Source organism: Streptomyces sp. NBC_00829 (genome assembly GCF_045161795.1).
In the GTDB taxonomy this organism is placed as follows: Bacteria; Actinomycetota; Actinomycetes; order Streptomycetales; family Streptomycetaceae; genus Streptomyces.
Genome location: NZ_CP108867.1, coordinates 6416214 through 6473884 on the forward strand (window position 1 = coordinate 6416214; position 57671 = coordinate 6473884).

Below are 57671 nucleotides of genomic sequence, written 5' to 3' on the forward strand. Positions count from 1 at the left end.
GGTCACCTCGCTCTCCGGTGGCCAGCGCAAGCGCGTCTCCGTCGCCCTGGAGCTGCTGACCAAGCCGTCGCTGATATTCCTGGACGAGCCGACCTCCGGCCTCGACCCGGGTATGGACCGCGATGTGATGCAGCTGCTGCGCGGCCTCGCCGACGACGGCCGCACGGTCCTGGTGGTCACCCACTCCGTGGCCGAACTGGGGCTCTGCGACAAGCTCCTGGTCATGGCCCCCGGTGGCTCGGTCGCGTACTTCGGTCCGCCGGAGGAGGCACTCAACTTCTTCGGCTACAGCACCTGGGCCGACGTCTTCTCGGCGTTCGAGAACTACCGCGACTACGACTGGGCGGGCCGCTGGCGCGGTTCGCAGCACTACCAGATGTACGCCGCGGACATCGACGCCGTCGCCGCGCAGTCGGTGAACATGCCGCCCCCGCAGCAGATGAGGCCGCCGAAGCCGCAGAGCTGGGGCTCCCAGCTGTGGACGCTGATCCGCCGGTACTCCTCGGTCATCGCGTCCGACAAGGGCTTCATGGGCCTGATGGTGGTCCTGCCGGCCGTCCTCGGCCTGGTCAGCGTGGTCATCCCGGCGAAGTTCGGCCTCGGGCCGCCCAGCGCGCCGAGCAGGTTCAACGGCGACGCGGGCACGATCATGCTGATCCTCGCGGTCGGCATGTGCTTCTCCGGCGCCGCCAACTCCGTACGAGAACTGATCAAGGAACGGGTCATCTACGAACGGGAACGGGCCACCGGCCTCGCCCGCTCGGCGTACCTGATGTCCAAGGTCATCGTCCTCGGTGTGATCACGGCCATCCAGGGCGTGATCATCTGCGGCATCGGCTTCGCCACCCGCGATCTGCCCGCGGAGGGTCTGATCATGCCGCCGGCCGTCGAGATCTGCCTGGTCGTCATCGCGCTCGGCTTCACCTCGATGATGTTCGGTCTGGTCATCTCCTCGCTGGTGAAGACCGCCGAGAAGACCATGCCCCTGCTGGTCATGTTCGCCATCGTCCAGGTCGTCTTCACCGGCATCCTCTTCCAGGTCTACGGCTCGCCCGGCCTGGAGCAGTTCGCCTGGCTGATGCCGTCCCGCTGGGCCATCGCCGGAGCCGGCGCGACGCTCGACCTGTCGCACCTGATGCCGCCGTGGGACCCGGGCAACCCGACCGACCTGGACCCCCTGTGGGAGCACTCGGCGGGCCAGTGGGGTCTGAACATCACGATCCTGCTCCTGATCAGTGTGGTCTGCGGTGTCGCGGTCGCGCGGCTGTTGCGGCGCCACGAGCCCGAGGTCATGCGCAAGTGAGCAAGCGCCGGTGAGCAAGCCGGCGCAGGCACGCGGACGCGGGCAGCGGACGCGGTCGAGCACAGCGGACGCACGCAGGCACGCACGACGCCGAAGGGCGGCACCCCCGCACGGGGTGCCGCCCTTCGGCGTCTGTGTCCTGTGTCCTGCGGCGTCGCAGTCGTGCGCAGCCTTCTGATCAGTCTCAGTAGGCGCTGTTGACGTTGTCGATCGAGCCGTAACGGTCGGCGGCGTAGTTGGCCGCGGCCGTGATGTTGGCGACCGGGTCGTACTGGCTGTGGACCGTACCGGGGACGTGGTAGGTGTCGAAGGTCGGCTTGATGACCTGCAGCAGACCGATCGACGGCACGCCGTTGATGGCGTTGATGTCCCAGTTGTTGATGGCGTTCGGGTTGCCGCTCGACTCACGCATGATGTTGCGGTGCAGGCCGTTGTAGCTGCCCGGGATGTGGTGCTTCTTCATGATGTCGAGGGACTCGCGGATCCAGCCGTCAAGGTTGTTGGCGTAGATCGGCTTGCGAGCGGTGGAGCGGTTGGCGGCCTGCGCCTTGGTGCGCTTCTTCATGGCGGCCTTGGCGGCGGCCTTCTTCTTGGCGGCGGCGTTGGCCTTGGCCACGACGTGGGCCTTGTGCTTGGCGGCGGCGTTCGCCTTGGCCACGACGTGGGCCTTGTGCTTGGCGGCGGCGTTCGCCTTGGCCACGGCGTGAGCCTTCGCCGAGGCGTGGGCCTCGGACTTGGCGTGCGCCACGACCTTGGCGTGGGCGACGGCCTTGGCGTGGGCCTCGGCGGCGGTCTGCTTGACGACGTTGTGGTGCGCGGCGGTCGTCTGCGCGTTGGAGAGGCCCTCCGTCTCGGCCGAGGCGTTGCCCGGGACGAGGGAGAACGTGAGGGCTGCGACGGCGGCGGCGGCGATACCGGCGATCGAGACCTTGTGAGTCTTGGTCAGGCGGGTGCTGGACGCGGACATACAGATACCTCTTCGAATAGCGGAAGTCGCATCAGGCCGGGGCGGCGCTGCGCCCCTCGGCGGGCGACGGCTGCAATTCTTAGCGGCAGCAAAATGCTGTGGCAACGGTGTGACGTACGATCCGCGGTAGTTGAGCGGGGTGTCCCAATAGCCCCCTTTAGCCCACTGAATCCCCGCTCACATGCCCTTTATGTATCCACTAGTGACGTTCGTAAGTGACGTGGGTCCTATGCCCGGGCTCACACCGGGCCCGGCGTGGTCTCACCGTGCGTTGCTCAAGCAATTCAAGGAGTGAGGTTTTTTGTCCGGGAGTATGAGGTGGATATCGCCGAACTCGTGCCAGAGATAGCGAGTTCGCAGCGCCTCGGCGTACGAACGGCCCAGCGCCTCCCGCCCGGCGATCGCCTCCAGCATCAGCAGATGCGAGGCCTCCGGCTCGTGCAGCCCGGTGAGCAGCCCGTCCACCGCCCGTACTCCGCGCCCCGGCGTAACGACCAGATCCGTCCAGCCCGAGACCGCCGTCACCACGCCGTCGTCGTCCACCGCCGACTCCAGGGCACGTACGGCCGTCGTGCCGACCGCCACGATGCGCCCTGCGCCCGCACGGGCCGCGTTCACCAGCCAGGCCGTCGTCGCGGGCACCTCGAAGCGCTCCGGATACGGCGGCTCGTGCGCCTCCGCCGAGGCCACCCCCGTGTGCAGCCTGATCGGAGCGAACCGCACACCACGGCTCACCAGCTCCGCGACCAGCCGCGCGGTGAAGGGCCGCGCGGCACTCGGCATCTCCGCCGAGCCCGCGCCGCCGGGCGAAGGGAGCGCGAAGACCGTCTGATACGCGGACAGGGGCTGATCCTGCGCCGTGTACCCGTACCGGATCGGCCGGCCGTACCGGTAGAGCAGCCGCGGCACGGCCGTCGACACCGTCGCCCACCACAGCCGGTCCGCGCCGGGAGCCAGCGGCTCCTCCAGCACGAGCTGCTCGCCCCCCGGAAGCCGCACCAGGGCCCCCGGCGGGCCCCCGGCACGCGGCAGGGTGCTTCCCGTCCCGTCCGGGCGGCGCAGCTCCACCGCCCAGCGCCCGTCGTCCCCACCCGTGGAGAAGTGCACGACGACCGCCTCACCGCCGACTCTCCCGTTGACCGCGGCGGGCAGGGTGGCGGACGTGTTGACGACGAGGACGTCGCCGGCCCGCAGCTGCCCGGGGAGATCGCGGAAGGCATGGTGGGAGACCCGCTTCCCCCGCGAGACCATCAGCCGCACATCGTCCCGGCCCGCCCCCCGCACCTCGGCGGGCACCCGGGCGGAGAGCCCGTCGGGCACCTGCAGCGCCTCCAGCACGGCCGCTCCTCCTCTCGGCGCCGCTCTCATCGGGCTTCCCCCGCCAGGGCGGAAGCCGCGTACCGCCCGCTCACCGGCCGCTCGTCCAGCAGGCGCAGGAAGCCCGGCACCACCGAGTCCGGTGAGGGCCGGGGATCGTCGTCGTCCGGCACGGCCGCCGCGTACAGATCCGTCTGCATGTCACCGGGGTCGACCGCCCACACCCGCAGTCCCGGCTCCTCCACCGCGAGGACCGCCGCGAGATGGTCGAGCGCCGCCTTCGACGCCCCGTAGCCGCCCCACGTCTCGTACGCCTTGACCGCCGCGTCGGAGCTGACGGCGATCACCGTCCCCGCACCGGCCGCCCGCAGCAGCGGCAGCGCCTCCTGTACGAGTCCGAGCGCCGCGACCACATTGGTCTCCAGGGCCGCCCGCAGACCGTCCGGCGCCAGCGCCTCAAGCCTCACCAGCGGCTCGGCGCCGAGCGCGCTCGCATTGCTCACCAGCAGATCGAGCCCCCCGAGCCCGCGGGCCGCGTCCACCAGTTCCTTGCGGTGCCCCGCGTCGGTGACGTCACCGACGCGGGGCACCACCCGTGTCCCGTACGCGCCGACGTCCCGTGCGCTCTCCTCCAGCACGTCCGCGGTCCTGGCGCCCAGCACCAGGTCCCAGCCGCGCCGGGCGAGCGCCGCCGCGAGAGCGCGCCCCAGCCCTTTCGAAGCCCCGGTGATCACCGCTACCGGCATGATGTCCATCCCCTCGGTCACGTCCTCGTCACGTTGCTGAGCCCAACGTAGGAACGCGGCCCCGGCCGCCGCCTCGTACCCGGGGCCCCACCGGACAAGGCACTTCGACCTACGTCCCGGGCCCTAAGCGGCGGCCGTCCCCGGTCGGATACGGACCGTCACACCCCGCCGGTACGGTGAGGTCATGAGTCATCGACCCCGCTCCGGGCTCGCGGCCGTGAGCACCGCGCTCCTCGCGATGAGCAGGCATCTCGAGGTGCGCGACGTGCTGAAGACGATCGTCGCCTCGGCGCGCGAACTCCTGGACGCGGAATACGCGGCGCTGGGCGTGCCGGACGACCACGGTGGCTTCGCACAGTTCGTGGTCGACGGCGTCACCGAGGCGCAGTGGAAGGCGATCGGCCCGCTCCCGCGGCAGCACGGCATCCTCGCCGCGATGCTCCGCGACGCGAAGACCGAGCGCCTGGCGGATGTACGCAAGGACCCCCGCTTCGAGGGCTGGCCCGCGGCCCACCCCGACATGTCCGACTTCCTCGGCCTGCCGGTCAAGGACGGCGACGAGACGATCGGGGCGTTGTTCCTCGCCAACAAGCGCTGCCCCAAGCCCGCGGGCCGCTGCGGCTTCACCGAGGATGACGAGGAGCTCCTGTCGATCCTCGCCCAGCACGCCGCGATAGCCCTGACCAATGCCCGGCTGTACGAGCGCAGCCGTGAGCTCACCATCGCCGAGGAGCGCTCCCGCCTCGCGCACGAACTGCACGACGCGGTGAGCCAGAAGCTGTTCTCGCTCAGGCTCACGGCCCAGGCCGCCGCCGCCCTGGTGGACCGCGACCCGGCACGCGCCAAGGGCGAGCTCCAGCAGGTCGCCGCGCTGGCGGCCGAGGCCGCGGACGAACTGCGCGCCGCGGTCGTGGAGCTGCGCCCCGCCGCCCTGGACGAGGACGGCCTGGTCAACACCCTCCGTACGCAGATCCAGGTCCTCGACCGCGCCCACAGCGCCCGGGTCACCTTCGACACGTGCGGCATACGGGCGCTGCCCGCGGCCCAGGAGGAGGCCCTGCTGCGGGTCTCCCAGGAGGCGCTGCACAACGCCCTGCGGCACTCCGGCGCCGACCGGGTCGATGTCGTCCTGGCCCGCCGCGGCCAGGGCGCGGTCCTCAGCGTCACCGACAACGGCACGGGATTCGAACCGCGTACGGTCCGCCGGGCCGGCCGCCATCTGGGGCTGGTCTCGATGCGGGACCGGGCGAATGGCGTCGGCGGCAGTCTCACCGTTGAATCGGCGCCCGGGAAGGGCACCACGATCGAGATGGAGGTCCCCGGTGGCTGACAGGACTATTCGTGTGCTCCTGGTCGACGACCACCAGGTGGTCCGGCGCGGTCTGCGCACCTTCCTGGAGGTCCAGGACGACATCGAGGTGGTGGGCGAGGCGGCCGACGGCGCGGAGGGCGTGGCGCGCGCCGAGGAGCTGACGCCGGACGTCGTGCTGATGGACGTCAAGATGCCCGGCATGGACGGCATCGAGGCGCTCCGCAAGCTCCGTGAGCTGTCCAACCCGGCGAAGGTGCTGATCGTCACCAGCTTCACCGAGCAGCGCACGGTCGTGCCCGCCCTGCGCGCGGGCGCATCGGGCTATGTCTACAAGGACGTCGACCCGGAGGCGCTGGCCGGTGCGATCCGGTCCGTGCACGCGGGCCATGTGCTGCTCCAGCCCGAGGTCGCGGGGGCCCTGCTGTCCCAGGACGACCCGGCCAACGGCACGGGCCGCGGCGGCACGCTCACCGAGCGGGAGCGCGAAGTCCTCGGTCTGATCGCCGACGGCCGTTCCAACCGCGAGATCGCGCGGGCGCTCGTGCTGTCCGAGAAGACCGTCAAGACGCACGTCTCGAACATCCTGATGAAGCTGGACCTCTCGGACCGTACGCAGGCGGCCCTGTGGGCGGTGAGGCACGGTTTGGCGGGCTGACCGGACGGTCTTGTTCCGGTCAGAGATTCATACTGTCGGGTGTATGTCACCCGTACGGCGCATCCTGATCGTCCCGGTGCCGTTCTCCATGACGTGCTGCGGCGGCCGGCCGCAGCGATCGCTCAGGAGGATGTCGAAGTGAAGAACGTCAAGAAGGCCGCTGCCCTCGCCATGATCGCCGGATCCATCGTCGCGGCCGGCGCGGGTGTCGCCTCCGCCACGGACGGTGCGTACGCGGAGGGCGCGGCCCTCAACTCCCCGGGTGTCGTCTCCGGCAACCTGGTCCAGGCCCCTGTCCACGTCCCGGTGAACGTGGTCGGCAACAGCGTCAACGTGATCGGCGCGCTCAACCCCGCGTTCGGCAACGTCGGCCTCAACGGCTGACCGTCCGCCCGCGCGACCCCGATCGCCGGGGAGGCCCCCATGGAGCCTCCCCGGCGATCGGTGCGTGCGCTGCCCGGGGCCTGCTCAGGGGCGTACGAGCATCCCGCCCACCCCGGCACACCCGGCACGCACGCCCGCGCACCTCCGGCGCAAGGACGCTCCTCCGCCGTGCCGCGGCACGGCGGAGACCTCGCGGTGACCAGCGACCCGGCACGGCGGATCGTGGACCGCCGGTGGCTGGTCCTCCGCCGTGCCGCGGCACGCACCGGGCGCGAAAGCCCCCGCCCCCGCCCCGGGCCGGGTTCGTCCCCCGCCCCCGGGCCGGGTTCGACGCCTGGCTCAGCCCCGCTCCCGTTCCTCCACGTACGCGTTGTACGCGGCCACCTGCGCCCGCCGAGCCACCCGCTCCACCGGTCGCAGGGCCTCGCCGCGCGCGGCCATCTCCGACGCGCTCACCGCCCCGCCGTGCCCGTTCTCGTATGCCACCGAGATCAGCAGTCCGACCCGCTGGGCCAGCTCCAAGACCCGTACCGCCCGCGGTGGATAGCCCGGTGCCAGCCTTTCGCCCGCACCCCGCTCGGCCCGCGCCCGGTACGCGTCGATCGCCGCCTCCGCCACCGGACCCGAGGCCGCCACATCCAGCCGCGACAGCACCTCCGTCGCCTCCCGCAGAGCCTCCGCGAGCTCCCGCTCCGCCTCGCCGAGCGAGGGCACATCCGCGGGCGGGGCCTCCCGTACCGGCAAGCAGTGCCAGACGACGTCCACGTGCACATCGCCCACGGGTCCGGCCTCGTTCACCTCGGGCACGAGCCCGTACGCAGCGCCGGAGGCAACCACGGCCTCCTCGGCCTCGAGAGCCCGCGCATTGAACTGCGGAGGCCCGCTGAGTCCCAGCGGGTGTCCCGGGGCGGGCAGCGCGATCCGGTACCCGGTGACCCCGAGCGCCCGCAGCCGACCGAGCGCGAGGGTGAGCCCCACGGGACCGGCCTCGCCCGGCAGGCCCTCCACCCGGTGCACCGCGTCGTCGCCGACGATCGTGAGCGCCGCGTCATCCGGCGATACAAGTCCGGCCAACAGGGCATTTCCCCATGCGGCCAGCCGTCCTGAGCGTGGTTCGGAATGCATGGACCCAGCCTAGGTACCGGACCGGGGCACTGGGCCACCCTGCCGGTGGCGTAGGTTTTCCCTGGGAGCTGTGCCCACAGGTGCATAAAACGCCCCGAATACCTCAAGACGATTGCATGGGGAGACAACGCGCTCATGAGCGATGTACTGGAGCTGGTGGACGTATCCGTGGTCCGCGACGGACGCGCTCTGGTGGACGACGTCTCCTGGTCGGTCAAGGAGGGTGAGCGCTGGGTCATCCTCGGCCCGAACGGCGCGGGCAAGACGACCCTCCTCAACATCGCGTCCAGCTACCTCTACCCGTCCACGGGCACGGCGAAGATCCTCGGCGAGCGCCTCGGCACCGCCGGAGTCGATGTCTTCGAGCTCCGCCCCCGTATCGGTATGGCCGGCATCGCCATGTCCGAGAAGCTCCCCAAGCGTCAGACCGTGCTCCAGACGGTCCTCACCGCCGCGTACGGCATGACCGCCACCTGGCACGAGGACTACGACGCCGTCGACGAGGAGCGCGCCCGCGCCTTCCTCGACCGCCTCGGCATGACCGAGTACCTGGAGCGCAAGTTCGGCACCCTCTCCGAGGGCGAGCGCAAGCGCACCCTGATCGCCCGCGCCATGATGACCGACCCCGAACTGCTGCTGCTCGACGAGCCGGCCGCCGGACTCGACCTCGGCGGCCGTGAGGACCTCGTCCGCCGCCTCGGCCGCCTCGCCGGCGATCCGTACGCCCCCTCCATGATCATGGTGACCCACCATGTGGAGGAGATCGCCCCGGGGTTCACCCATGTCCTGATGATCCGTCAGGGAAAGGTGCTGGCCGCGGGACCCATGGAGACCGAGCTCACCTCCCGCAACCTCTCGCTCTGCTTCGGCCTCCCGCTGCTCGTCGAGCGCAACGGCGAGCGCTGGATGGCCCAGGGCCTCCCGCTCGGCTGACCGGACACCCGCCCGGGGCGGCGGCACGGGAGCGGATGACGGGATCCGGCTCCTGCCGTCGCCCTCTGTCCCTGCCACGACCGGCGGAACTACCATGACCATGTGGAAATCGACGCATGGGTGTGGTGGCTCATCGGCGCGGTCGGGCTCGGCATTCCGCTCGTCCTCACCGCGATGCCCGAGTTCGGCATGTTGTCCGCGGGCGCGGTGGCCGCGGCCGTCGTCGCGGCACTCGGCGGCGGCACCGTCGCCCAAGTGCTCGTCTTCGCCGCGGTGTCCGTCGCGCTGATCGCCGTCGTCCGGCCCATCGCGACCCGCCACCGTGCCCAACGCCCCCAGTTCGCCAGCGGGGTCGACGCGCTGAGAGGCCGTCAGGCCGTCGTCCTCGAACGGGTGGACGCCGGCGGCGGCCGTATCAAACTCGCAGGTGAGGTCTGGTCCGCTCGCTCGCTCGACGCGGAACAGTCCTTCGAGGCGGGCCAGCAGGTCGATGTCGTCGAGATCGACGGAGCCACGGCCGTCGTGATGTAGCCGATCGGAGCCGAACGCCCCCCACACCAGCCCGAGTTCTGGGAAACTCGATCATCAGATTCATCCGGCAGCGAAGGACACGGGGAACGCGATGCAACCGATCATCATCGTCCTGATCATTCTGGTGGTGCTGGTCTTCATCGCCCTGATCAAGACGATCCAGGTCATCCCACAGGCCAGTGCCGCCATCGTCGAACGATTCGGGCGCTACACCCGCACCCTCAACGCGGGCCTGAACATCGTCGTCCCCTTCATCGACTCGATCCGCAACCGGATCGACCTCCGTGAACAGGTCGTCCCGTTCCCGCCCCAGCCCGTGATCACCCAGGACAACCTGGTGGTCAACATCGACACGGTCATCTACTACCAGGTGACCGACGCCCGGGCCGCGACCTATGAAGTCGCCAGCTACATCCAGGCGATCGAGCAGCTCACCGTCACCACCCTGCGGAACATCATCGGTGGCATGGACCTGGAGCGGACCCTGACCTCCCGCGAGGAGATCAACGCGGCCCTGCGCGGCGTCCTCGACGAGGCCACCGGCAAGTGGGGCATCCGCGTCAACCGTGTCGAGCTCAAGGCGATCGAACCGCCCACCTCCATCCAGGACTCGATGGAGAAGCAGATGCGCGCCGACCGTGACAAGCGCGCCGCGATCCTCACGGCCGAAGGTATCCGCCAGTCGCAGATCCTCACCGCCGAAGGTGAGAAGCAGTCATCGATCCTGCGCGCCGAGGGTGAGGCCAAGGCAGCCGCCCTGCGGGCCGAGGGCGAGGCCCAGGCGATCCGTACGGTCTTCGAGTCCATCCACGCCGGCGACGCCGACCAGAAGCTCCTCGCCTACCAGTACCTCCAGATGCTCCCCAAGATCGCCGAGGGCGACGCCAACAAACTCTGGATCGTCCCCAGCGAGATCGGCGACGCGCTCAAGGGCCTCAGCGGAGCCATGGGCAACTTCAACCCCATGGCGGGCATGGGGGGTGGCTCAGGCTCCGGCGGCGGCAATGGCACGGAACGCCGGGAACAGCCCCCCATAGACTGACGCGAGGAACCCTCGGGCATGATCGGTGCATCCGGCACCGATCATCGAGGGGAACAGCGTGACGATCTGGGAGATGCTCGCCGTCTTCGCCGCGGGTATCAGCGCCGGCGCGATCAACACCATCGTCGGCTCGGGGACACTGATCACCTTCCCGGTGCTCCTCGCCACCGGACTGCCCCCGGTCACCGCAACCGTCTCCAACGCCCTCGGCCTGATCCCCGGCTCGATCAGCGGAGCCATCGGCTACCGGGCCGAACTCACCGGCCAGCGCAGGCGCGTCCTGCGCCTGAGCATCGCCGCCGCGATCGGCGGAATCAGCGGAGCCGTCCTGCTCCTGATGCTCCCCTCGACGGCCTTCGAGACCATCGTCCCGATCCTCGTCGCGCTCGCGCTCGTGCTGGTCATCCTCCAGCCCCGCATCACCAAAGCCGTCCAGCGCCGCCGCGAACGCAAGAACACCCCCGCACACCCCGACGGCGGCCCGCTGCTCTTCATCGGCCTGATGCTCGCCAGCGTCTACGGCGGCTACTTCACCGCCGCCCAGGGGATCATCTACATCTCCCTGATGGGCATGCTGCTCGACGACACCCTCCAGCGTCTCAACGCCACCAAGAACGTCCTCGCCGCCGTCGTCAACAGCATCGCCGCGCTCTTCTTCCTCTTCGTCGCGGACTTCAACTGGACGGCGGTCGTACTGATCGCGGTCGGCTCCGCCCTCGGAGGCCAGCTCGGCGCCAAGATCGGCCGCCGCCTCCCGCCGACGGCGCTCCGCGCCCTGATCGTGGTGGTCGGCACCTGCGCGATCGTCCAACTGCTCCTGCGCTGACCCACGCAGAAGCCCGCCCTCCCAAGAGAGCGGGCCCCAGCGCAAGAACGTCTACGCGGCAGGCTGCGCCGCCAGCCAGTCCGGCAGCGCGCAACGCTCACCGGCGCGCATCCCCAGCAGCATCGCGTCCGCCGGAGACGGTACGAACGGCTCGTGCAGCAGCGGCATCCCCGCCTGCTCCGGCGTGCGGTCCGCCTTGCGGTGATTGTCCTCGGCGCAGGACGCCACCGTGTTCAGCCAGCTGTCCGCACCACCACGAGACCGCGGCACCACATGGTCCACGGTGGTCGCACGCCTTCCGCAGTACGCGCACCGGTGCTGGTCCCGCACCAGCACTCCCCGCCTCGACCACGGCGCCTGTCTTCGGAAGGGCACCCGTACATAACGGCAGAGCCTGATCACCCGGGGCACCGGAAGATCAACGGCGGCCGCACGCACACGGAGTCCGGGGTGGGCCTGCTCGACAACGGCCTTGTCCTGGAGCACCAGAACCACTGCCCGGTTGAGTGTCACCGTCGACAGCGGCTCGAAGCTCGCATTCAGCACCAGCGTGTCCCGCATCTCGCCCACCTCCCGTTCGCCGGCCCAGCCCGTTGCGGGCCTTGGGCTTGGATCAACTCTGGCCGGGCGCGCCGAGATGGACAACGCAATAAAAGATGCCCTGCCCTGATCTCTCCAAGACCAGGGCAGGGCAAACAACAAACGAACGATCAGCTGTCCGAAGGACCCTCGTACTCTCCGATCAGCTGCGCACGCGCAATCGTGTGGAACCGCAGATTGAACCCCACGGCCGCAGGCGACGCATCCGCATCCGGACCGAGCCTCTCGCTGTCCACCGCGTACACGGTGAAGACATAGCGGTGGTTCTCACCGGCGGGCGGAGCAGCCCCGCCGAAGTCCTTGGACCCGTAGTCGTTCCGGGCCTGGACCGCGCCCTTCGGCAGCCCCTTGAAGGCGCCGCTGCCCGCACCCGCGGGCAGTTCCGTGACCGAAGCCGGGATGTCGAAGAGCACCCAGTGCCAGAACCCGCTGCCCGTCGGGGCGTCAGGGTCGAAGCACGTCACGGCGAAGCTCTTGGCCTCCGCCGGGAAACCTTCCCACCGCAGCTGCGGCGAGGTGTTGCCCGCCGCGTGGACCTGGGCGTCCTTCAGCACCGACCCCGGCGCGACGTCGTCGCTCACGACCGTGAACGACGGCACCTCGGGATGAAAGTCGTGCGGAAGAGGCGCCTTGTTGAGCTCGGTCACGTCTGAACCTCCGATTCGGCTGTTCTGCCTGCCTGCCGGATCGAGCCTAGAACCAGTTACGCCGCCCGCCGACATCCGCGAGCCACTGGTTGAGGTAAGCCGCCCAGTCGGTCGACTGGAAGTCGTGGTGCCGCACCTGGAAGGACTTGTACGAGTCGCTGCCCTCGCTGAACAGACCCGGCTTCTTGTCCATTTCCAGGATGACGTCCATCTCGCGGTCGTCCGCGACGAAGGTCAGCTCGACCTGGTTCAGCCCGCGGTACTGCTGCGGCGGGAAGAACTCGATCTCCTGGTAGAACGGCAGCCGCTGGCGCGTCCCACGGATGTGCCCGCGCTCCATGTCCGCGCTCTTGAAGCGGAAGCCCAGCTGGATGAAGGCGTCCAGGATGGCCAGCTGCGACGGCAGCGGGTGCACATTGATCGGGTCCAGGTCGCCCGAGTCCACCGCCCGCGCGATCTCCAGCTCCGTCGTCACACCGATGTTCATCCCGCGCAGCCGCTGCCCGGCGATGCTCGTCACCGGGGTCTCCCAAGGAATCTCAAGCCCGAACGGCACCACGTGCACCGCCCCGGCCTTCACCTCGAACGCGCCGCCGAGCCGCTGCTTGGTGAACTCGATGTCCTGCTTGACCTCCTGCTCACCACCCTCGACCTCGACCCGCGCCTGCAGACCGACGGAGAGCCCTTCGATCTGCTGGTCGACCGAGCCACCCTGGATGCGCACCTCGCCCTGGACGACACCGCCCGGTACGACGTTCTCCTCGGTGAGCACCGTCTCGACGGACGCACCGCCGGCGCCCAGGCTCGCGAGCAGCTTCTTGAAGCCCATGTCCACTCCTTCTTGGTCCTGACCTCTACATACGCGCGACGACCGTAGTCGGTTCCCCGGTACTCTCGTACGCCATGATCGCGAGCCCCGACCGTACGCCGCTGCCCCGGGAGTTCTTCGACCGACCGGTACTGGAGGTCGCTCCCGAGCTTCTTGGCTGCACCCTGGCACGCCTCACCGACGACGGCCCCATCCACGTACGACTTACCGAAGTGGAGGCGTACGCGGGGGAGGTCGACCCCGGATCCCACGCGTACCGCGGTCGCACCGCTCGAAACGAGGTGATGTTCGGACCGCCCGGTCACGCGTACGTCTACTTCACCTACGGCATGTGGCACTGCCTCAATGTGGTGTGCGGTCCCGAAGGCCGGGCGAGCGGGATCCTGCTGCGTGCCGGAGAGATCGTTGTCGGCGCCGAGCTCGCCCGCAATCGTCGAATCTCGGCCCGCCACGACAAGGAACTGGCCAAAGGGCCCGCACGCCTGGCCGCGGCCCTCGATGTCGGCCGCGCACTGAACGGAACCGACCTCTGCGCCGGCGGGGATGCACCCCTGTCTCTGCTGCCGGGCACCTCACCAGACCCTGACCTGGTGCGCAATGGCCCCCGGACGGGAGTGGGCGGCGACGGCGCCGGTCACCCCTGGCGCTACTGGATCGACGGGGACCCCACGGTCAGCCCGTACCGGGCCCATGTGCCTCGCCGCAGGGCAACTTGACTCGGCCCGGCCGGACGCCTAACGTAGCCCGAGCCGCTTGAAACGGGCCCTGCTGTTCAGCAACCCGAAGTGGCCATCCACTCCTTACGACGAACCCAGCAGGGTGCAATTTCGGTATGCCGAAATTCAGCCCCAGCCACTCAATTATGAGTTGCCAAGGGAATCGGCTAAAGTAGTGAACACGCCGAAAGGCAAAAGGCCTTCCAACGGCCACTGGATTCGAATTCCTCACCGGAAACGGAACGGAAACAGAGTCTGGTAGGGTTGGAAACGCAAGACCGAAGGGAAGCGCCCGGAGGAAAGCCCGAGAGGGTGAGTACGAAGGAAGCGTCCGTTCCTTGAGAACTCAACAGCGTGCCAAAAGTCAACGCCAGATATGTTGATACCCCGTCTCTGCTTCGGCAGGGCGTGGTTCCTTTGAAAGTCCTATCTTGGCCCTTTGGGCGGGTAGGCAATGACACAGCGAGGACGCTGTGAACAGTCGGTCTTATTCCGACCGGCTGTTCCGCTCTTGTGGTGTTCATCCCGATTACGGGAAAACATTCATGGAGAGTTTGATCCTGGCTCAGGACGAACGCTGGCGGCGTGCTTAACACATGCAAGTCGAACGATGAAGCCCTTCGGGGTGGATTAGTGGCGAACGGGTGAGTAACACGTGGGCAATCTGCCCTTCACTCTGGGACAAGCCCTGGAAACGGGGTCTAATACCGGATACCACTCTTCCTCGCATGGGGAGGGGTTGAAAGCTCCGGCGGTGAAGGATGAGCCCGCGGCCTATCAGCTTGTTGGTGGGGTGATGGCCTACCAAGGCGACGACGGGTAGCCGGCCTGAGAGGGCGACCGGCCACACTGGGACTGAGACACGGCCCAGACTCCTACGGGAGGCAGCAGTGGGGAATATTGCACAATGGGCGAAAGCCTGATGCAGCGACGCCGCGTGAGGGATGACGGCCTTCGGGTTGTAAACCTCTTTCAGCAGGGAAGAAGCGAAAGTGACGGTACCTGCAGAAGAAGCGCCGGCTAACTACGTGCCAGCAGCCGCGGTAATACGTAGGGCGCAAGCGTTGTCCGGAATTATTGGGCGTAAAGAGCTCGTAGGCGGCTTGTCACGTCGGATGTGAAAGCCCGGGGCTTAACCCCGGGTCTGCATTCGATACGGGCTAGCTAGAGTGTGGTAGGGGAGATCGGAATTCCTGGTGTAGCGGTGAAATGCGCAGATATCAGGAGGAACACCGGTGGCGAAGGCGGATCTCTGGGCCATTACTGACGCTGAGGAGCGAAAGCGTGGGGAGCGAACAGGATTAGATACCCTGGTAGTCCACGCCGTAAACGTTGGGAACTAGGTGTTGGCGACATTCCACGTCGTCGGTGCCGCAGCTAACGCATTAAGTTCCCCGCCTGGGGAGTACGGCCGCAAGGCTAAAACTCAAAGGAATTGACGGGGGCCCGCACAAGCAGCGGAGCATGTGGCTTAATTCGACGCAACGCGAAGAACCTTACCAAGGCTTGACATATACCGGAAAGCATCAGAGATGGTGCCCCCCTTGTGGTCGGTATACAGGTGGTGCATGGCTGTCGTCAGCTCGTGTCGTGAGATGTTGGGTTAAGTCCCGCAACGAGCGCAACCCTTGTTCTGTGTTGCCAGCATGCCCTTCGGGGTGATGGGGACTCACAGGAGACTGCCGGGGTCAACTCGGAGGAAGGTGGGGACGACGTCAAGTCATCATGCCCCTTATGTCTTGGGCTGCACACGTGCTACAATGGCCGGTACAAAGAGCTGCGATGCCGTGAGGCGGAGCGAATCTCAAAAAGCCGGTCTCAGTTCGGATTGGGGTCTGCAACTCGACCCCATGAAGTCGGAGTTGCTAGTAATCGCAGATCAGCATTGCTGCGGTGAATACGTTCCCGGGCCTTGTACACACCGCCCGTCACGTCACGAAAGTCGGTAACACCCGAAGCCGGTGGCCCAACCCCTTGTGGGAGGGAGCTGTCGAAGGTGGGACTGGCGATTGGGACGAAGTCGTAACAAGGTAGCCGTACCGGAAGGTGCGGCTGGATCACCTCCTTTCTAAGGAGCACTTCTTACCAGGCCTGGCCTGGTCAGAGGCCAGTTCATCGGCGAATGTCCGGTGCTGGTTGCTCATGGGTGGAACGTTGACTATTCGGCACGGTTGGTTGGGATCACTAGTACTGCTTCGGCGTGGAACGTGTGTCTTCGACTGGTCGTGCCGGGCGCGCTGTTGGGTGTCTGAGGGTGCGAGCGTGAGCTCGTCCTTCGGGATGCCGGTCCCAGTGAACTCGCCTGATGGGGTGGGGTGATGGGTGACTGGTCGTTGTTTGAGAACTGCACAGTGGACGCGAGCATCTGTGGCCAAGTTTTTAAGGGCGCACGGTGGATGCCTTGGCACCAGGAACCGATGAAGGACGTGGGAGGCCACGATAGTCCCCGGGGAGCCGTCAACCAGGCTTTGATCCGGGGGTTTCCGAATGGGGAAACCCGGCAGTCGTCATGGGCTGTCACCCGCTGCTGAACACATAGGCAGTGTGGAGGGAACGAGGGGAAGTGAAACATCTCAGTACCCTCAGGAAGAGAAAACAACCGTGATTCCGGGAGTAGTGGCGAGCGAAACCGGATGAGGCCAAACCGTATGCGTGTGATACCCGGCAGGGGTTGCGCATGCGGGGTTGTGGGATCTCTTTTTCACGGTCTGCCGGCTGTGAGACGAGTCAGAAACCGTTGATGTAGGCGAAGGACATGCGAAAGGTCCGGCGTAGAGGGTAAGACCCCCGTAGCTGAAACATCAACGGCTCGTTTAAGAGACACCCAAGTAGCACGGGGCCCGAGAAATCCCGTGTGAATCTGGCGGGACCACCCGTTAAGCCTAAATATTCCCTGGTGACCGATAGCGGATAGTACCGTGAGGGAATGGTGAAAAGTACCGCGGGAGCGGAGTGAAATAGTACCTGAAACCGTGTGCCTACAAGCCGTGGGAGCGTCGGACATCAAGCTTGCTTGGTGTCTCGTGACTGCGTGCCTTTTGAAGAATGAGCCTGCGAGTTTGCGGTGTGTTGCGAGGTTAACCCGTGTGGGGAAGCCGTAGCGAAAGCGAGTCCGAATAGGGCGATTCAGTAGCGCGCTCAAGACCCGAAGCGGAGTGATCTAGCCATGGGCAGGTTGAAGCGGAGGTAAGACTTCGTGGAGGACCGAACCCACCAGGGTTGAAAACCTGGGGGATGACCTGTGGTTAGGGGTGAAAGGCCAATCAAACTCCGTGATAGCTGGTTCTCCCCGAAATGCATTTAGGTGCAGCGTCGTGTGTTTCTTGCCGGAGGTAGAGCACTGGATAGGCGATGGGCCCTACCGGGTTACTGACCTTAGCCAAACTCCGAATGCCGGTAAGTGAGAGCGCGGCAGTGAGACTGTGGGGGATAAGCTCCATGGTCGAGAGGGAAACAGCCCAGAGCATCGACTAAGGCCCCTAAGCGTACGCTAAGTGGGAAAGGATGTGGAGTCGCAGAGACAACCAGGAGGTTGGCTTAGAAGCAGCCACCCTTGAAAGAGTGCGTAATAGCTCACTGGTCAAGTGATTCCGCGCCGACAATGTAGCGGGGCTCAAGCGTACCGCCGAAGTCGTGTCATTCACGCATATATCCCCAACGGGAGTGTGGATGGGTAGGGGAGCGTCGTGTGCCGGGTGAAGCCGCGCCGGAAGGCAGTGGTGGACGGTTCACGAGTGAGAATGCAGGCATGAGTAGCGATACACACGTGAGAAACGTGTGCGCCGATTGACTAAGGGTTCCTGGGTCAAGCTGATCTGCCCAGGGTAAGTCGGGACCTAAGGCGAGGCCGACAGGCGTAGTCGATGGACAACCGGTTGATATTCCGGTACCCGCTTTGAAACGCCCAGTATCGAGCCCATTAATGCTAAGGCCGTGAAGCCGCCCTGATCTCTTCGGAGTTGAGGGGAGTGGTGGAGCCGCCGGCCCAAGGTGGTAGTAGGTAAGCGATGGGGTGACGCAGGAAGGTAGTCCAGCCCGGGCGGTGGTTGTCCCGGGGTAAGGGTGTAGGCCGTGTGATAGGCAAATCCGTCACACATGGGGCTGAGACCTGATGCCGAGCCGATTGTGGTGAAGTGGATGATCCTATGCTGTCGAGAAAAGCCTCTAGCGAGTTTCATGGCGGCCCGTACCCTAAACCGACTCAGGTGGTCAGGTAGAGAATACCGAGGCGTTCGGGTGAACTATGGTTAAGGAACTCGGCAAAATGCCCCCGTAACTTCGGGAGAAGGGGGGCCATCACTGGTGAGAGCACTTGCTGCTTGAGCTGGGGGTGGCCGCAGAGACCAGCGAGAAGCGACTGTTTACTAAAAACACAGGTCCGTGCGAAGCCGTAAGGCGATGTATACGGACTGACGCCTGCCCGGTGCTGGAACGTTAAGGGGACCGGTTAGTCACATTTCGGTGTGGCGAAGCTGAGAACTTAAGCGCCAGTAAACGGCGGTGGTAACTATAACCATCCTAAGGTAGCGAAATTCCTTGTCGGGTAAGTTCCGACCTGCACGAATGGCGTAACGACTTCTCGACTGTCTCAACCATAGGCCCGGTGAAATTGCACTACGAGTAAAGATGCTCGTTTCGCGCAGCAGGACGGAAAGACCCCGGGACCTTTACTACAGTTTGATATTGGTGTTCGGTTCGGCTTGTGTAGGATAGGTGGGAGACTGTGAAGCGGCCACGCCAGTGGTTGTGGAGTCGTCGTTGAAATACCACTCTGGTCGTGCTGGATGTCTAACCTGGGTCCGTGATCCGGATCAGGGACAGTGTCTGATGGGTAGTTTAACTGGGGCGGTTGCCTCCCAAAGGGTAACGGAGGCGCCCAAAGGTTCCCTCAGCCTGGTTGGCAATCAGGTGTTGAGTGTAAGTGCACAAGGGAGCTTGACTGTGAGACCGACGGGTCGAGCAGGGACGAAAGTCGGGACTAGTGATCCGGCGGTGGCTTGTGGAAGCGCCGTCGCTCAACGGATAAAAGGTACCCCGGGGATAACAGGCTGATCTTCCCCAAGAGTCCATATCGACGGGATGGTTTGGCACCTCGATGTCGGCTCGTCGCATCCTGGGGCTGGAGTCGGTCCCAAGGGTTGGGCTGTTCGCCCATTAAAGCGGTACGCGAGCTGGGTTTAGAACGTCGTGAGACAGTTCGGTCCCTATCCGCTGTGCGCGTAGGAGTCTTGAGAAGGGCTGTCCCTAGTACGAGAGGACCGGGACGGACGAACCTCTGGTGTGCCAGTTGTCCTGCCAAGGGCATGGCTGGTTGGCTACGTTCGGAAAGGATAACCGCTGAAAGCATCTAAGCGGGAAGCCTGCTTCGAGATGAGGACTCCCACCCCCTTTGAGGGGTTAAGGCTCCCAGTAGACGACTGGGTTGATAGGCCAGATGTGGAAGCCCCGCAAGGGGTGGAGCTGACTGGTACTAATAGGCCGAGGGCTTGTCCTCAGTTGCTCGCGTCCACTGTGTTGGTTCTGAAACAACGAACCGTCGAGTCCCCATGGCCGGGACTCCGGTAAAGGTTTCATATGCTGGTTTGAGCAGAACCACCTTAATTGAAAAGTGTGCTTGTTCGCTCGAAACCGATAGGGTTTCGGTGGTCATAGCGTTAGGGAAACGCCCGGTTACATTCCGAACCCGGAAGCTAAGCCTTTCAGCGCCGATGGTACTGCAGGGGGGACCCTGTGGGAGAGTAGGACACCGCCGAACAATATTTATGGACCCTTGGTCCCAGCGTTCATGCTGGGACCAAGGGTCCTTTTTGTTTTTGCTTTGTTTTTCCGAAGCGCGTCGGACTGCCGACTGCGCGAGAATGACTGCAGTACCCGAAGACAGGAGTCACGCCGATGTCCACCAACTCTCCCGACGATCGTCCGGAGCGCGAGCCGCGTCGCAGGGACGGTGGCGACCGGGGCGGCTTCCGCGGCGGCCGGGACGACCGGGATCGTGGCCCCCGTCGTGACAACGACCGTGGTGGGTACCGCGGACCGCGTGAGGACCGCCGCGACGACAGGCGGGATGACCGTTCCGGTGGTGGCGGTGGCTATGGCCGTCGTGATGACCGGCCGAGCGGTCCCCGTCGTGAGGACGACCGTGGTGGCCGTCCCAGCAGCGGTGGCTACGGGCGCCGTGACGACCGGCCGAGCGTTCCCCGTCGTGACGATGACCGTGGTGGCCGTCCCAGCGGCGGTGGGTACGGTGGCTCCCGCCCCAGCAGCGGCGGCGGTGGGGGTGGCGGTTTCCGGCGCGACGACCGTTCCGGCGGTGGTGGCGGTGGCTATGGCCGTCGTGATGACCGGCCGAGCGGACCTCGTCGTGACGATGACCGTGGTGGCCGTCCCAGCGGCGGTGGGTACGGTGGCTCCCGCCCCAGCAGCGGCGGCGGTGGGGGTGGCGGTTTCCGGCGCGACGACCGTTCCGGCGGTGGTGGCGGTGGCTATGGCCGTCGTGATGACCGGCCGAGCGGACCTCGTCGTGACGATGACCGCGGCTCCCGACCCAGTGGTGGCGGTGGCTACGGCCGTCGTGATGACCGGCCGAGCAGTGGTCCCCGTCGTGACGATGACCGTGGTGGCCGTCCCAGCAGCGGTGGCTACGGGCGCCGTGACGACCGGCCGAGCGGACCTCGCCGTGATGACGACCGTGACCGTGGTGGCTACCGCGGACAGCGTGACGACCGCCGCGATGACCGTCGTGATGACCGTCGTGACGACAGGCGTGACGACAGGCAGGGCGGCTTCCGCCGCGACGACCGGCCGAGCGGGCCGCCGCGTCGTGACGACCGGCGTGACGACCGGCCCTCCTTCCGTCGTGATGATGACCGTGACCGTGGTGGCTACCGCGGACAGCGGGACGACCGCGGCTCCCGACCCAGTGGTGGCGGTGGCTACGGCCGTCGTGATGACCGGCCGAGCAGTGGTCCCCGTCGTGACGATGACCGTGGTGGCCGTCCCAGCAGCGGTGGCTACGGCCGTCGTGACGACCGGCCGAGCGGACCTCGCCGTGATGACGACCGGGACCGTGGTGGCTACCGCGGACAGCGTGACGACCGCAGTGACGACCGTCGGGGTGACCGCAGTGACGACCGTCGGGGTGACCGCGGTGGATACCGCGGCTCCCGTGACGACCGAGGTGGCTACGGACGGCGCGACGAACGTGAGCGCGGCGACCGTGAGCCGATCAAGCGGCTGCCGATTCCCGACGACGTCTCGGGCGACGAGATCGACCAGGACGTACGCCAGGAGCTCCAGAGCCTGCCGAAGGGCCTTGCCGAGGATGTCGCCAGGAACCTCGTCATGGTCGCCAACCTGATCGACGAGGACCCCGAGCAGGCGTACGCCTACTCCAAGGTGGCGCTGCGGCTCGCCTCGCGTGTGGCGGCCGTGCGCGAGGCCGCTGGCTTCGCCGCGTATGCCACCCAGAAGTACTCCGAGGCGCTGGCCGAGTTCCGTGCTGCCCGTCGGATGACCGGCAGCGTCGAGCTGTGGCCCGTGATGGCGGACTGTGAGCGCGGACTCGGCCGGCCCGAGCGGGCGATGGCCATGGCCGGCGAACCCGAGGTACAGAAGCTCGACAAGGCCGGTCAGGTCGAGATGCGGCTCGTCGCCGCGGGTGCGCGCAGGGACATGGGCCAGCTCGACGCGGCCATCGTGACCCTGCAGAGCCCGGAGCTGGCGTCCAACTCCGTACAGCCCTGGACCGCTCGGCTGCGGTATGCCTACGCGGACGCTCTGCTGGCCGCCGGGCGTGAGGGTGAGGCGCGCGAGTGGTTCGCCAAGGCTCTGGAGGCGGACAAGGACGGGGCGACCGATGCGTCCGACCGTCTTGCCGAGATGGACGGCGTGGAGTTCGTCGACGCCATCGATGACGAGGACGAGCACGGCCACGGCCACGAGGATCTGGACGACGGCCAGGCGAACGACGACAAGAACGAGCAGGACGACAAGGACGACAAGAACAAGCAGGACGACAAGGACGACAAGAACGAGCAGGACGACGAGTCCGGCGACGTCGAGGGTGACAGGGCCGAGTAGGACCTGACAGCTCGAAAGGGGGGGGCTCCCGGTACCGGGAGCCCCCCCCTTTCGTATGCCCGGTGTCCCGGTGTGCAGGGGCGGCGGGGTCGTCTCAGCCGACCGTCAGGCTCCGAAGGACCAGACCCGTCGCCGGCTTCGGGCCGAACGAGGTGGACTTGCGGGGCATTGTGACTCCCTCTCGGGCGAGGTCCCGTACGACCTCCTCCCGTACCGGGTGCATCAATACCGCTGTACCTCCGTGGCGTTCGGCCTGCTCCACGGCCGCTGCGGTGTCGTGGATGTACGCGATGTATTCCGGGGTGTCCGGGATCCGCCAGATGTCGTCCAGGAGCGTGGAGTGGAGAACCGTGGCATCCAGGGTGCGCCAGGCCTCGGGGCGGTCCGTGCGCACCGTACGGGCCAGCAGCCGGCCGTCGGGACGGTCGAGGAGATGGAACGCGCCGTCGCCCGCGAGGAGGAAGGCGTTCCCCTCGGCCGCCGCGTCCGCGAGCGCCTTCAATGCCTCAGGAAGCGGGGCTTCCAGGCGCCGGACACGGAAGGAGTCGCCGAGGACGGCGAGTGCGTCGGCGACCGGGAAGCGGTGCAGCAGCCGGTGGATGGCGCGGACCCGCAGCGGGTAGCGGGCGGTGTCGATGAGCAGGACGAGGCCGTAGTGCCAGGGGCTGGGCGCGGGATGTTCGGCGCGCAGCCGCAGATACGTCGCCCAGCGGTGGTGGCCGTCGGCGATCAGAGCCTGACGGTCCGACAGGTCCGAGCGGATCTCGGCGAGATCGGCTGGATCCGTCACCGACCACAGACGGTGGCTGAAGCCGTCTTCCGTGGTGGTCGACAGGAGGGGGGAGCGCAGGATGGTGCGTTCGATGACGCTGGTCGCGCCGGTCGCGTTGCCCGTACTGCGGTACGTGAGAAGGAGCGGCTCCAGATTGGCGGCGGTCGTCCGCATCAGGGCCGCGCGGTCCGCGACGATGTCCGGCATCACGTCCTCGTGGGGGAGGACGACCCCCTCGGAGGGTTCGGACAGGGCAAGCGCACCGATCACGCCGCGCTGAAGGAGCTCGCCCTGGCGCTGCTCGTACACATAGAGCGCCGGTTCCGGATCGGCGGCGAGGATGCCCTCGTCGAGCCAGCGGTTGAGGGTCTCCGCGGCCTGCTGATGGCGGGCGCCGGGGGTCGTGGCCTGCGGGAGGATCAGGCGAACGATGTTGTAGGGGTCCGCCGACTGCAGATGGTGCAGGCCGTCCGGCCGTACGACGACGTCGTACGGCGGTGAGGTCACGGCGGCAAGGCTGCCCACCCGCTCGGGGACATAGCGCAGCCCACGGAACGGGATCAGGTGCAGACCGTCGTTGGCCGCAGGACCTTCGGTGTTCATCCGTGCATCGTATGTGGGCGTGCGGATGAGCGATGATCGGGGGACTGGCACCGAGCGAGGAGCAGAAGCGAATGAGTCAGCGGAGCAGGACCCGGCCGGACGGAAGCGTGACGGCGCTGAGCGAGGCGTACGACACGGCACTGCTCGATCTGGACGGGGTGGTGTACGCGGGCGGCGAGGCGATCGCGTACGCCGTGGACTCGCTGCTGACGGCGCGCGAGGGCGGTATGCACCTCGCGTATGTGACCAACAATGCGCTGCGACCGCCCGAGGCCGTGGCCGCGCACATCACCGCGCTGGGTGTGCCGACCGATGCGTCGGACGTCATCAACTCCGCGCAGGCCGTCGCGCGGTTGATCTCCGAGCAGGTGCCTGCCGGGTCCAGGGTGCTGGTGATCGGCGGGCAGGGGCTGAGGGTCGCCCTGCGCGAGCGCGGGCTGGAGCCGGTGGAGTCCGCCGACGACGATCCGGCGGCGGTGGTGCAGGGGTACGGCGGGCCGGATCTGGCATGGGGGCGGTTCGCGGAGGCCTGCTATGCGATCGCGCGCGGGGTGCCGTGGTTCGCGTCCAACACCGATCTGACGATCCCGAGCGCCCGGGGGATCGCGCCGGGCAACGGCTCGGCCGTGGAGGTCGTGCGGCTCGCGACGGGAGCGGAGCCGCAGGTGGCGGGCAAGCCGCTGCCGCCGATGCACAAGGAGACGATCCTGCGCACGGGGGCGCGCAAGCCGCTGGTCGTCGGGGACCGGCTGGACACGGACATCGAGGGCGCGTTCAACGGGGGTGTGGACTCGCTGCTCGTCCTGACGGGCGTGACCGACGGGGCTCAGCTCCTGGCCGCGCCGCCCGAGCACCGGCCGACCTATGTGGACCGCGATCTGAGGGGGATGCTGACCGGGCAGCCCGAGGTGGTCGAGAAGGACGGCGGGTTCAGTTGCGGGGGGTGGGCCGCATCCGTACGGGACGACGCGCTCGCGCTCGACGGCGAGGGTGAGCCGCTGGACGGGCTGCGGGCGCTGTGCGCGGCGGCCTGGACCTGGGCGGGCGACGGCACATGCACGCTGGACGCGGGCAAGGCGCTGTCCCGGCTGGGGCTCTGATACCGGCGGCCTCGCGGCCGTGCCGGGTGACATGAGGGTGCCCGCCCGGGGGCCGGGTCCGCCGTCCCCGCAGACGTGCGTGACCTCCCTCTGGAAGGAGCGATAAGAGGGTAGGCTAACCTAACCTCGTGTTGGTCGACAGTCCCCCCAAACAGAGCGCGGAGCCGAAGTCCGAACCCCGGCCCCGGAGGCGCCACGCACTGCGCGCCGCCGGGCTGCTGGTGTCCGTCGGTGTCCTGCTGCTGGTCTGTGTCGCGAGCATCGCCGTCGGTGCCAAGTCGATTCCGCTCTCCGACGTGTGGCACGGGCTCTTCCACAACGCGGGCGTCGGCAACGACGTGATCATCCACGATGTGCGCGTACCGCGAACCCTGCTCGGAGTGATCGTCGGCACGGCCCTCGGCCTCTCGGGCGCGGTGATGCAGGCCCTCACCCGCAATCCGCTGGCCGAACCGGGGCTGCTCGGTGTGAACGCCGGAGCGTCGGCCGCCGTCGTCTCCGCCATCAGCTTTCTCGGCGTCACTTCGCTGACCGGATACGTGTGGTTCGCGTTCATCGGCGCGGCAGTCGTCTCCGTGCTCGTGTATGTCCTCGGCGGCAGCCGGGGCGCGACACCGGTACGGCTCGCGCTCGCCGGAACCGCTGCCACCGCAGCGCTCTACGGCTACATCAGCGCCGTCGAACTGCTGGACGCGGCCGCGATGGAGCGGCTCCGGTTCTGGACCGTCGGCTCGCTCGCCTCGGCCGACATGCAGACCATCGGCAGGGTCGCGCCGTTCATCGGCATCGGTGTGGTGCTCGCGCTGCTGCTCGCCCGGCCGCTCAACGCCATCGAGATGGGCGAGGACACCGCCCGCGCGCTCGGCGCGCATCTCAACCGCACCCGTGCGCTCGCCATGCTCACCGTCACCCTGCTCTGCGGGGCGGCGACCGCGGCCTGCGGGCCGATCGTCTTCATCGGGCTGATGATTCCGCACCTCGTGCGCTCCCTCACGGGCCCCGACATGCGGTGGATCCTGCCGTACGCCACCGTACTCGCGCCCGTCCTGCTGCTCGGCTCCGACGTTGTCGGACGGGTCGTCACACGCCCCGCCGAACTCCAGGTCGGCATCGTCACCGCTCTGATCGGCGGACCCGTCTTCATCCATCTCGTACGCCGCAAGAGGATGGCCCAGCTGTGAAGGCCGTGAAGGCGATACACACCCCCGGCGGGCTCTCCTTCCGGGCCGAACCCCGCTCAGCCGTCGTGGTCCTGCTGCTGGCCGCGGTCGCCCTGGCCGCCGGGGTGGTGCTGATCGGCAGCGGCGACTTCCCGATCGCCCCCGCCGACGTCATCGCCACACTGCTCGGCAACGGCACCCCCGCGCAGGAGTTCATCGTCCAGGACCTGAGGCTGCCGCGCGTACTCGTCGGACTGCTCGTCGGCGCCTCGCTCGCCCTCAGCGGCGCCATCTTCCAGTCCGTCTCCCGCAATCCGCTGGGCAGCCCGGACGTGATCGGGTTCGGACAAGGTGCCACGGTCGGCGCGCTGAGCGTGATCGTCCTCTTTCACGGCGAAGCGTTCGCGGTGGCCGGCGGAGCCGTCGTCGGCGGCCTGGTGACCGGCGTGGGGGTCTATGTGCTGGCGTGGAAGCGCGGTGTCCACGGATACCGGCTCGTCCTCGTCGGTATCGGTGTCGCCGCCATGCTCACCGCCGGCAACAACTATCTGCTCACCAAGGCCAGCCTGGTCGACGCCGCCCGGGCCACCCTGTGGATGACCGGCTCGCTGGACGGCCGCGACTGGGAGCAGGTCTGGCCCCTGCTGGGGATGCTCGTCCTCGTCCTCCCCCTGGTGTTCGCGCACGCCCGTCCGCTGCGGATACTGGAGATGGGCGACGACGCGGCGTACGCGCTGGGGGCGCCCGTCGAGCGCACCCGCCTCGTGCTGATGGGCTCGGGCGTCCTGCTCATCGCGGTCGCGACCGCCGCGGCGGGACCGATCTCGTTCGTGGCGCTCAGCGCACCCCAGCTCGCCCGCAGGCTGACCCGCTCGCCCGGGCCCAACCTCGCCGCGGCAGCCGCGATGGGCGCCGCGCTGCTGCTGCTCGCCGACTGGGTCGCGAGCAACGCTTTCGGCGAGCGCCAACTGCCCGTCGGTGTGGTGACCGGCGTGCTCGGCGGCTGCTACCTGCTCTGGCTGCTGGTCACCGAACGCAAGGCCGGACGCATATGAACCCCGTGAACCCCGAATCCAGGAGTACGCCCCCCATGCAGCGCCTCACCGCGGAATCGGTCACCCTCGGCTACGACCAGCGTGTGATCGCCGAGAATCTCTCGGTGGAGATCCCCGACAACTCCTTCACGGTGATCGTCGGGCCGAACGCCTGCGGCAAGTCCACCCTGCTGCGTGCCCTGTCCCGGATGCTGAAACCCACCCAGGGCCGCGTTCTTCTCGACGGCCAGGTCATTCACTCCCTGCCCGCGAAGAAGGTCGCCAAGACGCTCGGCCTGCTGCCGCAGTCCTCGATCGCCCCGGACGGGATCACGGTCGCCGATCTGGTCGCCCGGGGCCGCTATCCGCACCAGGGACTGCTGCGCCAGTGGTCGCCGCAGGACGAGCGGATTGTCGAGGAGTCGATGGCCGCGACCGGGGTCGGAGACCTGGCAGAGCGCTATGTCGACGAATTGTCCGGCGGACAGCGTCAGCGTGTCTGGATCGCGATGGCGCTGGCTCAGCAGACCCCGCTGCTGCTGCTCGACGAGCCGACGACCTTCCTGGACATCCAGCACCAGCTGGAAGTGCTCGACCTGTGCGCGGAGCTCCACGAGGCCCAGGGCCGCACGCTCGTCGCCGTACTGCACGACCTCAATCAGGCCGCCCGGTACGCGACGCATCTCATCGCCCTGCGCGAGGGCACGGTCGTCGCCGAGGGCGCGCCCTCCGACGTGGTCACCGCCGCGCTGGTGGAACAGGTCTTCGGAGTGAGGAGCCAGGTCATCGAAGACCCGGAGTCCGGCACTCCGCTCGTGGTGCCGGCGGCGCGCAGGCGTGGCGCCGCCCCTCTCCCGTAAGCGCTACAGCAGCGTCCGCAGCCGCAGCAGGTCGCGGAAGCCGGCCTCCAGCCTGACCCGGCCCGAGGCCCAGGCCTTCGCGAAGTTCAGCTGGCCGTTCACCATCGCCACCAGGTCGTCGCCGGTCATCGCGAGGCGGATCTGTGCCTTCTCGCGCGGCGGTCCCTGGAAGGTGTCCATCACATTGATCCGGCCGTCGTCGAGACGGCCGGAGAAGGTGATGTCCAGGTCCTTGATGTGGCAGCTGAGGGAACGGTCGAGCGCGGCCGCGCCCTTTACGTCGCCGTCCGCCTTGGCCAGGTTGTCCGAGAGTCTGTCGAGTGCGCTGCGGCACTCTTGCGTCGTCGCCATCGTGCCCGACGGTACCGCAGGGCTTCGCGGTAGCGTCTGGGCATGAGCGACTCGATGCCGGGCCCAGACAGCGATGAGCAGGGGATCCAGGAGGAATCCACCGCCCCCGCGGCGACAGCCCCCCAGGCGCACGAACCCGCGGCGCCCGCGCCGCTGGGTGTCCGGCGCACGCCCACCGGCAACGCCGGCGTGGACGCCCGCCTGGAGCGACTGGCCGACGCCGACCACCTCCCGGCGGACGGACATCTGGAGGTGTACGAGGATGTACACCGGGGCCTGCGTGACGCGCTGACCGAGCTCGACGCCCGTCCGCCGACGCCCGCGGGGCCCTCGCCCTCGTCCTCACCCTCGTACGACCACAGGAGCTGAACCGAACGTGGCAGGAGTGGCCCGCCGCCGCCTCGACGCCGAGCTGGTACGCCGCAACCTCGCGCGCTCGCGCGAGCACGCGAGTCAGCTGATCGCCGCGGGGCGGGTGACCGTCGGCGGCAACACGGCGACGAAGCCCGCCACCCAGGTCGAGACCAGCGCGGCCGTCGTCGTCGCCTCCGACGACAGCGACCCCGACTACGTCTCGCGCGGTGGTCACAAACTCGCCGGCGCGCTGGCCGCCTTCGTGCCGCACGGCCTGAAGATCGAGGGACGGCGGGCCCTGGACGCGGGCGCGTCCACCGGCGGCTTCACGGACGTACTGCTGCGCGCGGGCGCCGGGCACGTCGTGGCCGTGGACGTCGGTTACGGCCAGCTCGCATGGTCTCTTCAGAGTGATGAACGGGTCACCGTCAAGGACCGTACCAACGTACGTGAATTGACACTGGAGTCGATCGACGGAGTGCCGGTGGACCTTGTGGTGGGTGATCTGTCCTTCATCCCGCTCGGTCTCGTGCTGCCCGCGCTGGCGCGCTGTTCGGCGCCCGACGCGGACCTGGTACTGATGGTGAAGCCGCAGTTCGAGGTGGGCAAGGACCGCCTCGGCAGCGGCGGGGTCGTCCGCAGTCCCGAGCTGCGGGCGCAGACGGTGCGGGACGTGGCGCACAAGGCCGCCGGGCTCGGTCTCGGTGTCCTCGGCGTCACGGCCAGCCCCCTGCCGGGTCCTTCCGGAAACGTCGAGTACTTTCTGTGGCTCCGGGCCGGAGCGCCCCAGCTCGATCCGGCTGATGTCGACCGTGCAGTGGCGGAGGGACCTCGTTGACAACGACACCGGCAGTGACACCAGGACGTACCGTTTTCCTGCTCGCGCACACAGGACGGCCGGCGGCGATCCGCAGCGCCGAACTCGTCGTCCAGGGACTGCTGCGCAGCGGCCTCGGCGTACGCGTTCTCGCGGCGGAGGCGGCCGATCTGCCGCTGCCACCGTCCGTCGAAACGGTGAGCGAGGCCACACCCGACGTGCTCGACGGCTGTGAGCTGTTGATCGTGCTCGGCGGGGACGGCACGCTGCTGCGCGGCGCCGAGTTCTCCCGCGCCTCGGGGGTACCGATGCTCGGCGTCAACCTGGGCCGGGTGGGCTTCCTCGCCGAAGCCGAGCGCGACGACCTCGACAAGGTGGTCGACCGGGTCGTCACGCGCGCGTACGAGGTCGAGGAGCGCATGACCATCGATGTCGTCGTGCACACCAACGGCGACATCGTGCACCGGGACTGGGCACTGAACGAGGCGGCCGTGCAGAAGGTCTCGCCCGACCGGATGCTGGAAGTCGTCCTGGAGATCGACGGGCGGCCGGTGACCGGCTTCGGCTGCGACGGCATCGTCTGCGCGACGCCGACCGGCTCGACGGCGTACGCCTTCTCGGCGGGCGGCCCGGTCGTGTGGCCGGAGGTGGAGGCGCTGCTGATGGTGCCGATCAGCGCGCACGCGCTGTTCGCCAAGCCCCTGGTGACCTCCCCGACGTCCGTGCTCGCCGTGGAGGTGCAGCCGAACACACCCCACGGTGTGCTCTGGTGCGACGGGCGCCGGACCATCGAACTGCCGCATGCCGCACGGGTGGAGGTCAGGCGCGGTGCGGTTCCCGTGCGGCTGGCCCGGCTGCACCACGCGTCGTTCACTGACCGGCTGGTCGCGAAATTCGCGCTTCCGGTGTCGGGGTGGCGGGGAGCGCCTCACTAGCGCACGCTCGGTGACCGGCCGCCCGGCCGGTGCCCGGGAGAGTGAATCGGAGGCCGGGGTCCGTCGCACACAGGGCCCCGGACCTCGTATGGTCATGTCCGTGTTGGAGGAGATGCGGATACGGTCGCTCGGGGTCATCGACGACGCTGTCGTCGAGCTGTCACCCGGTTTCACCGCGGTGACCGGCGAGACGGGCGCGGGCAAGACCATGGTCGTCACCAGTCTGGGGCTGCTGCTCGGCGGGCGCGCCGACCCCGCGCTGGTGCGGATCGGCGCCAAGGCGGCGGTGGTGGAGGGCCGGATCAGTGTGCCCTCCGGCGGCCCCGCCGCGCTGCGTGCCGAGGAGGCAGGGGCGGAACTGGACGACGGCACCCTGCTGATCAGCAGAACCGTCTGGGCGGAGGGCCGCTCGCGCGCCCACCTCGGGGGGCGGTCCGTGCCGGTCGGCACGCTGTCCGAGCTGGCCGACGAACTCGTCGCCGTCCACGGCCAGACCGACCAGCAGGGGCTGCTGAGGCCCGCGCGGCAGCGCGAGGCGCTCGACCGGTACGCCGGCGGGGCGGTCACCGGGCCGCACGCCAAGTACGTCGCCGCCTACCGGCGGCTGCGGGCCGTCTGCGTGGAGCTGGACGAACTGACCACCCGCGCACGTGAGCGGGCGCAGGAGGCCGATCTGCTGCGCTTCGGGCTGAACGAGATCGCGGGCGCCGAGCCGCGGGCCGGCGAGGACGTCGAACTCGCCGCCGAGGCCGAACGGCTCGGCCACGCGGAGGCTCTCGCGTCGGCCGCGTCGGTCGCGCATGCCGCGCTCGCCGGCAATCCCGAGGACCCCGAGGGCGTCGACGCCACCACCCTCGTCGCGGGCGCGGGACGGGCGCTGGACGCCGTACGGGCCCACGACCCGGCCCTGGCGGCGCTCGCGGACCGGATGGGCGAGATCTCCATCCTGCTCGGCGACGTCGCGGGAGAACTCGCCGGATACGCCGACCATCTGGACGCCGATCCGCTGCGCCTGGCCGCGGTGGAAGAGCGGCGGGCGGCACTGACCGCGCTGACGCGCAAGTACGGCGAGAGCATCGACACCGTCATCTCCTGGTCCGAGGAGGGGGCCGAGCGGCTCCTTGAACTGGACGGCGACGACGACCGGATCGGGGAGCTGGAGGCGGAGCGGGACGCGCTGCGCGGCGAACTGTCGGGTCTGGCCCAGGCTTTGACCGACGCCCGTACGGAAGCCGCCGCGCGGTTCGCCGATGCGGTCACCGCGGAGCTGGCGTCCCTCGCCATGCCGCACGCGCGCGTGGCGTTCGACATCCGCCAGACGGAGGCCGTCGACGAGGCGTCCGGCGTCGAGGTCGGGGGCCGGTCGGTGGTCTACGGGCCCTCCGGCGTCGACGAGATCGAGCTGCTGCTCGCCCCGCATCCGGGCGCGCCCCCGCGGCCGATCGCCAAGGGGGCCTCGGGCGGTGAGCTCTCGCGCGTGATGCTCGCGGTCGAGGTCGTCTTCGCCGGGACCGACCCGGTGCCGACGTATCTCTTCGACGAGGTCGACGCGGGCGTGGGCGGCAAGGCGGCGGTCGAGATCGGGCGCCGTCTCGCGAAGCTCGCGAAGTCGGCACAGGTGGTGGTCGTGACGCACCTGCCGCAGGTGGCGGCCTTCGCCGACCGGCAGTTGCTGGTCGAGAAGACGAACGACGGCACGGTGACCCGGTCCGGTGTGACGGTGCTGGAGGGGGAGGACAGGGTCCGCGAGCTGTCGCGGATGCTGGCGGGCCAGGAGGACTCCGAAACGGCGCGGGCGCATGCGGAGGAACTCCTCGCGACGGCGCGGGCGGACGGATAGCGCGGGGGAACGGGCGGTCCCCGAAGGCGGCGCGTGCCGACGCGGCGGGCCGGCGCCGCGCGGGGGCCCGGTCAAAACGAGAGACCCTAGGGTTGGCCGTATGCCATCAGTGCGCAGTCCCCTGCCCGGCGGTCGTCTTGCCGCGTTCCTCACCGCCGCCGGCGCGACCCGAGGGGTGTACGAAGCGCTGCGCCGACACGCCCCCGGCGACCCCGGTCAGTGGCAGCGGAAGAACTACGCGGGCCGCACCGTCGACCTCTACGCCGGGCCCGCCGCCTCGGTCGGAGCCGCCCTCGGGACGGCCCTGCCCCCGCGCACCCGTGGCGCGGCCGGTATCGCCGTGGTCGTGGCCGGAGCGTGCGGGGCGTACGACGACCTCGCCGGGGCCGCAGACCCCCGCCGCGGGTTCAGGGCGCATCTGTCCGCACTTCGCGGCGGCGAGGTCACCAGTGGGGCCGTGAAGCTGTTCGGGATCGGGACGGCCGGGCTCGTCGCGGGAGCCCTGCTCAAGGAGCGGCCCGCCGACAAGCTCCTCGCGGGGATCGTCATCGCGGGCACCGCGCACTTCGTCAATCTCGTGGACGTCGCTCCCGGCCGGGCCGGCCTCGCCGTGCTCGGGATCGGCGCGCCCGGACTGCTGCGGAGGGGCGGCGCGGGCGCGCTGGCCGCGGCGCCCATGGGAGCCGCAGCCGCGGTCCTCACCGAGGACCTGGGCGAGCGGACCATGATCGGTGACGCCGGGGCCCACGCCCTGGGCGCGGCGCTCGGCACCGCGATCGCCGCGGGCAACGGCCGTACGGGGCTGGCCCTCCACGCGGCGGCCCTCGTCGTGGCCGCCGCGTACGGAGGCGAGGTCAGCCGCCTCGCCGGATCACCTGTGTGAGTGATCCCGGGCCCGCTTCGACGGTCCCCGGACACGGCCACGAAACCCGGACGGTGCCGGAACGTGCGTACGGGCTGGCATCCTTGGCCCGTGACACAGCTGCGTACGGTCCAAGTGCTGGGCGGTGGAAGTGCGGGCAGCAGCGCACATGTCCGGTCGCTGGCCGCGGGCCTGGTGGCGCGGGGCGTGCGGGTGACGGTGTGCGCCCCCGCCGAACTGGACCACATCTACGACTTTCCCGGCGCCGGGGCGCGGTTCGCACCAGTGCCGCGGCGGAGCGACCCGGGCGCCGTCGGGGCGCTGCGGGCGGCCTGCGCGGACGCGGACGTGGTCCACGCGCACGGGCTGCACGCCGCCCTACGCGCCGCACTGGCGCTCAGCGGGCAGCGCGTGCCACTGGTCGTCACCTGGCACACCCGCTCCCACCACGAGGGCGCGCGGGGCCCCGTGCTGCGCCTCCTCGAACGAAGGGCCGCGCGGGCGGCGTCGGTCGTGCTCGGCACCTGCTCCGAACTGGTCGACCGCGCCCGCCGCCGGGGTGCGCGCGACGCCCGTCTCGCGCCCGTCGCCCTGCCCGCGCCCCACGGCGGCACGGACGCCGAGAGCAAGGCACGGGCGGAACTGGGTTCGGTGGACCGGCCGTTGCTGCTGGCCGTGGGCAGCCTGGCACCGCACCGGGGGTACGAGACACTGCTCGACGCGGCCCGGCTGTGGCGCGGCATGGACCCCGTCCCGCTGGTCGTCGTCGCGGGGGAGGGATCCGGGCGCGGCGCGCTCCAGCGGCGCATCGACGTGGAGGAACTGCCCGTACGGCTGGTGGGCTGCCGGGACGACATCGCCGATCTTCTGTCCGTGGCGGACGTCGCCCTCCTGCCGAGCCGCTGGGAGGCCCGCTCTCTGCTCGCCCAGGAGGCCCTGCGCCTGGGGACCCCCCTGGTCGCGACGGCGGTCGGCGGCATCCCGGAACTGGTGGGCGACGCGGCGGAACTGATCCCGTACGGCGACCCGGTGGCGCTGGCCGAAACGGTGGCGCGGCTGCTGGGTGACCCGGAGCGGCGGGGCGAACTGGCGGCGGCGGGCCGGGTGCAGGCGGGGATGTGGCCGACGGAGGACGAGACGGTTGCGCAGGTTCTGAGCGTGTACGACGAGGTGGTGGCGAGGGGGTGATCCCCTGCCCCGCAGGCACTCCGCAGGCACTCCGCAGGCACTCCGCAAGCCCCGCGCCCCGCCCATCCCACGTGCCCCGCCTACCCCACATGCCTCCTCGCCCGCAGCGCCAGGCTCAGTGCCAGGACCGTCTGCGGGTCGTCCAGGTCCGTGCCCAGCAGTTCGGAGATGCGGGCCAGGCGGTTGTACAGCGTCTGGCGGTTCAGGTGGAGTTCGCGGGCCGTTTCCGCCTTGCGCCCCGCGTGGGCCAGGAACGTCTGGAGCGTGGGGAGCAGCGGCGGGCGCGAGGTCGCGTCGTGATCGCGCAGGGGGCCGATCGCGCGCTCCACGAAGGCCGCCAGATCCGGGTGGTCCCGCAGCCGCCACAGCAGCAGATCGATGTCCAGGCGGCGGGCGTCGTACCACGGGCGGTCGGACAGGCCCTGCGCCGCCGTCGCCGTTTCGGAGGCGTGGCGCAGGCCCGCGGACGCCGCCGCCCAGCCGCCCGCCATGCCCACCACCACGACCGGGGGGTGCGCGCCCGCGCGCTCCAGGCCGGCCCGTTCCACACCCGCACGCAGCGCCGCCGCGACCCGGTCCGCGACCGCCAGGCGTTCGGACTCGGTGCGCAGGCCCAGCAGCAGCGGCACACGGCCCTCCACGGGCCGTACGCCCAGCAGGACCGGCACACCCACCGAGGACAGCTCTTCGAGCACCGCGCGGGCCAGCAGCGCCCAGTTGCCCGACGGCGAGAGCTCCGGGGCCAGCCGCATGACGACCGGCAGCAGCGGCCCGTCGCCCGGCTTGAAGCCCAGCACCCGCGCCTGGGCGGGCGCGTCCTCGGCGGTGATGCGGCCCTCGGCCAGGTCCGTCAGGAAGTCGCCGCGGCCCCGAGCCGCCAGTTCCTCCTCCTGGCGGGCCTGCATGAGAACGACGGCCAGCAGCCCGGCCGCCCGTTCGGCCGCCATGCGGTGGACGGTGAGCAGCGGGGAGCCGACGGCCAGCAGGACCAGCCGGGCCCGCACGGAGGCGGTTCCCTGCCCGCCGCCCGGGATGTCCACCAGTACCGTCCCCGCCGGCGGGGATTCGCGGGCCTCTCGTTGGCCGCGCAGTCCGTCCCACACCTGGAGCGGATCCGCGTCGCCGGCCTGCCCGGAATCGGAGCCGGCCGCGTACAGGAGCTGTCCGTCGGCCGTTTCCAGGAAGACCGGGTTCGCGGTGAAGTCAGCGAGGATCCGGAGCACTTGGGGTACTCCGCCCCCGTCGAGCAGGACCTCCGTACACCGCCGGTGCACCTCCTCGGCCCGTCGCAGCAGCGCGTAGTGGCCGTTGACGATCTCGGTGTGGACCTCTTCGGTCACCGAGACGAAGGGGACCTCGCGGTGGAGCTGGACCAGCGGCAGCCCGGCCGCCCGTGCGGTGTCCACGATCGCCGTCGGCAGTCGGCTGAAGCGTGGCCCCAGCTCCACCACGAGCGCGGCGATCCCGCGGTCCGCCAGCTGGCGGACGAAGGCGCGCTGCTCGGAGGGCCGGGTGCCGAGTCCGAGGCCCGTGGTGAGGAGCAGCTCCCCGCCCTTCAGCAGCGAGGCGATGTTGGGCACTTCGCCCGCGTGGACCCAGCGCACCGTGCGCTGGAGCCGTTCCGCACAGGCGACGACCTCCGGGAGTCCGGCGCGCAGCCCGGGCAGTTCGAGCGCCCGCTGCACCGTGATTCCACCTTGCGTCGTCTCCACTGGCTCTTGCCTCGCGCTTTCACTCGGACCGGGCGGGGCCCACGCGATCTGGAAGATCCCGGAGTGCCCCGTTGTCGGGACGGTACCGGCCTCGCACACTCGTGCACATCACCCGGAGCCTGCGGACCGAAATCGCCCGAGCACGGGCCGAACCCCCTCGGCCCACGCGGGCCTCGGCCCGGCGCTCCGTCTCAGGACGCCGGCCGGATGTTGTGGTTCAGCCGGAACACGTTCTCCGGGTCGAATTCGGCCTTGACCGCCGCGAGGCGCTTGTAGTTGCCCTCGCCGAAGGCCGCGACGACCCGCTCCTGCCCTTCGTGACCGATGAAGTTCAGATAGGTCGCGCCGATCGACCACGGCGCCACATCGCTGCGTACGGCCTTGACCCACTGCTTCGCGCGCTCGTCGTCGGAGGGGTCGTCCCAGATCCCGAAGGGATGCACGGCCCACGGCGCGGTGCGCCACGGCACCGGATAGTCGTCGGGCGTGCTCGCCACCGCGCCGCCCATCGGGAAGAGGATGTGCTGCGATCCCGACGGCACCGGCATGGTGGAGGCGCGGGCGCAGAAGACGTCCAAGGCCTCGTCGGAGAGGCCGGCGAGGTACTCCGCGGACCAGTAGTTCCGCATTCCGGGTGGGTCGTCGAGCATGCACTGCAGCTCCGCGTAGGGCAGCTCCATGATGACCTCGGCCTGGTGGCCGAGCTTCATCAGAGGCTCGCTCACATCGCGGGCCTCAGCCTCCGGCCCCGCGTATGTCACCAGCAATGTGCACAACAGCTTGCCCACGAGCCGTTCGGGCACGAACGGCTCGGGCGGCCCGGTCAGATAGAGCACACCTCCGCCGACCTCGTCCGGCGCGGACTCGACGAAGTCGCGGTAGGTACGCAGGACTTCGGGTCCGGCCTCCGGCGGGAACATCAGCATGACGATCGACATGGCGGGCAGGTCGTGAAGTCTCAGGGTGATGGCCGTGGCCACGCCGAAGTTGCCGCCGCCGCCGTGCAGGGCCCAGAACAGCTCCGGGTTCTCGTCCGCGTCGGCGTGCACGGTCTCGCCGTCGGCGGTCACCAGCTCGACGGCGATGAGGTTGTCGCAGGCCAGGCCGAACTTGCGCTCCAGCCAGCCGGAGCCGCCACCGAGCGTGAACCCGCCGACCCCGGTCGTGGAGGCGCGTCCGCCGGTGGTCGCGAGATGGTGGGGCTGGGTCGCCCGGTCCAGATGGCTCATGGTGGCGCCGCCGCCGATGCGGGCCGCGCGGACGGTGGGATCGACGACCACGGTGTGCATGCGCCGCAGGTCGACGACGATTCCGCCGTCGGTCAGGGCCATGCCGGCGACGCTGTGCCCGCCGCCGCGGACGGCGATCTCCAGGTCGTTCTCCCGGCCGAAGCGGATCGCCTTGGCCACGTCCGGCCCCGTCTCGCACTGTGCGATGACGGCGGGCCGACGGTCGATCATTCCGTTGAAGACCGCGCGGGCTTCGTCGTATCCCGGATCTCCGGGGGCGATCGCATCGCCGGTCAGTTCTCCGCGGAGGCCGGACAACGCCGCCTCCGTGATGCTTTGGGGCGCCATGGTGGCCCCCTTCCGAGGGCGCGACAGGACCTTCTCATCGTAGTCCCGATGGGACGGACGTGATCGGTCGAGCGGTCCTGCCGCGCTTCGGACTGCCGCCCCGATGGCCCGTCCTTCGGATCAGGCCGGGCTCCGGTGCCCTGGTGCCCGGCTTTCTCCAGGAGAAAGGCCCTATCCCCCGTACGCCCCCGAGGCCGTCAGCCGCAGGGCCGTGTCGATCAGGGGCACATGGCTGAAGGCCTGCGGGAAGTTCCCCACCTGCCGCTGCAGCCGGGGATCCCACTCCTCGGCCAGCAGCCCGAGGTCGTTGCGGAGCGAGAGGAGCTTCTCGAACAGCCGTCGCGCCTCGTCCACCCGCCCGATCATCGCGAGATCGTCGGCGAGCCAGAACGAGCACGCGAGGAACGCGCCCTCGTCCCCCTCCAGACCGTCCACTCCGGCGTCCTCGCCCGCCGTGGGGTAGCGCAGGACGAAGCCGTCCTCCGTGGCCAGCTCGCGCTGGATCGCCTCGATCGTGCCGATGACCCGCTTGTCGTCCGGTGGCAGGAAGCCCATCTGCGGAATCAGCAGCAGGGAGGCGTCCAGCTCCTTGGAGCCGTACGACTGCGTGAAGGTGTTCCGCTCCTTGTCGTACCCCTTCTCGCAGACATCGCGGTGGATGTCGTCGCGCAGCTCGCGCCACCGCTCGATCGGCCCGTCGGCGTCCCCGGACTCGATCAGCTTGATGGTCCGGTCGACGGCTACCCAGGCCATCACCTTCGAGTGCACGAAGTGGCGGCGCGGGCCGCGCACCTCCCAGATGCCCTCGTCGGGCTGGTCCCAGTGCTTCTCCAGATAGCGGATCAGCTTGAGCTGGAGCAGCGAGGCGTAGTCGTTACGGGCCAGGCCCGTCATATGGGCCAGATGCAGCGCCTCGGTGACCTCGCCGTACACATCCAGCTGGAGCTGGTGCGCGGCGCCGTTGCCGACGCGGACGGGAACCGATCCCTCGTAGCCCGGCAGCCAGTCCAACTCGGCCTCGCCCAGCTCCCGTTCACCCGCGATCCCGTACATGATCTGCAGGTTCTCGGGGTCGCCGGCCACGGCGCGCAGCAGCCACTCGCGCCAGGCGCGGGCCTCCTCGCGGTAGCCGGTGCGCAGCAGCGAGGACAGGGTGATCGCCGCGTCGCGCAGCCAGGTGTAGCGGTAGTCCCAGTTCCGTACGCCGCCGATCTCCTCCGGCAGCGAGGTCGTCGGCGCGGCCACGATCCCGCCCGTCGGCGCGTAGGTCAGGGCCTTCAGTGTGATCAGCGAGCGGACCACGGCCTCACGGTAGGGCCCGTGGTACGTGCAGTGCTCGACCCACTCGCGCCAGAAGTCCTCGGTGGCCTCCAGCGAGCCCTCCGGGTCCGGCAGTGCGGGCGGCTGGTGGTGCGAGGGCTGCCAGCTGATGGTGAAGGCGATCCGCTCGCCGGGAGAAACGGTGAAGTCGGAGTACGTGGTGAGGTCCTTGCCGTACGTCTCCGTGGAGGTGTCCAGCCAGACCGAGTCGGGGCCGGCGACGGCGACCGTGCGCCCGTCGACCTTGTGGACCCACGGCACCACACGCCCGTAGCTGAAGCGCATGCGCAGCGCGGAGCGCATCGGGACGCGCCCGCTCACGCCCTCCACGATCCGGATCAGCTGGGGTGCGCCGTCACGCGGCGGCATGAAGTCCGTCACACGGACCGTGCCACGTGGCGTGTCCCACTCCGATTCGAGGATCAAGGAGTCCCCGCGGTAGCGGCGCCGGTCGGCGGCCGGCGGGCCGGCCTCGGCGGAATGAGCGGGTCCCAGTCTCCAGAAACCGTGTTCCTCGGTGCCGAGCAGGCCGGCGAAAATGGCATGCGAGTCGAAGCGGGGTAGGCACAGCCAGTCCGCTGTTCCGTCCCTGCAGACCAGTGCTGCGGTCTGCATGTCTCCGATGAGTGCGTAATCCTCGATGCGCCCGGCCACGTGCATCTCCAGTCGAACGGCCACGTCCGCCCCGCGGGGCGCTTACTGCGGTCAAGGGTCGTCGACGCGCGTGAATTCGCGTGACGGACCTGGGTGGAGTCGTCTGCCGTCCCACCCGTCGCCCACCACCCTGCTCGATGCGCTTCGCGCGCCCCTCTGCATCTGCTCGGCAAGCGAGTGTCCGAGCAGAATACGACGCACGGTAATGATCTGCGCGCCGGTCCCGGCAACAAGAATCCGCCGAACGGGTGAGCCAAGGGTGAGTCCCAGGTGAGCGGTGTACGGAGGGGAGGTCGCGTGGCCGGAAGCAGCCTCCCGTCGTCGCTGATACCCTGGTACCCCGTGGACCGGTGGCCGTCCTGTGCTCATCAGAGGCCCCGAAACCGCAGCGACGGCACCTTCCGACACCTCCGGGAGGGACGCCGGTAAGCACCTCACTTCGCGACCACGGGAGCCCCCTCTTGGCGATGCCGCCCAAATCCATGACGACCAAGCACATCTTCGTCACCGGGGGTGTCGCCTCCTCCCTCGGCAAGGGCCTCACAGCCTCCAGCCTGGGCGCGCTGCTCAAGGCGCGGGGCCTGCGGGTCACGATGCAGAAGCTCGACCCGTATCTGAACGTCGACCCGGGCACCATGAACCCGTTCCAGCACGGTGAGGTGTTCGTCACCAACGACGGCGCCGAGACCGACCTGGACATCGGCCACTACGAGCGCTTTCTCGATGTGGACCTCGACGGCTCGGCCAACGTCACCACGGGGCAGGTCTACTCCCAGGTCATCGCCAAGGAGCGGCGCGGCGAGTACCTGGGCGACACCGTCCAGGTCATCCCGCACATCACCAACGAGATCAAGGGCCGCATCCGGCGCATGGCCACGGACGACGTCGACGTCGTCATCACCGAGGTCGGCGGCACGGTGGGCGACATCGAGTCACTGCCCTTCCTGGAGACGGTCCGCCAGGTCCGTCACGAGGTCGGCCGGGACAATGTCTTCGTCGTGCACATTTCGCTGCTGCCCTACATCGGACCGTCCGGCGAGCTGAAGACCAAGCCGACCCAGCACTCCGTCGCGGCGCTGCGGAACATCGGTATTCAGCCAGATGCGATCGTGCTGCGCGCCGACCGCGAGGTGCCGACCGCGATCAAGCGCAAGATCTCGCTGATGTGCGACGTCGACGAGGCAGCCGTGGTCGCCGCCATCGACGCCAAGTCGATCTACGACATCCCGAAGGTGCTGCACACCGAGGGCCTGGACGCCTATGTCGTGCGCAAGCTCGACCTGCCGTTCCGCGATGTCGACTGGACCACGTGGGACGACCTGCTGGACCGTGTCCACAACCCCGACCACGAGGTCACGATCGCCCTCGTCGGCAAGTACATCGACCTGCCCGACGCCTACCTCTCGGTGACCGAGGCGCTGCGCGCCGGCGGCTTCGCCAACAAGGCCCGCGTCAAGGTCAAGTGGGTCACCTCCGACGACTGCAAGACCCCGGCGGACGCCGCGAAGCAGCTCGGCGACGTCGACGGAATCCTGATCCCCGGCGGCTTCGGCGACCGCGGCGTGACCGGCAAGGTCGGCGCGATCACCTACGCCCGCGAGAACCGGATCCCGCTGCTCGGCCTCTGCCTGGGCCTGCAGTGCATCGTGATCGAGGCCGCGCGCAACCTCGCCGAGATCCCCGAGGCCAACTCCACCGAGTTCGACGCCGCCACCGCCCACCCGGTGATCTCCACCATGGAGGAGCAGCTGGCGTACGTGGAGGGTGCGGGGGACCTGGGCGGAACGATGCGCCTGGGCCTGTACCCGGCGAAGCTCGCCGAGGGCTCGATCGTCCGCGAGGTCTACGGCGACCAGCCCTACGTCGAGGAGCGCCACCGCCACCGCTACGAGGTGAACAACGCATACCGCGCGGAACTGGAGAAGAAGGCGGGCATCCTCTTCTCGGGCACCTCTCCCGACAACAAGCTCGTCGAGTACGTCGAGTACCCGCGCGAGGTGCACCCCTACCTGGTCGCCACCCAGGCACACCCGGAGCTCCGCTCCCGCCCGACCCGCCCGCACCCGCTCTTCGCCGGCCTGGTGAAGGCCGCGGTGCAGCGCAAGACGGGCAAGTAACGCACAGGCGCTACGGTTGACCGGGGTACGAGCCCGCAGGGCGCGTACCCCGGTTGCTGTTGCACGTCGCGGGAGGACGCTTTCATGGCCATCAAGGACACGCCCGAACAGTGGCAGGTCGCCGCGACCGCGACGCCGTTCCGGGGGAACAAGACCGGCATCCGCACCGACGACGTGGTCATGCCCGACGGTACGGTCGCGCGGCGCGACTACCAGGTCCACCCGGGCTCGGTGGCGGTGCTCGCCCTCGACGACACCGGCCGTGTCCTGGTCCTGCGCCAGTACCGCCACCCCGTGCGCCACAAGCTCTGGGAGATCCCGGCGGGCCTGCTGGACGTGCCCGGCGAGAACCCGCTGCACGCCGCACAGCGGGAGCTGTACGAGGAGGCGCACGTCAAGGCCGAGGACTGGCGGGTGCTGACCGACGTCTACACCACGCCGGGCGGCTGCGACGAGGCCGTACGGATCTTTCTCGCCCGTGATCTCTCCGAGGCGGAGGGCGAGCGCTTCGAGGTCTCCGAGGAGGAGGCCGACATGGAGCTCGCCAGGGTTCCGCTCGACGAGCTCGTGCAGGGCGTGCTCGCCGGGGACCTGCACAACAACTGCCTGGTGGTGGGCGTGATGTCGCTGACGGCCGTACTGAACGGCCCCGGCCTCGACGCGCTGCGCCCCGCCGAGGCCCCCTGGCCGGCCCGCCCCTTCGAGGCCTGAACCACACCCTGACCGGGGCCGTGAAACGCGGCCCACCGAGACCGGCCGCGGGCGCGGGGCCGCGAACAGCGGCCCGGCCACGGCATGCTCCCCACCCGAACGGACGCCTGAAGCGGTTCCGGTCAGACGATCTGCTGAACCGATCGGGCGATGCCCCCGCCCTGCTCCGCACGGTTCGTCGCAGAGCGTGAACTACGCTCGGAACGCCCGTGCGGAGTCCCTGCGGGCTCAGCTCGTGCGCGGACTGGACGGGAGCGTGGCCCGTGGCGGATCAGGCGGTGGACGTGGGCGGCCGGCTCAGTGCGTCCAGGGGTCAGTTCTTCGGCCGTCAGCGGGAGTTGAAGTCCCTGCGCGCCGACATCGAACGGGCCGGTCTGGACACCATCGCCGGCCGCAAGGCCCCCCGCGCCCGGGTGCTCCTGATCGCCGGGCGGCCCGGATCCGGTCGCACCGCACTCGCCCGGGAACTCGCCGTGCGGCTCGGCGACGACTACCCCGACGGGGTACTGCGCACCCGGCTGACCGAACCCGGCGGACACCGGGTCCCGATGGACCGCGCGGCCCGCGAACTCCTCGACGGCCTCGGTATCGCGGCCCCGCCCGGCGCCGACGAGGACGAGCTGACCGGGATGGTCCGCGACGCTCTCGCCGTACGCCGGATGCTGCTGCTCCTCGACGACGCCGGTGACGCGGAACAGGTCGACCCGTTACTGCCGGACAACTCCGAGTGCCTGGTCGTGGCAGTCGCCCAGGGTCCGCTGACCGGCATTCGCGACGTCCGGCCGTGCACGCTCGGCGGGATGGACGCGAAGTCCGCGATCGAGCTGCTCGCCACTTTCACCGGGTCGGTCCGTATCACCGTGGATCCGCAGGCCGCCGAGACCGTCGCCGAGGAGTGCGGTGGGCAGCCCGCCGCCCTGGTGCTGGTCGGCGGCTGGCTCGCGGCCCGGCCCAAGACATCGGTCGCCGACGCCGCCAAGCGGCTGCGGGCGCTGCCGGACGACGGGGAACAGCCCCAGAGCGCGCGGCCCCTGGCCCGGGCTTTTCGGCTGGTGTACGAGTCCCTGCCCCCGTCGGCCGCCCAGATGCTGCGGCTGCTGTCGCTCGCGCCCTGCGGGACCGCCGACGCCCACACCGCGTCCGCGCTGGTCGGCTGCTCTGTCCAGGCCGCCGATTCGACGCTGCACGACCTCGCGGCCCTGGGCTTTCTGCACCCCCGCGACGGCGGCCAGTACGAGGTGCCGGGTGCGCTCTCGCCTCTGATGCGCGCGCTGATGGAGGCGCACGACAGACCGGCCGAGGTGCAGCTGGCCCGGGCCCGGATGCTGGAGCGGACCGTGCGCCGGCTGCAGTCCTGCCGCGCCATCACCGAGCCGAACGGCTCCCCGGCCCGGCTGAAGCTGGCCGGGCTGCCGCGCGCGCTGCGCTTCAGCAATGTGCCTGCTGCCGCCGACTGGCTGCGGGAGCGGCAGCCGGTGCTGCTGGCGTCGGCGCGCCTCGCGGTCGAGGACGGCGATCTGGACACCCTGGCCCGACGGCTGGTGTCCGCGCTGGTCCGGGCGCTGGCCGCGCACCGGGGCACCGAGGCGGCGGCCCCCGAGCTGTACGGCCTGCACCAGCTGGTGCTCTCTGTCGCCGAGCGCCGCGGGCTGCACCGCGAAGAGGCCGCCGCTCTGCTCAATCTCGCCGATCTGGATGCCCGCACCGGCCGTACCGAGGATTCGCTGGCCCGCTACCGGGCGGCACTGGACGCCGGACGGGCCGCGAACGATCCCTACGCCACGGGCCGCGCGATGGAATCCGTAGGCGGCGCGTACCAGGAGCTGGGGGACTGGCAGCGGGCCGCCGACTGGTACGGGCGGGCCCTTGCGCAGCGACAGGCGCGGGAGGAGCGGGCGGACGAGGCACGGCTCCACGGACGGCTGGGCACCGCGTACACCTACGCGGGCCGGTACGGCGATGCGCTGCGCAGCTGGCGCGCAGCGGTGGCCGGCTACCGCAGGATCGGCGATCTCCCGTCCCAGGCTAGAGCGTTGAGCGAGGCGGCACGCGTACAGGAGTACGCGGGCAGGCCCGACGAATCCCTGCGCACGTGCCAGGAGGCGGTGGAGTGGGCGCGGCAGGCCGGGGATGCCCGACTGCAGGCTGCGCTGCAGCTCAGGATGGCGGACGCGCTCGACCGGCTGGGCGATCCGGCGGCGGCCCGGCTGCATCGCGCCGCTGCGGACAGATTGCTGGGAGAGGGGTGACTCAACCTACGAAATCCGCAGTGCTTCGCCAAAAGATTAATGCTTTGTAAGGCTAGACAGCGCGAAGTCCTTCATTAGACTGGCTCCGCCACGTGTTCTCGTGGTGTCTTCCGGTGCGCCGCGCGTATCCGGGTATGTATGGCATTGCCCCCTGTATCCCCTGAGCCAAGGACCGTGATCGACGTGAAGGTCGGTATCCCCCGCGAGGTCAAGAACAACGAGTTCCGGGTGGCCATCACCCCCGCCGGCGTGCACGAGCTGGTGCGCCACGGCCACCAGGTCCTCATCGAGCAGAACGCCGGTGCCGGCTCCTCGATCACGGATGACGAGTTCGTCGCCGCGGGTGCGCAGATCCTGCCCACCGCCGACGAGGTCTGGGCCACCGCCGACCTGCTGCTCAAGGTCAAGGAGCCCATCGCGGAGGAGTACCACCGCCTCCGCAAGGGCCAGACACTCTTCACGTACCTGCACCTCGCCGCCTCCCGCGAGTGCACGGACGCCCTGCTGGAGTCCGGCACCACCGCCATCGCGTACGAGACGGTCGAGAGCGCGAACCGCGCCCTTCCGCTGCTCGCCCCGATGTCCGAGGTCGCGGGCCGGCTGGCCCCGCAGGTCGGCGCCTACCACCTGATGCGCTCGGCCGGCGGCCGTGGCGTTCTGCCCGGCGGCGTCCCGGGCACGCACGCGGGCAAGGCCGTCGTCATCGGCGGCGGTGTCTCCGGCTGGAGCGCCGCCCAGATAGCCGTTGGCATGGGCTTCCACGTCACGCTGCTCGACCGTGACATCAACAAGCTCCGTGAGGCCGACAAGATCTTCGGTACCAAGGTGCAGACGATCGTCTCCAACGCCTACGAGCTCGAGGCCGCCGTCGTCGAGGCCGACCTCGTCATCGGCGCCGTCCTCATCCCGGGCGCCAAGGCCCCGAAGCTGGTCACCAACGAGCTCGTCGCCAAGATGAAGCCAGGAAGTGTACTTGTCGACATTGCAATCGATCAGGGTGGCTGCTTCGAGGACTCGCGTCCGACCACCCACGCCGAGCCGACCTTCAAGGTCCACAACTCGGTCTTCTACTGCGTCGCCAACATGCCGGGCGCGGTGCCGCACACCTCCACCTACGCGCTCACCAACGCGACGCTTCCGTACATCGTGGAGCTCGCGAACCGCGGCTGGGTCGAGGCGCTGCGCCGTGACCCCGCGCTCGCCAAGGGCCTCAACACCCATGACGGCCAAGTCGTTTACCGTGAGGTTGCCGAGGCCCACGGCCTGGAGAGCGTCGAACTGAGCACGTTGATCGGCTGACAGTCAACCCGCGTCGTCAACATCACGCCCCCGGCCGGACCTTGCCGAGCAAGGTCCGGCCGGTCGTGCGTCCGACCGCATGTGCGATGCTCGTTCAAGTCGCCTCGAACGTAACCCTTTAACCGTTTCGCGAACCCTCGAAACCTGAGGGCCGGGTCGCACCGGGAGCGCCGAGCGCCCTTGACAGGAGGGTGTTCGGTTGCCGACACATCGGGCCGGGTCCGGCGGATTGTGTTGCTGCGGAGCGGTGACACGCCATAGAGTCGCCAACCGTCGGCATAGTGCCACGCTGACCTATCGATAAAGTCCTGGTCACGTCCAAGGAGGTAAGACGACTTGTGAATGAGTCGACATTTACTCCCGGGGGTGGTCAACCTGGAATGCCCGCGCGAGGCCAGGTCCCGTCAAGGGAACAGTCCGGGCCCGAGGCTGTCGGCTCCGTTGCTGTCCGCACCTTCGACACGCATCAGCACACGACGCGCATGACGACAGCCCACACGATGAAGATGATGGACGGCCAACACGTGAACGCCATGGCCGGCAACGAGAGTGGCCGAGAGTCCACCCACTTCGCCGCCTACGAGGAAGTCCCCGAGGGGCACTTCTACGACCCCGACGCCGAGTACGAGCCCGATCCCGAGTACGCGGCCACGCTCGCCCCTGACGCAGCCCGTCAGCGCCGCGAGCGGATCGGCCCCACCGGGCGCCCACTGCCGTACTTCCCGATCCCGGGCCCGCTGACCTCCCACGGGCCCGCGAAGATCATCGCGATGTGCAACCAGAAGGGCGGCGTCGGCAAGACGACGTCGACCATCAACCTGGGCGCCGCGCTCGCCGAGTACGGACGGCGGGTGCTCCTCGTCGACTTCGATCCGCAGGGAGCCCTGTCGGTCGGTCTGGGCGTCAACCCCATGGAGCTCGACCTCACCGTCTACAACCTGCTCATGGAGCGGGGCATGTCGGCCGACGAGGTTCTGCTCAAGACGGCCGTGCCCAACATGGACCTGCTGCCGAGCAACATCGATCTCTCGGCCGCGGAAGTGCAGTTGGTGAGCGAGGTCGCGCGGGAGTCGACGCTCCAGCGTGCGCTGAAGCCGCTGATGTCCGACTACGACTACGTCGTGATCGACTGCCAGCCCTCGCTCGGCCTGCTCACGGTCAACGCGCTGACCGCCGCACACAAGGTGATCGTGCCCCTCGAGTGCGAGTTCTTCGCGCTGCGCGGAGTGGCGCTGCTGACCGAGACGATCGAGAAGGTCCAGGAGCGGCTCAATCCCGACCTGGAGCTCGACGGCATCCTCGCCACGATGTACGACTCCCGCACGGTCCACAGCCGCGAGGTGCTGGCGCGGGTGGTCGAGGCGTTCGACGACCACGTCTACCACACGGTCATCGGACGCACCGTCCGTTTCCCGGAGACGACGGTCGCCGGTGAGCCGATCACGACCTACGCGTCGAACTCGGTCGGCGCCGCCGCGTACCGTCAGCTCGCCAGGGAGGTGCTCGCCCGGTGTCACGCCGAGTGAGTCTGCCCGGGGCCGACGAACTGTTCCGTACGACCGGGGGCATGGCACTTCAGGCATCCTCTCCTGCGTCTCAGCGCCGCAAGGCGAACGGTGAGCCCCGGGTGCCGGCACCGGCGGGAGAGAGCGATCCGGTGGGCGAGGGTGCGGCCGAGCCGTCCTCCTCGTCAGCCCCCGCTCCCGCGGCTCCCGCGTCCTCGGAGGAGCACTCCGCGGCGGACGACTCCTCGGCACAGGGGCGAAGCCGTGGGTCGGACGCCGAAGAGGGGCCGGCCGCCACAGCCAAGGGACGGCGTCCGCAGGAGGCCGAGGCCGGCGCATCGGGCGCGCCGCCCGCCGGGCAGGCCCGCCGCCGGGGCGGCCGTGGTGCCAACCGCCGGCCCAGCGGGCGTGAGCGGCACGACGAGAAGATCACGGTCTATGTCTCGGCCGAGGAACTGATGGACCTCGAACACGCGCGGCTGGTGCTGCGCGGTGAGCACGGACTGGCCGTCGACCGCGGGCGGATCGTCCGCGAGGCGGTCGCGGTGGTGCTGGCGGATCTTGAGCAGCGCGGCGACGCGAGCATCCTCGTACGACGCCTGCGCGGGCGCTGACGGTAGCCTGCGCGCTGCCCTGCCTGCTCCTTTTGCCCCTGGACCACGATGCCGCCGACCGATGACGTTCCCCGCTCGCCCCGCCGTTCGCTGGGGCGCGGCCCCGGCACGGACCGGGGTGGTTCGCCTGTGGAGCCGGGGGCACCCGAGGTGGCACGGGCCCAGGGGGATTCCCTGTCCGACCCCCAGGAGGGGCCGGAGGCCGAGCCGGTGGCCGTCCGGGAAGCCACCAGGTCCTCCGGCGCGTCTGAGGCACCCGGACCGCGGAGCGGCCCCGACACGGGCCCCGACACGGGCCCCGACACGGGCCCCGACACGGGCCCCGACACGGGCCCCGACACGGGCCCCGACACGGGCCCCGACACGGGCCGCGGGCCGAGCACGCTGCCCGGACCGGTGGCCCGGGCAGCCGCCGAGCCCCTGGTTCCCGGCGGCGAGGACACAGCTCCGGGCCCGCTTGCCGCGCCCGAGGCGCCCCGGTCGCTGCCCGGCAGCGAGGCGCCCGCCGACACCGCGCCCCCGGCCCCCGAGGCGCCGGGGGCGAAGCCGAGTGCCGCCGACGGTGAGCCGCCCGTCGACGACGGCCGCTTCACGGTGCGGCTCGCCAACTTCGAGGGGCCCTTCGACCTCCTCCTCCAGCTCATCTCCAAGCACAAGCTCGACGTGACCGAGGTGGCACTCTCCAGGGTCACCGACGAGTTCATGGCCCATATCCGCGCCATGGGCGACGACTGGGACCTCGACCAGACGACCGAGTTCCTTGTCGTCGCCGCCACCCTCCTCGACCTCAAGGCCGCCCGGCTGCTGCCCTCCGCCGAGGTGGAGGACGAGGCCGACCTCGCCCTGCTCGAAGCGCGTGATCTGCTTTTCGCGCGGCTGCTCCAGTACCGCGCGTACAAGCAGATCGCCGAGATCTTCAGCGTGCGCCTGGAGAAGGAGGGCAAGCGCTACCCGCGGACCGTCGGCCTCGAACCGCACCACGCCGAGCTGCTGCCCGAGGTCGTCATCAGCATCGGCGCCGAGGGGTTCGCCAAGCTCGCCGTGAAGGCCATGCAGCCCCGGCCCAAACCCCAGGTGTACGTCGACCACATCCATGCCCCGCTCGTATCGGTGCGCGAGCAGGCCGCGGTGGTCGTGGCGCGGCTGCGGGAGTCGGGGCAGGCGAGCTTCCGCGAGCTGGCGGCGGACGCCCCCGACACCCTCACCGTCGTCGCGCGCTTCCTCGCGCTGCTGGAGCTGTACCGGGACAAGGCCGTCGTCCTGGAGCAGGAGGAGGCCCTTGGGGAGCTGACGGTCAAGTGGACCGGCGGCGAGTCCGGTGCCACCGTCACCGACGAATTCGATCAAGAGGTTCACGAGAACCCGGAGGGGGAGACCGCGTGAGTGATCTCAAGCCCGCGCTCGAAGCTGTCCTCATGGTCGTGGACGAGCCGGCCACCGAGGAACATCTCGCCAAGGTGCTCGAGCAGCCGCGCCGGGCCGTGGCCGACGCGCTGCGGGAGCTCGCGGACGAGTACACCGTCCAGGGCCGTGGATTCGAGCTCAGGCTCGTCGCGGGCGGCTGGCGCTTCTACTCACGCGCGGAGCACGCGGACGCCGTGGAGCGCTTCGTCCTGGACGGGCAGCAGGCCCGGCTCACCCAGGCGGCCCTTGAGACGCTCGCGGTCGTCGCGTACCGCCAGCCGGTCAGCCGTTCGCGCGTCTCCGCGGTACGCGGAGTGAACTGCGACGGCGTCATGCGCACCCTCCTCCAGCGCGGTCTGGTCGAGGAGGCGGGCGCGGAACCCGAAACAGGTGCGATCCTGTACAGGACGACGAACTACTTTCTGGAGCGGATGGGCCTGCGAGGCCTGGACGAGCTCCCGGAGCTCGCGCCCTTCCTCCCCGAGGCGGAGGCGATCGAGGCCGAGACGCAAGAGGGTGTGCCGTCGTTCGATCCGGACGCACCGGACACCGACGCAGACGACAAGACGGAATTTTGATGCGAAGCAGCGGCAGGAACAGCGGAAGCGGCAGCCGGGACTCCGGCGGAAACCGGGATTCCCGGGGCGCCGGGGGCAAGGGGCGCGACGACAAGCAGGAGCAGCGCCCCCGTCGGCCCCGGCCCGAGGAGCGCCGCTACGACGTGGGCGGTTCCGCCGAGGAGGGCGGCCCGCGCCGTGGCCGCGGCGCGGCTGCGCGCGGCGGAGCCAAGGGCGGACCGAAGCCCGCGCAGAAGCCGCAGGGCGGCTCCCGGCGCGGCAGCGCTCCTTCGCGGCCCCGCGAGCTGGACGCCAAGATCGAGCAGCGCAACCGGGACAGGTACGCCGGCAAGCCGCAGATCAAGACGCCCAAGACCTTCCCCGGCGCCGAGCAGGAGGGGGAGCGGCTGCAGAAGGTGCTCGCCCGGGCCGGCATGGGCTCGCGCCGCGCCTGCGAGGAGCTGATCGACCAGGCCCGTGTCGAGGTCAACGGCAAGGTCGTCGTCGAGCAGGGTCTGCGTGTCGACCCCGACAAGGACGAGATCAAGGTCGACGGCCTGACCGTCGCGACCCAGTCGCATCTCTTCTTCGCCCTGAACAAGCCGGCCGGTGTCGTCTCCACGATGGAGGACCCGGACGGCCGTCAGTGCCTCGGTGACTACGTCACCAACCGTGAGACGCGTCTCTTCCACGTCGGCCGGCTCGACACCGAGACCGAGGGCATCATCCTGCTCACCAACCACGGCGAGCTGGCCCACCGGCTGACCCACCCCAAGTACGGCGTGAAGAAGACCTATCTCGCCGCCATCCAGGGCCCGCTCCCGCGTGAGCTGGGCAAGCGGCTCAAGGACGGTATCCAGCTCGACGACGGCTATGCCCGCGCCGACCACTTCCGGGTCGTCGAGAACACCGGAAAGAACTACCTCGTCGAGGTCACGCTCCACGAGGGCCGCAAGCACATCGTCCGCCGCATGCTCGCCGAGGCCGGTTTCCCGGTCGACAGGCTCGTACGGACGTCCTTCGGCCCGATCGGCCTGGGCGACCAGAAGTCCGGCTGGCTGCGCCGCCTGACGAACACCGAAGTCGGCATGCTGATGAAGGAAGTCGGACTCTAGGGACTCCAGCCTGTCCTGTCCGTCTCGAAGGAAGCCCGCGGCCCTCAGGCCGCGGGCTTCCCGCATCTTGTGGGACCGGCCTCCCGCACTTTATAGTCAACATGACTATTAAGGAGGCGGGTGTGGGTCTCGCGGACATCCTCGACCCTTTGCGGCAACCGCTGTTCACCGTGCTCGACACCCTGGTGAGCTGGACCGAGTTCCTCGGTTTCGGCAGCGGAGCGCTCTGCGTCTGGCTCGTGGCCCGCCAGCACGTCGCCAACTGGCCGATCGGGATCGCCAACAACGCCTTCTTCGTCCTGCTCTTCACCGAGACGGGCCTGTACGCGGACGCGGGCCTGCAAGTCGTCTTCATCACCCTCGCCGTGTACGGCTGGTGGACCTGGACCCACGGGGGTGGACCAGGGCCCGACAGGCTCCCGGTGCGGCGTACCAGCCGCACCGAGTGGACCTGGCTGCTCGCGGCGGGGGTGATGGGGACGCTTGGCCTGACGCTTCTCCTCGACCGGGCCACCGACTCCGCCGTCCCGTTCTGGGACGCTCTCACCACTGCGCTCTCGCTGATGGCGACCTACGGCCAGTGCCGCAAGCGCGTCGAGTCCTGGTGGCTGTGGATCGCGGCCGACGTGGTCTACATCCCGCTCTACGCCTACAAGGAGCTCTACCTCACCTCGCTGCTGTACGTCGCCTTCATGGCCCTCTGCGTGGTCGGGCTGCGCAACTGGTCGCGTGATCCGGCCTCCGGGCACCGGGAGTTGGCGGCGGTGAGGGCATGACGCGCCATCGGCACGGGCTGGTGCTCGGCAAGTTCTATCCGCCGCACGCGGGGCACCACCATCTCGTACGGACGGCCAAGGACCGCTGCGAGCGGCTGACCGTGCTGGTCTGCGCCTCCTCCGTGGAGTCGATCCCGCTGGCGGAGCGGGTCCGCTGGATGGGGGAGGTCCACCAGGACGTCCGGGTCGTCGGCGCCGTCGACGACATCCCCGTCGACCTCACCGACCCGGCCGTGTGGGACGCGCACATGGAGATCTTCCGGGAGGCCGTCGCGGGCGAGGGCGAAGCCGTCGACGCGGTCTTCACCTCGGAGCCGTACGGCGACGAACTCGCCCGCCGCTTCGGCGCCGAGCACATCTGCGTGGACCCGGAGCGCTCGCTCTTCCCGGTCTCGGGGACCGCCGTCCGCAAAGACCCGGTCGGCTGCTGGGACTACCTGGAGCGGCCGGTGCGGGCCTGGCTGACCCGCCGGGTCGTGGTCCTCGGGGCCGAGTCCACCGGCACGACCACCATGGCCCGCGCGCTCGCCGAGCACTATCAGCGGCGCGGCGGCGTCTGGTCGAGCACCCGCTGGGTGCCCGAGTGCGGCCGGGACTACAGCGTGGAGAAGCTGGCCGCGCTGCGCGAGAGGTGGCCGCAGATCCAGTGGGAGGACGTGGAGTTCACCTCCGGGGAGTTCCCCGTCATCGCCCGGCGCCAGAACCGCAGGGAGAACCGGGCCGCGCGCAACAGCTCACCCGTGCTCTTCTGCGACACGGACTCCTTCGCCACCACCGTCTGGCGCGAGCGGTACCTCGGCGGACGGCATCCGCTCGTGGAGGAGATCGCCGACCGGGTCACCCACCACCTGTGGCTGCTCACCGACCATGAAGGCGTGGACTTCGAGGACGACGGACTGCGGGACGGCGAGGAGCTGCGCCCCTGGATGACCGGGCGCTTCAGGGACGAACTTACCCGTACCGGGCGCAGGTTCATCACCCTCACCGGACCGCACGAGCTGCGGCTCGCCACCGCCGTCGCCGCCGTGGACGCGCTGCTCGACGAGGGCTGGGACCTCGCCGACCCTCTCGCCACGCCCTGCGGGCGTGGGGGGACCCCCATTCCGGAGAAACGATGATGGAGGGCTACGACCCGGGTGCGTTCCCGCCCTTCGCGGTCACCGTCGACCTCGCCGTCTTCACGGTCCGCGAGCAGCGGCTGCACGTCCTGCTGGTCCAGCGCGGCGAGGAGCCCTACCGCGGAGCCTGGGCGCTGCCCGGCGGCTTCGTACGTCCCAGCGAGTCCGCCGAAGAGGCCGCCAGGCGCGAACTGGCCGAGGAGACCGGTCTGTCGCAGCAGACCGTCGCGGACCTCCATCTGGAGCAGCTGCGGACCTACAGCGACCCCGAACGCGACCCCCGGATGCGGGTCGTGTCCGTGGCGTACACCGCGCTCCTCCCGGATCTTCCGGAGCCTCGGGGCGGCGGGGACGCGGCACACGCCCAGTGGGTGCCGCTGTCGGACGCCGCCCCGCTCGCCTTCGACCACGAACGCATCCTCGCCGACGCGCACGACCGCATCGGAGCCAAACTCGAGTACACCTGCCTCGCCACCAGCTTCTGCCCGCGCGAGTTCACCCTCGGCGAGCTCCAGCGGGTGTACGAGACGGTCTGGGACGTCGAACTCGACCGCCCCAACTTCCGGCGGAAAGTCCTCACCACGCCCGGCTTCGTCGAGCAGGTCGAGGGTCCGCCGCGCCGCACCGGCGGCCGCGGGAAACCGGCCGCGCTGTACCGGGCAGGAGCCGCCTCGGCCCTGCACCCTCCACTCCTGCGACCGGAAGGACGGCACCAATGACCGCGACGAGGACGACAAGGACCGTCACCAAGCAAGCGGCGACGGGCTCGCTGATCGGGCTCGCGCTCGGGGACGCACTGGGCTTCCCGACCGAGTTCAACGATGTGCCGCAGATCCTCGCGAAATTCGGGCCGTGGCGGCAGATGGAGCTCGCCAGGCCGGCGATCGTCTCGGACGACACCCAGATGACACTCGCCCTGGCCCGCGGGATCCGCACCGCGATGGACCGCGGGCTGCTCGTCGCCTCCCGGCTCACCCGGCCGGTGCGCGAGGAGTTCGTCCACTGGTACCACTCCCCGGAGAACAACCGGGCCCCCGGCCGCACCTGCCTGGTCGCCTGCCAGAAGCTCGACAGCGACCGGCCCTGGCAGGAGGCCAGCCAGATCGGCTCCAAGGGCTGCGGCGCCAATATGCGGGTCGCGCCCATCGGGCTCGTACCCGGGCTGAGCGAGGAGCAGCGGGCAGGGGCGGCCCAGTTGCAGTCCGCGCTCACCCACGGCCACCCCACCGCGCTGGCCGCGAGCGATCTGACGGCCCGCGCCGTGTACCTGCTGTCGCAGGGCGCGGAACCGATGGGCCTGGTGGAGAAACTGCGCTCGTACGCGTACGAGATGCGCAGCCGCTACTACCACCACTGGCTCGGCAATCTGTGGACCTACTCCCACGACTCCTCGCCCGAGGCGTTCATCTCGCGCGGCTGGGACGAGTGCCTTGGGATCCTTGAGCGGCTCGCGACGGCCCTGCGCACGCCCGACCCCGAGAACGACCCCTGCCTGGCCACCGGCGACGGCTGGATCGCCGAAGAGGCCCTCGCCACCGGCCTGCTGTGCTTCCTGCTCTTCCCCGAGGAGCCGGTGACGGCGCTGCGCAGGGCCGCCTGCACCAAGGGCGACTCGGACTCCATCGCCTGCCTCACGGGCGCGTTCGCCGGTGCGCACCTCGGAGCGGGCGCCTGGCCCAAGGAGTGGTCCGAGCGGATCGAATACCGCAGCGATCTGATGTCGCTGGGGGCGCTCTGGGACTCTTGATCCATGACAGGTTCACTGCATTCGACCGACCCCCTGGCCATGGAGCTCGCTCCGGTCGTCGCCGAACAGCCCGACCCGCTGCTCTTCGCCACCGTCTCGGGAGCGCATCTGTACGGATTCCCCTCCCGTGACTCGGACGTCGATCTGCGCGGGGTCCATCTGCTGCCCGTCGAAGAGCTCCTGGGACTGGGCGAGCCGGACGAGACCAGGTCGCGGATGTGGGACCGCGACGGTGTCGAGATGGACCTCGTCACGCACGACGTACGGAAGTTCGTACGGCTGATGCTGCGGCGCAACGGCTATGTGCTGGAGCAACTGCTGTCCCCGCTGGTGGTGCACACCTCGGACGCGCACGCGGAGCTGACCGCGCTCGCCCCGGGCGTGCTCACCAGCCACCACGCCCACCACTACCGGGGCTTCGCCAACACCCAGTGGCGGCTCTACGAGAAGACCGGGGAGCTGAAGCCGCTGCTGTACACCTTCCGCGCGCTGCTCACCGGCATCCATCTGATGCGCAGCGGCGAGGTTCAGGCCCATCTGCCCACGCTCCTCGGGGAGGTCGACGCACCGGGCGGGCTGCCGGGGCTGATCGCGGCCAAGGCCGACGCCGAACACGGACCCGCCGCCGGAGTCGACCCGGGGCGGGCGCGCGCCGACGTGGACGCGCTGCACGCCGCCCTGGAGGAGGCGCGGCTCGCCACCCCGCTACCCGGCGAGCCCACCGCCTACAACGCCCTGCGCGACTTCGTGGTCCGCGTACGCCTGGAGCGCTGACGCCCGGCGGGTACGGAAGAGGAAGTCCTCGACCCGCGCCAGGTCGGGCTCCGCCGGGAGCGGGGAGCCCGCCACAGCGGCATCCGCCTGGTCGGAGAGGCGGGTCATCCACGCCTCGATCTCCGGCCACGGCACCTCGCCCCGCCTGACCGCCAGCAGCCGCTCGCGCGCCGCACCGACATCGAGCACCAGCTCGCCGGTCCGCAGCAGGTCCCGGCAGCTGCCGAGCAGCCGCAGCAGGTGCATGGCGTGCTTCCAGCGAGGGGCGCCGTGCTGCCGCACGTCCGCGTCCAGCTTCCGGCGCTGGCCCACCGCATAGCGCACAAAGGTCTGATGGGCGGTGCGGGACAGGAACGCCCCGCGCAGGTCCAGCAGTTCCCGACCGGTGTCGTCGATGCGTTCGACGAGAGGCGAGTGCAGGCACTCCAGGACATTGGGGTTGGCGCGAAGGGCCAGCTCGCAGAACCGTTCGAGCTCCCACGAGAACTGCTCCTCGGCCGGGCCGTCCGCGTGGGTCGGCGGCTTGCCGAAGCGCCAGAAGGCCGGTGTGGGGGCGACGAAGACGCCCCGCCGGTCGGTGTCGCTGCCGTCCGTGGCGAGTCCGAAGGCCCGGGAACCCATGACGCAGGAGTAGATCGTGTGGTCGCGCACCAGGTCTTCCGGGGTCATTCCGGAGAGGTTACGCGAGGGCGGGGAGGCCCTACGCCAGCACAATGGTGTCCCCGGACACCGTGATCTGCTTCGGGGGCAGCGGCTTCGGGGCGGGCCCGCCCACGACCTCGGCGCTCTCGATACTGAACCTGCTGCCGTGGCAGGGACAGTCGATGGTGCCGTCGGCGACCTTGTTGACCGTGCAGCCCTGATGGGTGCAGATCGCGGAGAAGGCCTTGAAGTCGCCCGACACCGGCTGGGTCACCACGACCTTCTGGTCCTTGAACACCGTGCCGCCGCCGACCGGGATGTCGGAGGTCTTGGCGAGCTCCTCGCCCGCGGGCTTCCCGGGGCCCTGCGTACCGCTGCCCGATGTGGCGTTCCGCTCGCTGCTCGGCGCGGCCGATGAGGGCTCCTCGGACGCGGCGGAGCCCTGGTCGTCCCCGTACTTGCTGCACCCCGCCGCCAGAGCGGCGGCACCCGCGGCACCCGCCGCCAGCACCGTCCGTCGTCGCGCGTCCATGGCTGTCTCCCTACGTCGTGACCCCGACCGTGCGGAAGAACCACAGCGCCGAAGCCAGCCAGATCACCGTGAGGGCCGTGAAGACCGCTCCGCCGACGACCGGCAGCAGCCAGCCGGGCAGCCTTTCCGCCCGCAGCAGGAGCATCTTGGCGCTGAAAGCTCCGAAGAAGAAGCAACCCACCAGTGAGTGCCACATCACGCGTGAGTCGTACGTCTGATAGCCCAGTGCGTACAGACAGTGGACGGCGACCGGCACGGCCAGCAGGAACGCGATCCGTCCCGACCAGCGGTGCAGCGCGGGGGTCCAGGACACCGCTCTGAGGCCCGGCAGCCGTCCGTACATCGCCAGCGCCGAGACGAGCTGGACGAGGGCGAACGCGAAGGCTCCCGTGGCCAGCCAGGACTTGACGGCCCCGGTACTGCTGAAGCCCGCGAGGTTGAAGGCCGTGCCCGCCGGGTCGTGCACCTTTCCGTACGCCCCGAGGGCCACCGCGACCGCGGCGGCCACGAGCGCGGGGACGAGGAAGCGCCCCGCACCAGGCCGGGACCGACCGCCGGACCCTGCCGGGAACGAGGTGGTGCGGGCGTTGGGGTCGACGGGAGGACCGAAGCTCATGACGCACCTCAGGGGACGACGGGGCGGGCGGTGAGCCGGGTGCCGTCCACCGTGACGACACCGGACGCGGGGTCGATCCGGGGCGCGGCGGCGGGCTTGCCGTCGCGGGTGACGATGCCGACCTGGCGGCCGTCCGGCAGGACGATCCAGCCGCCGTCGATCCTCGCGCCGCGCACCTCTGCGGTCGCGCGGTACAGGCCGGACGGCTTGACCGCCCTGGCAGCGCTGAACTTCCGGGTCCGGTCCTGGATCACGACCGTACCCGCGATCTTCCCGGCCCGCAGGACGCCGTCGAGCCGCGCGCCGTTCGCGCCGGTGAGCCGCAGACTGCCGTCGTCCTCGACATCGCCCTTGAGCCAGGACTCCTGACTGCGGCCGTCGCAGTAGTACCCGATCGCCTTCCGGCCGCGTACGGACACGGAGACGGCGGCTGCGTCGTCGTTGGTGCGGCCCGCGTACTCGGCATCGGCCACCGCGGTGGCCGATGGGCTCGGTGAGGGCGTCTGCGACGGGGTCCGCGCGGGCGTCTGTGACGGTGCCGGGGCGGAAGCGGCCGGCGTGGGCGTCGCGGTGTCCCCGTAGGCGGAGGCCGTGGTGTTCTTCCCCGTCGTGGCGTTGAGCGACAGCATGAAGACGCCCAGCAGCAGACCGGCCAGCAGGGTGAACAGCGGTCCCGATGGCTTCATCGGCGTCCTTCCCCGAGCGGTGGGGCGTGCGCAGACCTCTCATGCAACCGCTCCCGCA

Annotated in this window: 51 protein-coding genes and 3 rRNA genes (1 of these 54 only partly in view); 38 read left to right on the plus strand and 16 right to left on the minus strand. The window is 69.6% G+C overall.

Going from position 1 to position 57671, the window contains the following annotated elements; all coding sequences use genetic code 11:
* Positions 1–1303, plus strand: the 3' portion of a protein-coding gene (locus OG293_RS28590; protein ID WP_406001656.1) for an FHA domain-containing protein. Its footprint begins 1241 nt before the window's first position; 1303 of the gene's 2544 nt are visible here — the last part of the coding sequence; its start codon lies off the left edge, out of view; the stop codon is at positions 1301–1303.
* A 184-nt stretch (positions 1304–1487) separates the two neighbouring features.
* Here the strand turns inward: OG293_RS28590 and OG293_RS28595 are convergent, their stop codons facing one another.
* The 3 genes from OG293_RS28595 to OG293_RS28605 all read right to left on the minus strand — a co-directional run bounded on the left by OG293_RS28595 (position 1488) and on the right by OG293_RS28605 (position 4333).
* Positions 1488–2270, minus strand: a complete 783-nt coding sequence (locus tag OG293_RS28595) for a transglycosylase SLT domain-containing protein (protein ID WP_406001657.1) — start codon at positions 2268–2270, stop codon at positions 1488–1490.
* Positions 2271–2531: 261 nt separating this feature from the next.
* The gene (locus tag OG293_RS28600) at positions 2532–3638 is read right to left on the minus strand and encodes an S-adenosylmethionine:tRNA ribosyltransferase-isomerase (protein WP_406001658.1); all 1107 of its coding nucleotides are present in this window, start codon (positions 3636–3638) and stop codon (positions 2532–2534) included.
* Positions 3635–4333 carry an SDR family NAD(P)-dependent oxidoreductase gene (locus tag OG293_RS28605; protein WP_406003740.1) on the minus strand — a complete coding sequence of 233 codons (699 nt, stop codon included), beginning with the start codon at positions 4331–4333 and terminating at the stop codon, positions 3635–3637. Before OG293_RS28605 ends, OG293_RS28600 begins: the two co-directional genes overlap by 4 nt.
* A gap of 184 nt (positions 4334–4517) precedes the next feature.
* On the opposite strand from OG293_RS28605, the gene OG293_RS28610 reads away from it, so the two are divergent.
* The 3 genes from OG293_RS28610 (at position 4518) to OG293_RS28620 (ending at position 6684) form a co-directional block, all read left to right on the plus strand.
* Positions 4518–5663: a GAF domain-containing sensor histidine kinase gene (locus OG293_RS28610; protein ID WP_406001659.1), complete on the plus strand. Its 1146-nt coding sequence runs from the start codon at positions 4518–4520 to the stop codon at positions 5661–5663.
* Entirely contained in the window at positions 5656–6300 is a 645-nt protein-coding gene (locus tag OG293_RS28615; RefSeq protein ID WP_406001660.1) for a response regulator, read from the plus strand. Before OG293_RS28610 ends, OG293_RS28615 begins: the two co-directional genes overlap by 8 nt.
* A 138-nt stretch (positions 6301–6438) precedes the next feature.
* Positions 6439–6684, plus strand: a complete 246-nt coding sequence (locus OG293_RS28620; protein WP_406001661.1) for a chaplin — start codon at positions 6439–6441, stop codon at positions 6682–6684.
* Between the two features lie 339 nt (positions 6685–7023).
* Here OG293_RS28620 and OG293_RS28625 read toward each other — a convergent pair whose 3' ends face one another.
* Positions 7024–7809 (minus strand): hypothetical protein, encoded by a 786-nt coding sequence (locus OG293_RS28625; protein WP_406001662.1) that lies wholly within the window; start codon positions 7807–7809, stop codon positions 7024–7026.
* A 135-nt stretch (positions 7810–7944) separates the two neighbouring features.
* Between OG293_RS28625 and OG293_RS28630 the strand changes: the two genes are divergently transcribed.
* The 4 genes from OG293_RS28630 (at position 7945) to OG293_RS28645 (ending at position 11141) form a co-directional block, all read left to right on the plus strand.
* Positions 7945–8742, plus strand: a complete 798-nt coding sequence (locus OG293_RS28630; RefSeq protein ID WP_406001663.1) for an ABC transporter ATP-binding protein — start codon at positions 7945–7947, stop codon at positions 8740–8742.
* Between the two features lie 102 nt (positions 8743–8844).
* The gene (locus OG293_RS28635; RefSeq protein ID WP_406001664.1) at positions 8845–9273 is read left to right on the plus strand and encodes an NfeD family protein; all 429 of its coding nucleotides are present in this window, start codon (positions 8845–8847) and stop codon (positions 9271–9273) included.
* A gap of 91 nt (positions 9274–9364) precedes the next feature.
* Complete coding sequence (locus tag OG293_RS28640) at positions 9365–10315, plus strand: SPFH domain-containing protein (RefSeq protein ID WP_406001665.1); 951 nt, start codon at positions 9365–9367, stop codon at positions 10313–10315.
* A gap of 58 nt (positions 10316–10373) precedes the next feature.
* A complete protein-coding gene (locus tag OG293_RS28645; RefSeq protein WP_406001666.1) occupies positions 10374–11141 on the plus strand; it encodes a sulfite exporter TauE/SafE family protein in 768 nt (255 codons plus the stop codon).
* 51 nt (positions 11142–11192) lie between these two features.
* Here the strand turns inward: OG293_RS28645 and OG293_RS28650 are convergent, their stop codons facing one another.
* From OG293_RS28650 to OG293_RS28660, 3 genes are all read right to left on the minus strand, one after another.
* Entirely contained in the window at positions 11193–11702 is a 510-nt protein-coding gene (locus tag OG293_RS28650) for an HNH endonuclease (RefSeq protein WP_406001667.1), read from the minus strand.
* Between the two features lie 149 nt (positions 11703–11851).
* On the minus strand, positions 11852–12388 hold the full coding sequence (locus OG293_RS28655) for a YbhB/YbcL family Raf kinase inhibitor-like protein (protein WP_406001668.1): 537 nt from the start codon (positions 12386–12388) through the stop codon (positions 11852–11854).
* A gap of 46 nt (positions 12389–12434) precedes the next feature.
* On the minus strand, positions 12435–13217 hold the full coding sequence (locus OG293_RS28660; protein WP_406001669.1) for a sporulation protein: 783 nt from the start codon (positions 13215–13217) through the stop codon (positions 12435–12437).
* 74 nt (positions 13218–13291) lie between these two features.
* On the opposite strand from OG293_RS28660, the gene OG293_RS28665 reads away from it, so the two are divergent.
* The 6 genes from OG293_RS28665 to OG293_RS28690 all read left to right on the plus strand — a co-directional run bounded on the left by OG293_RS28665 (position 13292) and on the right by OG293_RS28690 (position 22012).
* A complete protein-coding gene (locus tag OG293_RS28665) occupies positions 13292–13933 on the plus strand; it encodes a DNA-3-methyladenine glycosylase (RefSeq protein ID WP_406001670.1) in 642 nt (213 codons plus the stop codon).
* A gap of 542 nt (positions 13934–14475) precedes the next feature.
* Positions 14476–16001 (plus strand): 16S ribosomal RNA (locus OG293_RS28670).
* Positions 16002–16302: 301 nt separating this feature from the next.
* Positions 16303–19427: ribosomal RNA gene (locus tag OG293_RS28675) — 23S ribosomal RNA — on the plus strand.
* Between the two features lie 144 nt (positions 19428–19571).
* Positions 19572–19688 (plus strand): 5S ribosomal RNA (rrf, locus tag OG293_RS28680).
* Together the 16S, 23S and 5S rRNA genes form the textbook arrangement of a ribosomal RNA operon.
* 282 nt (positions 19689–19970) lie before the next feature.
* Positions 19971–21290 (plus strand): hypothetical protein, encoded by a 1320-nt coding sequence (locus OG293_RS28685; protein WP_406001671.1) that lies wholly within the window; start codon positions 19971–19973, stop codon positions 21288–21290.
* Complete coding sequence (locus OG293_RS28690; RefSeq protein WP_406001672.1) at positions 21275–22012, plus strand: hypothetical protein; 738 nt, start codon at positions 21275–21277, stop codon at positions 22010–22012. The genes OG293_RS28685 and OG293_RS28690 overlap by 16 nt, the downstream gene beginning before the upstream one ends.
* Before the next feature lie 94 nt (positions 22013–22106).
* On the opposite strand, the gene OG293_RS28695 is transcribed toward OG293_RS28690, so the two are convergent.
* A complete protein-coding gene (locus OG293_RS28695) occupies positions 22107–23387 on the minus strand; it encodes a DUF1015 domain-containing protein (protein WP_406001673.1) in 1281 nt (426 codons plus the stop codon).
* Positions 23388–23458: 71 nt separating this feature from the next.
* Here OG293_RS28695 and OG293_RS28700 point away from each other — a divergent pair, with 71 nt between their 5' ends.
* From OG293_RS28700 to OG293_RS28715, 4 genes are all read left to right on the plus strand, one after another.
* On the plus strand, positions 23459–24487 hold the full coding sequence (locus OG293_RS28700) for an HAD hydrolase-like protein (protein ID WP_406001674.1): 1029 nt from the start codon (positions 23459–23461) through the stop codon (positions 24485–24487).
* A gap of 128 nt (positions 24488–24615) precedes the next feature.
* The gene (locus tag OG293_RS28705) at positions 24616–25668 is read left to right on the plus strand and encodes a FecCD family ABC transporter permease (RefSeq protein ID WP_406001675.1); all 1053 of its coding nucleotides are present in this window, start codon (positions 24616–24618) and stop codon (positions 25666–25668) included.
* The gene (locus OG293_RS28710) at positions 25665–26702 is read left to right on the plus strand and encodes a FecCD family ABC transporter permease (RefSeq protein ID WP_406001676.1); all 1038 of its coding nucleotides are present in this window, start codon (positions 25665–25667) and stop codon (positions 26700–26702) included. Before OG293_RS28705 ends, OG293_RS28710 begins: the two co-directional genes overlap by 4 nt.
* Positions 26703–26737: 35 nt before the next feature.
* Complete coding sequence (locus OG293_RS28715) at positions 26738–27541, plus strand: ABC transporter ATP-binding protein (RefSeq protein ID WP_406001677.1); 804 nt, start codon at positions 26738–26740, stop codon at positions 27539–27541.
* 3 nt (positions 27542–27544) lie between these two features.
* On the opposite strand, the gene OG293_RS28720 is transcribed toward OG293_RS28715, so the two are convergent.
* Complete coding sequence (locus OG293_RS28720; protein ID WP_406001678.1) at positions 27545–27892, minus strand: SCP2 sterol-binding domain-containing protein; 348 nt, start codon at positions 27890–27892, stop codon at positions 27545–27547.
* A 42-nt stretch (positions 27893–27934) separates the two neighbouring features.
* Between OG293_RS28720 and OG293_RS28725 the strand changes: the two genes are divergently transcribed.
* The 6 genes from OG293_RS28725 (at position 27935) to OG293_RS28750 (ending at position 33888) form a co-directional block, all read left to right on the plus strand.
* Positions 27935–28261, plus strand: a complete 327-nt coding sequence (locus OG293_RS28725) for a hypothetical protein (RefSeq protein WP_406001679.1) — start codon at positions 27935–27937, stop codon at positions 28259–28261.
* Positions 28262–28268: 7 nt separating this feature from the next.
* On the plus strand, positions 28269–29084 hold the full coding sequence (locus tag OG293_RS28730; protein ID WP_406001680.1) for a TlyA family RNA methyltransferase: 816 nt from the start codon (positions 28269–28271) through the stop codon (positions 29082–29084).
* 14 nt (positions 29085–29098) lie between these two features.
* A complete protein-coding gene (locus OG293_RS28735) occupies positions 29099–29998 on the plus strand; it encodes an NAD kinase (RefSeq protein ID WP_406001681.1) in 900 nt (299 codons plus the stop codon).
* 94 nt (positions 29999–30092) lie between these two features.
* On the plus strand, positions 30093–31838 hold the full coding sequence (gene recN / locus OG293_RS28740; RefSeq protein ID WP_406001682.1) for a DNA repair protein RecN: 1746 nt from the start codon (positions 30093–30095) through the stop codon (positions 31836–31838).
* A gap of 100 nt (positions 31839–31938) precedes the next feature.
* Entirely contained in the window at positions 31939–32721 is a 783-nt protein-coding gene (locus OG293_RS28745; protein WP_406001683.1) for a hypothetical protein, read from the plus strand.
* Positions 32722–32811: 90 nt separating this feature from the next.
* Positions 32812–33888 carry a glycosyltransferase family 4 protein gene (locus OG293_RS28750; RefSeq protein WP_406001684.1) on the plus strand — a complete coding sequence of 359 codons (1077 nt, stop codon included), beginning with the start codon at positions 32812–32814 and terminating at the stop codon, positions 33886–33888.
* Positions 33889–33968: 80 nt separating this feature from the next.
* Here OG293_RS28750 and OG293_RS28755 read toward each other — a convergent pair whose 3' ends face one another.
* The 3 genes from OG293_RS28755 to OG293_RS28765 all read right to left on the minus strand — a co-directional run bounded on the left by OG293_RS28755 (position 33969) and on the right by OG293_RS28765 (position 39151).
* Positions 33969–35600 carry a PucR family transcriptional regulator gene (locus tag OG293_RS28755; RefSeq protein ID WP_406001685.1) on the minus strand — a complete coding sequence of 544 codons (1632 nt, stop codon included), beginning with the start codon at positions 35598–35600 and terminating at the stop codon, positions 33969–33971.
* Positions 35601–35791: 191 nt separating this feature from the next.
* The gene (locus tag OG293_RS28760) at positions 35792–37177 is read right to left on the minus strand and encodes an FAD-binding oxidoreductase (RefSeq protein WP_406001686.1); all 1386 of its coding nucleotides are present in this window, start codon (positions 37175–37177) and stop codon (positions 35792–35794) included.
* A gap of 171 nt (positions 37178–37348) precedes the next feature.
* A complete protein-coding gene (locus OG293_RS28765) occupies positions 37349–39151 on the minus strand; it encodes a glycoside hydrolase family 15 protein (RefSeq protein WP_406003741.1) in 1803 nt (600 codons plus the stop codon).
* Between the two features lie 467 nt (positions 39152–39618).
* Here OG293_RS28765 and OG293_RS28770 point away from each other — a divergent pair, with 467 nt between their 5' ends.
* The 14 genes from OG293_RS28770 to OG293_RS28835 all read left to right on the plus strand — a co-directional run bounded on the left by OG293_RS28770 (position 39619) and on the right by OG293_RS28835 (position 55137).
* Positions 39619–41268: a CTP synthase gene (locus tag OG293_RS28770; protein WP_406001687.1), complete on the plus strand. Its 1650-nt coding sequence runs from the start codon at positions 39619–39621 to the stop codon at positions 41266–41268.
* Between the two features lie 84 nt (positions 41269–41352).
* A complete protein-coding gene (locus OG293_RS28775) occupies positions 41353–41979 on the plus strand; it encodes an NUDIX domain-containing protein (protein WP_406001688.1) in 627 nt (208 codons plus the stop codon).
* A 263-nt stretch (positions 41980–42242) separates the two neighbouring features.
* The gene (locus tag OG293_RS28780) at positions 42243–44228 is read left to right on the plus strand and encodes a tetratricopeptide repeat protein (protein ID WP_406001689.1); all 1986 of its coding nucleotides are present in this window, start codon (positions 42243–42245) and stop codon (positions 44226–44228) included.
* 183 nt (positions 44229–44411) lie between these two features.
* Complete coding sequence (gene ald / locus OG293_RS28785; protein ID WP_406001690.1) at positions 44412–45527, plus strand: alanine dehydrogenase; 1116 nt, start codon at positions 44412–44414, stop codon at positions 45525–45527.
* Positions 45528–45907: 380 nt separating this feature from the next.
* On the plus strand, positions 45908–47053 hold the full coding sequence (locus tag OG293_RS28790; protein ID WP_406001691.1) for a ParA family protein: 1146 nt from the start codon (positions 45908–45910) through the stop codon (positions 47051–47053).
* A complete protein-coding gene (locus tag OG293_RS28795; RefSeq protein ID WP_406003742.1) occupies positions 47050–47646 on the plus strand; it encodes a hypothetical protein in 597 nt (198 codons plus the stop codon). The genes OG293_RS28790 and OG293_RS28795 overlap by 4 nt, the downstream gene beginning before the upstream one ends.
* Before the next feature lie 48 nt (positions 47647–47694).
* A complete protein-coding gene (locus OG293_RS28800) occupies positions 47695–49029 on the plus strand; it encodes a segregation/condensation protein A (protein WP_406001692.1) in 1335 nt (444 codons plus the stop codon).
* Between the two features lie 32 nt (positions 49030–49061).
* Entirely contained in the window at positions 49062–49628 is a 567-nt protein-coding gene (gene scpB, locus OG293_RS28805) for an SMC-Scp complex subunit ScpB (protein WP_360881515.1), read from the plus strand.
* Positions 49628–50722: a pseudouridine synthase gene (locus OG293_RS28810; RefSeq protein WP_406001693.1), complete on the plus strand. Its 1095-nt coding sequence runs from the start codon at positions 49628–49630 to the stop codon at positions 50720–50722. Before scpB ends, OG293_RS28810 begins: the two co-directional genes overlap by 1 nt.
* A 122-nt stretch (positions 50723–50844) precedes the next feature.
* Positions 50845–51498 carry a nicotinamide riboside transporter PnuC gene (pnuC, locus tag OG293_RS28815; RefSeq protein ID WP_406001694.1) on the plus strand — a complete coding sequence of 218 codons (654 nt, stop codon included), beginning with the start codon at positions 50845–50847 and terminating at the stop codon, positions 51496–51498.
* Positions 51495–52616, plus strand: a complete 1122-nt coding sequence (locus tag OG293_RS28820) for an AAA family ATPase (protein ID WP_406001695.1) — start codon at positions 51495–51497, stop codon at positions 52614–52616. Before pnuC ends, OG293_RS28820 begins: the two co-directional genes overlap by 4 nt.
* Positions 52613–53335: an NUDIX hydrolase gene (locus tag OG293_RS28825; protein ID WP_406001696.1), complete on the plus strand. Its 723-nt coding sequence runs from the start codon at positions 52613–52615 to the stop codon at positions 53333–53335. Before OG293_RS28820 ends, OG293_RS28825 begins: the two co-directional genes overlap by 4 nt.
* A complete protein-coding gene (locus OG293_RS28830; RefSeq protein ID WP_406001697.1) occupies positions 53332–54363 on the plus strand; it encodes an ADP-ribosylglycohydrolase family protein in 1032 nt (343 codons plus the stop codon). The genes OG293_RS28825 and OG293_RS28830 overlap by 4 nt, the downstream gene beginning before the upstream one ends.
* Before the next feature lie 3 nt (positions 54364–54366).
* Entirely contained in the window at positions 54367–55137 is a 771-nt protein-coding gene (locus OG293_RS28835) for a DNA polymerase beta superfamily protein (RefSeq protein ID WP_406001698.1), read from the plus strand.
* On the opposite strand, the gene OG293_RS28840 is transcribed toward OG293_RS28835, so the two are convergent.
* Genes OG293_RS28840 through OG293_RS28855 form a run of 4 tightly spaced genes read right to left on the minus strand, consistent with a single transcriptional unit; the run spans position 55069 to position 57613 of the window.
* On the minus strand, positions 55069–55806 hold the full coding sequence (locus OG293_RS28840; protein WP_406001699.1) for a DNA polymerase beta superfamily protein: 738 nt from the start codon (positions 55804–55806) through the stop codon (positions 55069–55071). The two genes, OG293_RS28835 and OG293_RS28840, sit on opposite strands and share 69 nt — an antisense overlap.
* A 31-nt stretch (positions 55807–55837) precedes the next feature.
* Positions 55838–56311, minus strand: coding sequence for a Rieske (2Fe-2S) protein (locus tag OG293_RS28845; protein WP_406001700.1), 474 nt, complete (start codon positions 56309–56311; stop codon positions 55838–55840).
* A gap of 10 nt (positions 56312–56321) precedes the next feature.
* Positions 56322–56927 carry a DUF6529 family protein gene (locus OG293_RS28850; RefSeq protein ID WP_406001701.1) on the minus strand — a complete coding sequence of 202 codons (606 nt, stop codon included), beginning with the start codon at positions 56925–56927 and terminating at the stop codon, positions 56322–56324.
* An 8-nt stretch (positions 56928–56935) separates the two neighbouring features.
* Positions 56936–57613 carry a hypothetical protein gene (locus tag OG293_RS28855; protein WP_406001702.1) on the minus strand — a complete coding sequence of 226 codons (678 nt, stop codon included), beginning with the start codon at positions 57611–57613 and terminating at the stop codon, positions 56936–56938.
* Positions 57614–57671 lie beyond the last annotated feature (58 nt).

What these genes read in the sequence shown, in the direction of transcription:
- OG293_RS28695 (WP_406001673.1), bottom strand. Translation starts at nt 23,387, where the DNA reads ATGAACACCGAAGGTCCTGCGGCCAACGACGGTCTGCACCTGATCCCG.
- OG293_RS28605 (WP_406003740.1), bottom strand. Translation starts at nt 4,333, where the DNA reads ATGCCGGTAGCGGTGATCACCGGGGCTTCGAAAGGGCTGGGGCGCGCT.
- OG293_RS28690 (WP_406001672.1), top strand. Translation starts at nt 21,275, where the DNA reads ATGGTCGCCAACCTGATCGACGAGGACCCCGAGCAGGCGTACGCCTAC.
- OG293_RS28775 (WP_406001688.1), top strand. Translation starts at nt 41,353, where the DNA reads ATGGCCATCAAGGACACGCCCGAACAGTGGCAGGTCGCCGCGACCGCG.
- recN (WP_406001682.1), top strand. Translation starts at nt 30,093, where the DNA reads ATGTCCGTGTTGGAGGAGATGCGGATACGGTCGCTCGGGGTCATCGAC.
- OG293_RS28725 (WP_406001679.1), top strand. Translation starts at nt 27,935, where the DNA reads ATGAGCGACTCGATGCCGGGCCCAGACAGCGATGAGCAGGGGATCCAG.
- OG293_RS28825 (WP_406001696.1), top strand. Translation starts at nt 52,613, where the DNA reads ATGATGGAGGGCTACGACCCGGGTGCGTTCCCGCCCTTCGCGGTCACC.
- OG293_RS28800 (WP_406001692.1), top strand. Translation starts at nt 47,695, where the DNA reads ATGCCGCCGACCGATGACGTTCCCCGCTCGCCCCGCCGTTCGCTGGGG.
- OG293_RS28770 (WP_406001687.1), top strand. Translation starts at nt 39,619, where the DNA reads ATGCCGCCCAAATCCATGACGACCAAGCACATCTTCGTCACCGGGGGT.
- OG293_RS28650 (WP_406001667.1), bottom strand. Translation starts at nt 11,702, where the DNA reads ATGCGGGACACGCTGGTGCTGAATGCGAGCTTCGAGCCGCTGTCGACG.
- OG293_RS28745 (WP_406001683.1), top strand. Translation starts at nt 31,939, where the DNA reads ATGCCATCAGTGCGCAGTCCCCTGCCCGGCGGTCGTCTTGCCGCGTTC.
- OG293_RS28845 (WP_406001700.1), bottom strand. Translation starts at nt 56,311, where the DNA reads ATGGACGCGCGACGACGGACGGTGCTGGCGGCGGGTGCCGCGGGTGCC.
- OG293_RS28820 (WP_406001695.1), top strand. Translation starts at nt 51,495, where the DNA reads ATGACGCGCCATCGGCACGGGCTGGTGCTCGGCAAGTTCTATCCGCCG.
- OG293_RS28640 (WP_406001665.1), top strand. Translation starts at nt 9,365, where the DNA reads ATGCAACCGATCATCATCGTCCTGATCATTCTGGTGGTGCTGGTCTTC.
- OG293_RS28595 (WP_406001657.1), bottom strand. Translation starts at nt 2,270, where the DNA reads ATGTCCGCGTCCAGCACCCGCCTGACCAAGACTCACAAGGTCTCGATC.
- OG293_RS28855 (WP_406001702.1), bottom strand. Translation starts at nt 57,613, where the DNA reads ATGAAGCCATCGGGACCGCTGTTCACCCTGCTGGCCGGTCTGCTGCTG.
- OG293_RS28715 (WP_406001677.1), top strand. Translation starts at nt 26,738, where the DNA reads ATGCAGCGCCTCACCGCGGAATCGGTCACCCTCGGCTACGACCAGCGT.
- OG293_RS28835 (WP_406001698.1), top strand. Translation starts at nt 54,367, where the DNA reads ATGACAGGTTCACTGCATTCGACCGACCCCCTGGCCATGGAGCTCGCT.
- OG293_RS28790 (WP_406001691.1), top strand. Translation starts at nt 45,908, where the DNA reads ATGCCCGCGCGAGGCCAGGTCCCGTCAAGGGAACAGTCCGGGCCCGAG.
- OG293_RS28625 (WP_406001662.1), bottom strand. Translation starts at nt 7,809, where the DNA reads ATGCATTCCGAACCACGCTCAGGACGGCTGGCCGCATGGGGAAATGCC.
- OG293_RS28630 (WP_406001663.1), top strand. Translation starts at nt 7,945, where the DNA reads ATGAGCGATGTACTGGAGCTGGTGGACGTATCCGTGGTCCGCGACGGA.
- scpB (WP_360881515.1), top strand. Translation starts at nt 49,062, where the DNA reads ATGGTCGTGGACGAGCCGGCCACCGAGGAACATCTCGCCAAGGTGCTC.
- OG293_RS28610 (WP_406001659.1), top strand. Translation starts at nt 4,518, where the DNA reads ATGAGTCATCGACCCCGCTCCGGGCTCGCGGCCGTGAGCACCGCGCTC.
- OG293_RS28840 (WP_406001699.1), bottom strand. Translation starts at nt 55,806, where the DNA reads ATGACCCCGGAAGACCTGGTGCGCGACCACACGATCTACTCCTGCGTC.
- OG293_RS28720 (WP_406001678.1), bottom strand. Translation starts at nt 27,892, where the DNA reads ATGGCGACGACGCAAGAGTGCCGCAGCGCACTCGACAGACTCTCGGAC.
- OG293_RS28700 (WP_406001674.1), top strand. Translation starts at nt 23,459, where the DNA reads ATGAGTCAGCGGAGCAGGACCCGGCCGGACGGAAGCGTGACGGCGCTG.
- OG293_RS28660 (WP_406001669.1), bottom strand. Translation starts at nt 13,217, where the DNA reads ATGGGCTTCAAGAAGCTGCTCGCGAGCCTGGGCGCCGGCGGTGCGTCC.
- OG293_RS28810 (WP_406001693.1), top strand. Translation starts at nt 49,628, where the DNA reads ATGCGAAGCAGCGGCAGGAACAGCGGAAGCGGCAGCCGGGACTCCGGC.
- OG293_RS28850 (WP_406001701.1), bottom strand. Translation starts at nt 56,927, where the DNA reads ATGAGCTTCGGTCCTCCCGTCGACCCCAACGCCCGCACCACCTCGTTC.
- OG293_RS28600 (WP_406001658.1), bottom strand. Translation starts at nt 3,638, where the DNA reads ATGAGAGCGGCGCCGAGAGGAGGAGCGGCCGTGCTGGAGGCGCTGCAG.
- OG293_RS28830 (WP_406001697.1), top strand. Translation starts at nt 53,332, where the DNA reads ATGACCGCGACGAGGACGACAAGGACCGTCACCAAGCAAGCGGCGACG.
- OG293_RS28760 (WP_406001686.1), bottom strand. Translation starts at nt 37,177, where the DNA reads ATGGCGCCCCAAAGCATCACGGAGGCGGCGTTGTCCGGCCTCCGCGGA.
- OG293_RS28665 (WP_406001670.1), top strand. Translation starts at nt 13,292, where the DNA reads ATGATCGCGAGCCCCGACCGTACGCCGCTGCCCCGGGAGTTCTTCGAC.